Here is a 57671-nt window from a genome sequence, read left to right as displayed (position 1 = left end):
GCAATTCGACTTTGCTCAGGTAGGCCACCCAAGCTTGGGTGGAGGTCATCCGTGATGGTGTTGAATCGGTGTTGGCGGTCAAGAGGCTTAGGTTCCGGATTGATGATGGATTGGTGGCAGCTTTCCCCAGTCTAGTCGAGGTGGTGGTAATTCGTCAGTGTCCTATAGTGGCATTTAACAACATCAAACCTTTGGGATGAAACGTATAATCCTTCGCTTTTAAACGCTGCACTCACAAGGCTGCTCCGTGATTGAATTTGATCAGGTCCAGAAATCGTATCAGGTGGGCGGCCGGGCGATCCCCGCACTGCATGCCACGAGTATGACCATCCAGGCAGGCGAGGTATTCGGGATTGTCGGTCATTCCGGCGCCGGAAAGTCTACCCTGGTTCGTCTCATCAACCTGCTGGAACGCCCCAGTGACGGGCGCATCCGCGTCGACGGTGAAAACATCACCGACTACGGTGCCGATGAACTGCGGGCATTGCGCCGCAAGGTTGGAATGATTTTCCAGCATTTCAACTTGCTGTCGTCCAAGACCGTGGCCGACAACATAGCCTTCCCGATGAAGCTGGCGGGCAACTACAGCCGCGCGGAGATCACCAGTCGGGTGGCGGAGTTGCTGGCCCGGGTTGGCCTCGGTGACCACGCTGACAAGTATCCTTCGCAGCTGTCCGGTGGCCAGAAACAGCGGGTGGGGATTGCCCGTGCGCTGGCTTGCCGACCGGCGATCCTGTTGTGTGACGAAGCGACCAGTGCGCTGGATCCGCAGACCACCCAGTCAGTTCTGAAACTGCTCGCGGACATCAACCGGGAACTGGGTCTGACCATCGTGCTGATCACCCATGAAATGGATGTGGTGCGCCGGGTCTGCGACCGGGTGGCGGTGATGGACGCTGGTCGTGTGGTGGAGATGGGCTCGGTCAGCGATGTGTTCCTGCACCCGCAACACCCCACCACCCGGGATTTCGTGTTTGAGAGTGAAAACATCGATCGCAGCGAAATGCAGCAAGACCTGGCCCAGGCTGAGGGACGTATCCTGCGCCTGACGTTCCGTGGCGAGGCTACCTATAAACCGCTGCTGGGTCAGGTTGCGCGGGACTCCGGGGTGGATTTCTCAATTCTCTCCGGCCGTATCGACCATATCAAGGACACCCCTTATGGCCAGCTCACCCTGTCGCTGGTGGGTGGTGATCTCGGGGTTGCGATGTCGGCGCTGGAAGCCGCAGAAGTTCATGTGGAGGTGCTGCGCTGATGGAAGATTTACTGACCAACGTCGACTGGCTGGAAATTGGCTGGGCCAGCTGGGACACCCTGGTGATGGTGGGGTTGTCGCTGCTGTTCAGTGTGCTGATAGGCCTGCCGCTGGGGGTGTTGCTGTTCCTCACCGGAAAGCGCCAGTTGCTGGAGCAGCCGGCGGTGTACTCGGTGCTGTCGTTTCTGGTGAACGTACTGCGTTCGGTGCCTTTCATTATCCTGCTGATCGTGATGATCCCGGTGACGGTGATGATTATCGGCACCTCGCTCGGGGTGGCCGGCGCTATCCCGCCACTGGTCGCCGGTGGCGCGCCGTTCTTTGCCCGACTGGTGGAAACCTCGCTGCGTGAAGTTGACCGGGGCATCATCGAGGCCACCCAGGCGATGGGCGCAAATGTCCGCCAGATCATCTTCGGCGCACTGCTGCCGGAGGCCATGCCAGGCATCATTGCGGGTGTTACGGTGACGGCCATTACCCTGGTTTCCTACGCGGCCATGTCGGGCGTGGTCGGGGGTGGTGGTCTCGGCGATCTGGCGATCCGCTTCGGTTATCAACGATTCCAGACCGACGTCATGGTGATTACGGTGGCGTTACTGGTGATTTTTGTACAGTTGCTGCAGATGGCCGGAGACCGGCTGGTGCTGCATTTCAGCCGTCGCTGATGGCGACCGGAATTCAACAAGAGGTAACGACATGAAACTGAAGAACCTGCTGGTGGCAGTGACCGCCTTCGCCGCTTTCTCTACCGCCCAGGCGGCTGAAGAACTCAGCATTGCTGCGACGGCAGTACCCCACGCTGAAATCCTGGAGTTCATCAAGCCGCAACTGATGGACGAAGGTGTTGAGCTGAACATCAAGGTGTTCACCGATTACGTCCAGCCCAATATCCAGGTCTCCCAGGAGCGTATGGACGCCAACTTTTTCCAGCATCAGCCATACCTGGATGAATTCAATGCCGGCCGTGGCACCCGTCTGGTGAGTGTGACTGGTGTCCATATCGAGCCATTCGGAGCTTACTCCCGCAAGGTTGAATCTCTCGAGGCCCTGGAAGACGGCGCCAAGGTCGCCATTCCCAACGATCCGACCAATGGCGGTCGGGCTCTGTTGCTGTTGCAGCAGGCCGGCCTGATCACCCTGGAAGATGCCAGCAAGATCACCGCCACGCCGCGGGACATTGCCGAGAACCCGAAGAACCTGGATTTCTTCGAGCTGGAAGCGGCTACCCTGCCGCGGGTGCTGGATCAGGTCGATCTGGCGCTGATCAACACCAACTATGCCCTGGAAGCAGGCCTGAATCCGGCCGAAGATGCCCTGGTGATCGAGGGTGCGGAGTCGCCTTACGTCAACATCCTGGTGTCCCGCGACGATAACCGGGCTTCGGCGGCCATGCAGAAGCTGGCGGACGCGCTGACCTCCGAGGCGGTGCGTAGCTTCATCGCCGAGAAATACAGCGGCGCGGTGGTTCCGGCGTTCTGATTGCAGTACCCGAGGGTGCCGGCCGGACTGCTGGCACCCTCAGTTAATTTCCCGTATTTTTTCGTAATTTCTGCATGAAATTCGTCATTTTCCTGAAATTTCTGCAATTTCACCGATTTTTCCATGTCGCCTTTTGCCCGAATGATCTGTTTTTGACCAAACTGACCGGGGTCCCGGCAGTAGTGTCATAGAACATGACGGGTTGTCAGTTGTACAAAGAAGGTCCCAAACCAATAACAAGTCAGGGACACCTCATGAATACCCTCATTCGTCACCGTAAGCACGTGCGCAGGTTACCCGCGTTCGCCGCCTTGGGTCTGCTGCTGCTTTCCGCATCGGCCATGGCAGGCTGGTTTTCCAGTGCCGCGCCCCAGTCCGGGCAGCCGCAATCCGTGATCTTTGTTGGCAATAACTGGGAAGGGATGATTGATGTCATCGACGCGGGCAGTTACGAACGGATCGGGCGCATCAACGGGATTCCGGACAAACGCCAGCGGATGACCGAGATCGTCCTTGATCCGGTGCGGCTGATCTATTTTCAGGCCATTCGTAACCTGATTGGCGAAGGCAACGACCAGTACGTGGACGACATGTACAGCACCCCCGACGGTCGTTTGCTGATTGTCTCCCGGCCGAGTTTCGCCGATGTGGTGGCGATCGAGATTGCCAGCGGTGACATCGTCTGGCGTTTCCCGGTCGCGGGCTACCGCTCTGACCACATGGCGTTGTCACCAGACGGTACTCAGGTCGCGGTCTCTGCATCCACGGGCAAGGTGGTGCATATCCTTGATGTTCAGACCGGCACCGAGCTGGGTCAGTTTCCGACCGGAGATTCACCCCACGAAAACGTCTACTCCAGCGACGGTGAAAAAATCTACCACGCCAGCATTGGTCACGTGTTCACCCCGCTGGATGACAACCTGGCCGATGTCAGCAAAGGGGAGCGGATTTTCCAGATCGTCGACGCCAACAGCCTTGAGGTGCTTGAGCGCTTTGATTTCGCCGATAAACTCGCCGCGGCCGGCTACGACGATCTGAGCCCGGCCATCCGCCCGATGGCTCATACGCCGGATGAACGGTTCTTCTACTTCCAGCTGTCGTTCTTCCACGGGTTTGTGGAATACGACATGGAAGCGGGACAGGTCACCCGTCGGGCGAGTCTGCCCAATCTGGTCCCGGACCTGCCCCGGGAGCAGTACGTCAATGACTCCGCCCATCACGGTATTGCCATGAACCGTAAGGGCGACACCCTGTGCGTTGCCGGAACCATGAGTGACTATGTGGCGATCGTGTCCCGAGAGACCTTTGCCTACGAATTGCTGACCGGTCTTGGTGAGAAGCCTTACTGGGTTACCAGTGATCGCGCTGGCGAGCACTGCTACATTTCGTGGAGCGGTACCGACCAGATGTCGGTGATCAACTACCGCAGCGGTGAGGAAATCGCCAGGGTCGACGTGGGGGACCACCCCCAGCGGATTCGTGAAGGCCGTGTGCCGGCGGGCTGGTCGTCGAGCTATTGATCAAGAGCAGGAAAAAAAGGCGGGCCAGGGTTGGCCCGCCTGTCAGCATGAACAGGTGATGCCTTAACCGGCCTGACGCTGTCGCTCAAAGTGTTCCCGGGTGAGCTGGAATACCACCGGGCTCAACAGCAGCAGGGCGATCAGGTTGGGCAATGCCATCAGCGCATTGAGGGTATCGGCCAACAGCCAGATAAAGCCCAGGTCGGAGGTGGCGCCGAAGTAGATCGCCACGACCCAGAGCACCCGGTAGGGCACGATGGCTTTCACCCCGAACAGGAACTCCACGCAACGCTCGCCGTAGAACGACCAGCCCAGAATCGTGGTAAAGGCGAAGATGGCCAGGGCAATAGCCACGATGTAATTGCCGATACCGGGCAGCGCCTGGGAAAACGCCATCGAGGTGAGTGACGCGCCTTCCGCACCGGAGGTCCAGGTGCCGGAGCTGATGATCACTAACCCGGTGATGGTGCAGATGATGATGGTATCAATAAAGGTGCCGAGCATGGCCACCATGCCTTGTTTGACCGGGTTGTGGGTTTGCGCCGCCGCGTGGGCGATGGGGGCGGAGCCAAGACCGGCCTCGTTGGAGAAGATACCGCGGGCGACACCAAAGCGGATGGCTGCCCACAGTGCGGCGCCGGCAAAGCCCCCTTGTGCAGCGATGGGGCTGAAGGCATGTTCAAACACCAGTGCCAGGGCTTGGGGCAGTTCGGCGGCGTTGATCGCCAGCACCACCAGGCCGGCGATCAGGTAGGAGATCGCCATCAATGGCACCAGCGCGCTGGCGACGTGACCGATGCGGCGGATACCGCCAATCAGTACCAGCCCCACCAGCACCATCAGGATGACGCCACTGAGCCAGTGAGCAATATTGAAGTTGGTTGCCAGGACGTCGGCCACGGAATTGGCCTGTACCGTGTTACCAATACCGAAGCCGGCGATGGCGCCAAAAATAGCGAACAGCACCCCCAGCCAGGCCCATTTGGCTCCCAGACCATTCCGGATGTAATACATAGGCCCGCCGACATGGGCGCCGCGTTCGTCCACTTCACGAAAGCGCACGGCCAGTACCGCCTCGGCATACTTGGTGGCCATCCCCACCAGGGCTGTCAGCCACATCCAGAACAGGGCGCCGGGGCCGCCAAGGAAAACGGCGGTGGCGACGCCGGCGATGTTACCGGTCCCTACGGTGGCGGAAAGTGCGGTCATCAGAGCCTGGAATGGCGGAATCTCGCCTTCCTCGGCGGCCCCGGAGCGGCCCTGCCACATCAGCTTGAAGCCGCTGCCCAACCGCAGGATGGGCATGAACCTGAGACCGATACTGAGGAACAGGCCGACCCCCAGTATGAGCACCAGCATGGGCGGCCCCCAGGCCAGTGCGTTGATATCGCCGACAAAGTTTTTGATGGCTTCCATGGCATCCTCCCAAGGGAACGTGGATTCAGGGTTGAGACACTTTAGAGTCTAGGAGCAAAAAGTCGTTTGTACACCGCGGTTTGCCAATGTGACGCGAGACTGGGCAGAACAGTGATTGGATTATTCGGCGATCGGCGTAAGCTGAGTGGATGACCTGACAGCAACCTGAAAGAGAGGTGCCATGACTGCCCCGCAGATTTCCACCGTTACCGCCAATGGTCTGTCGTTCTGCGTTGAAACCCGTGGTGATCCCCAGGGTGAGCCGGTGATTTTTATCATGGGGCTTGGCGCGCAGATGACCCTGTGGCCGGAGGCATTGCTGGATGCCTACGCCCGCGAAGGTTACCGGGTGATCCGGTTTGATAACCGCGACATCGGTTTGTCCAGCCATCTTCAGGAGCGGTTACAGGGCCATCCGCTGACGGTCATGGCCCGTCATCGCCTTGGCCTGACTGTCGACGGTCCCTATTCCCTGTATGACATGGCCGCCGACGTTCGTGGGCTGATGAAGGCGATGGGGTTGGAGAGCGCCCATCTGGTGGGGGTTTCCATGGGCGGCATGATCGCCCAGCTGGTTGCGTCCACCTGGCCGCGGCAGGTGCGGTCGCTGCTGTTGATCATGACGTCGACCAACAGCCCGCGTCTGCCAATGCCGAAGCCTCAGTTGATCGTACGATTGGCGGGTATGGGGCCCAAAGGCCACGATGAGGCCTCGGTGGTGGAGCGCGGTGCCGATTTCTGGCGGGCCATCCAGAGCCCCGGCTACCCGGCCGATGAGGGGCGGATCCGCGAGCGCATCGCCAATGAGTTCCGGCGTAGCTATCACCCGGCCGGTATTCTGCGGCAAACCCGGGCGATCCTGGCCACCGGCAGTCTGTCGACGCTGACCCGCCGCATTACCTTGCCTACGACGATTGTGCATGGCACCGACGATCCCCTGGTGCGCCCGCAGGCCGCCCGCCAGCTTGCCTATTTGCTCCCTCACGCCCGTCTTGAGCTGATCAAGGGTATGGGGCACGACCTGCCAGAGCCCTTGTTGCCCCGGTTCGCCGAACTGGGTCTGGAAATGGCGGAGGCCAAGGCATCGCTGATTTAAATCCGGCTTTCTGTTTTGCCGGCTTTTGCCTATGTTTAAAGAAAGACACCGGCCATTTTGACTCCCGCACAGCGAAGAGCCGGAGTGGCGTTACAGGAGGTTCATGACCATGCGCTCACTGAAAGTATCGGACGTGATGTGGAACCATATCGAGCCTATCCGCTGCGGGGCGCCGCTGACGGCAGTGGTCAAGGTGCTGCTCAGCAATCATGTCAGTGGTCTGCCGGTGGTGGATGACCATCGCAAGGTGCTCGGGTTTGTTTCCGAGCAGGACTGTATTCATGCCCTGTTGGTCAGCACCTATCACTGTGAAGGGGATCCGATTGTGGATGACGTGATGTACCGCACGCCGGTGACCGTCAGCCCTGAAATGGCCGTGGTGGATCTGGCCCAGAACCTCGGGGCCGGCAAGCCCAAGGTGTATCCGGTGGTTGATCATGATCGTCTGGTTGGGATCGTGACCCGTACCGCTATCCTCAAGCAGTTGGCCAGCTCCGGCTGTGGTGTGGAGCTGCCGCGCTACGCTGAGGCAGAGTAGGCCCTATAGGCCGGGGGTTGCTCCGCCGCTGGCACGCCGTCTCACTAACCGGTTACCGGGTGCGCCGGCGCCTCCAGCGGGGCCGCCTGCTTCATTGAAATCCCCACAATAGTCCGAAATCCATCGACGGCATGATCTCCGGCATTTCGACCGCACGAATGTTGAACTCCAGTTCGCTGCAGTCGCGCTGGAAGCTGCCAGGGTAGCGGTCGCCCTTGGCGCCGATGATGGCCTGGACAAACGGACCAGTCAGGCGCACCGGCCGGCGGGTGACCACGGCCACCTCATTGTTGGCGAGCCGCACCAGACACCCGGGCGGGTACGGCGTGAGGGCGTCCAGCAGTGCCTTGCCGATGTGTGGCCGGGCATCTCTCCTGGACTGCTCCAGAATCGCCTTCTGGGCATCGCTGACACTGCGACGATCACGGTAGGCGCGGCGGGTGATCATCGCAATGTAGTGCTCCGCGTAGGACAGCACCTGCGCCTCCGGCAGTATGTCCACGCCGGCGAGACCGTTCGGGTAGCCGCTGCCATCACTGCGCTCATGATGCTGGAGGATGATGTCCAGCAGCAGCCCGTTGTTGATACCGGCCTTCTTCAGTGCTTCCACGCTCCGCTGGGGGTGGAGGTGGATCACGTTGCGCTGCTCCTCCGACAGGCTGCGGGGAGAGGCGTTGAGCTTGTCGAGGAATCTCAGCAGCGCAATATTGGCGGTCAGTGCGGCGGCAACCAGCACCGAGATTCGTCGTTCATCAAGCCCCATTTCGGTGGCCACAAAGTGGCAGATGATGGCGTAGAACAGGGTTTGCTCGTACGCGGTGGGCTCGACGGAGTACAAATGCACGAGGGCCAGACAGGGGTCGGGGGCCTCACGACAGATTCGCTCCACCAGCCGACTCAGGCCGAGCAGGCGCTTGAGGGCACTGTCTTCCTGGCTGGTAATGGCGGCCAGGGTGGTTTCGAGGGTTCGCAGCAGGGTCGGGTAATCGGTAAACGGGTTGCGTGCGCGGGAGTCGTCAAACGCTTCCGGCTCTTCTTTCCGGTCCCGTTTGCGGGGCTCAAACAGGCCGCGCTCGAACAGCTGTTCGAGCTGGGATTCTGTCTGGATTACATAGCCCTGCCGCAACAGGACCTTGCCTTCGGAATCGAAGACGGTCCAGGGGAGAGGTTTGCCGACAACAAGTGCTCCCGGTGCTACACGGACAAGGTTAGGCAAGGACATAGTCTGATTGTGTGAAATTCCCGCCAGTTGATGACACTTATTATAGTTTTCCCTAACGAACCGCGACAGCGGGCGGGGTGCCTTTGTCCCGGGTGGGTATGGCGGTTACTTTACCCGATCAGACCGGCTCCAGATAGGGGCAAGGCAACCCTTCAATGGTGAACTCTGAATAAAGTGTCATTTTGTGGTGCAGGCAGCTTTTTCGGCGGGTATTTGAGCTAAGCTACGACATTACGCCCGAAGCTGCCCTGCGATGACAGGTTGCATCCGGGGCCTGGCCTGCCGAGGAGTTGGTGGGCCTAAGTCATTGACCGCCAAACAAATAATAAGAATGGATGCTCCGGTATGTATTACCGACTACGTCATAACTTTCGTCTTTCCATCATTACCCTCCTCGGCGCCAGCGCCGTGCTGGGAATCACTCCGTTTGCCGTTTACCGCTTCTGGCAGGGCAATGTCTCTGCGGGCATCGCCGATTCGGGCATCCTGCTGAGTATTTGTGTGGCGGTGGTGTATGCCTGGCGTAGTGGCGACACCGACCGTGCAGGCTTCGTGCTGGCTCTGGTCGCTGGCGGAGGGGGCGTCACCGTCGCCACCCTGTTGGGTGAGGTTGGCCTGTTCTGGCTGTTTCCCTCACTGATCACCAACTTTTTCCTGACATCGGCATTGGTGGCGGTGCTGGTCAACCTCGGTGCGTTGGCGTTCCTGATGGTCCAGGGTGTGGCGTTTTCTTCCCAGGAGCAGATGTGGTCATTCGTGACGACGGCGGTGGTGGTCAGTTGTTGTGCCTATGTTTTCGCCCTGCGCAATGACAGCCAGCGGGAGCGGTTGGAGCATCTGGCGACAATGGATCCGCTGACCGGGGTGCATAACCGCCGCTCCATGGATCAGGAGCTGGCCGCGGCGGTCCTGGCGAAGCAGCGTAATGGCGCATCCTACGCCCTGGTGGTGCTGGACCTCGACCATTTCAAGCGCATCAACGATGACTTTGGCCACAGTGTCGGGGATCAGATCCTGATCGCCTTTGTGGATGTGCTGATTACCCATATCCGCAAGTCGGACCAGCTGTTTCGGTTTGGTGGCGAGGAGTTCGTGCTGCTGATGCCGGGTGTTGACCACAATGGCCTCGAGGTGGTCATGGCGAACCTTCAGCGGAGTTTGCGGCGGTCACTGAAAAGCCCCGCCGGCTGCCCGGTGACCGCGTCGCTGGGTATTGCCCTGCTGCAGGAGGGCGAGGATGCCGACCACTGGATGGCACGGGCCGATGAGGCCCTCTACCAAGCCAAGTCCAATGGCCGTGACTGCATTATCTACGCTGACGCACTGGCAGAAGCCGTGGGTTGAGGGGCAAAGAAAAACAGCCGGATGCCAAGCAGAATGCTGGCCGATGCCAGGCCACTGGTCAGCCCGACCCAGAAGCCGGCCGCGCCCATGGCGGGGGTGAGCCAGTGGGTGAAGGTCAGCACATAGCCTAAGGGTAATCCCAGTCCCCAGAATGAAAACAGCATAATCAGCATCGGTATGCGGGTGTCCTTGTAACCCCGCAAGGCACTGATGCAGGTGACCTGGATGACATCGGCAATCTGGAACAGGGCGGCGAAGGTGAGCAGGCTGACGCTGACCGCCTGGACCTTGCTGTCGCTGGTATACAGGCGGGCAATGGCTTCCGAATTGAGAACCAGCAGGGTTGCGTAGACCAACGCCACAGCGATGGCCAGGATCAGCGAGCTGCGGGAAATCAGCCGGGCGGTGTCCGGAGCACCGGCGCCGAGCAGGAAACTCACCCGCAGGGTCAACGCCAGCCCCAGGCTGAGGGGCAGCATAAACAGCAGCGAGACCACATTGAGAGCAATCTGGTGGCCAGCCACCACCACCGCTCCCTGCGGCGTCAGAAACAGGGCAATCACCGAGAACATGCTGGCTTCGACAAAGATGGTGAAGCCGATGGGCACTCCGATCCTGAGGATGTAGCCGATATCGGCCAAGTGCGGGCGGCACCAGTCGGCAATCAGATGAAAACGGCGATAGCTCGTGCTGCGGTTGAGGTAGATCAGCAGGGCGATGGCGGCGACGCCGTTGGACAGCGAGGTGGCCCAGCCGCAACCGACGCCGCCCATCGCAGGTAACCCCAGCTTGCCATAGATGAAGATGTAGTTGAGCGGCAGGTTGAGCAGGGTGCTGAGTACCGAAAACGCCATGATCACCTGGGTGTGGCCGAGGCCGTCGGTCAGACCCCGCAGGGCGGTCATCAGCAGCAGCGCCGGAACGCCCCAGGAAAAGGCATTGAGATAGCCCTGAGTGATGCCTGCGGTATGGCTGTCCATTTCCAGCAATGCCAGTACCGGGTGGACCTGGGTGAGTAGCGTGATCATGATCACGGCGGCGCCGGCGGCGATGTACAGCCCCTGCCAGGTAACCGGCATGATGCGATCCAGCTCACCACTGCCGCGGTAGCCGGAGATGATCGGCTGCATGGCCTGCAGTAGCCCCATGAACATCAGAAATAGCGGCATCCACAGGCTGCTGCCGATGCCGACCGCGGCCAGGTCCTCGGCGCTGGCGTGGCCGGCCATCACGGTGTCGATAACGCCGTTGGCCATCTGCGCCAGCTGTGCAATCAGGATCGGCGCACCCAGCAACGACAGGGTTTTCCACTCGCTGAGGGTCCGTTGCAGCAGGGGCTGACGGGCCTCGGGAATGGGCTGATGGTTCTCGTCCAGGGTGTGCACTGTGTCCGTTCCGTTTGACTCAAGGGGTTGAAAAACAGCAGGAATGGTAACCTGTGGTGGATACATACGTGCATAAGGGAAGATGCTTGTGGATAATACCCGGTCTGTCACCGTTCTGACATCAATCTGACATTGGCGCAGGTCGCCCCGATCAGACCGTGCCAGATCACGTAGTCATTACCGGAAGTCAACATGCTGAGCCCTGAAGCCCTGGCCGTACAGGCCGCCCTGATTGAGCGTGGACTGGAAACACCGCTGAAAGAGAATGTGCTCGACCGAGACCAGAAAGTGGAGCGCATCAGAGATCTTATGGCTCAGGTGGTGGCCACCCTGGGGCTCGACCTCAACGACGACAGCCTGGCGGATACACCGGCCCGCATCGCCCGCATGTACGTGGACGAAGTCTTCTCTGGTCTGGACTACCGGCACTTTCCCAAAATCTCCCAGATTGAAAACAAAATGGGTGTGGATGACATGATCCGCATCCGCGATATCGAGGTGCTGAGCACCTGTGAACACCACTTTGTCACCATTGATGGTAAGGCCCGGGTGGCCTACATTCCCGGCGACCGGGTGATCGGCCTGTCCAAGATCAATCGCATTGTGCGTTTCTTCGCGCAACGGCCCCAGGTCCAGGAACGCCTGACCCATCAGATTCTCGTTGCCCTGCAAACCCTGCTGGGGGTTGAGGATGTGGCCGTCCAGATCGACGCCACTCACTACTGCGTCAAGGCCCGTGGGGTGATGGATGGCGGTTCTGCCACCGAGACCGTCGCGCTAGGCGGAGCGTTCAGTTCCGACCAGAACCGGCGGCGGGAATTTCTCGCGGGCTGAGGCGGCCATTCTCCAGGGGTAAAACGGCATGATCCTGCTGGTGCTGGTCACGATACTGTGGGCGTTCTCGTTCAGCCTGATCGGCGAGTTCCTGGCCGGTCAGGTCGACAGCGATTTCGCCGTGCTCAGCCGGGTATTGCTGGGGGCACTGGTGTTTCTGCCACTGCTGCGCTGGCGGGGGATTCCCGGCGGATTGCGGATTGGCACCCTGGCAGTGGGCGCCCTGCAGTTCGGTGTGACCTACCTGTGCCTCTATCGTGCTTTCTCCTACCTCACGGTTCCGGAAGTCCTGCTGTTTACCATTTTCACGCCGCTGTATGTGACGCTGATCGACGATGCTTTCCGCCGCCAGTTTACGCCGGTTGCCCTGCTGGCCGCCGCGGTGGCGACGCTTGGTGCCGGTATTATCCGTTACGATGGCCTCAGCGAGGATTTCCTGGTGGGCTTCCTGTTGTTGCAGCTCGCCAACGTCACCTTTGCTGCTGGTCAGGTCGGCTACAAACACCTGATGCATCGCTACGCCGGCCATGCTGCGGCGTACCGGACCTTCGGTTATTTCTTTCTCGGCGCCTTGCTGGTGGCGTTACCGTCGTACCTGATCTTCGGGAATGGCGAGCGCCTGCCGGCAACCGCTTTGCAATGGGGCATTCTGGCCTGGCTGGGACTGGTGGCGTCCGGACTGGGTTTCTTCCTGTGGAACCGGGGCGCCTGCCAGGTCGATGCCGGTACGCTGGCGGTCATGAACAATGCCCTGGTACCGGCGGGTCTGTTGGTTAATCTCCTTATATGGAACAGGGATGCAGATTTGCTACGTTTGTCCGTCGGTGGCGGGGTGATTGGGCTATCCTTGTGGCTGAATGCCCGTTACCGGCATCGGGCCCTTCAGGTCTAGTGGCTCCTGCCGATAGTTAAAGTACGTGCGAAGGTAGCTGGCGCGCGCGGTTTACGCGGTTTACGCGGTTTGACAGTGGTTCTGGCTCCGCTTTGCTACACTTTCTGAAAACTGATCTCCCCTAACCGGAACCCAGCAATTCCGGCTTATCCATTGTCAGGGATAAAAACAGCATGCGTAAGAATTTACCCGTCACCCAGCAAGAAGTACGGATGAAAGAGGGCAGTCGTCTGATCACCACGACCAACCTCAAAGGCGTCATTACCTACTGCAACGATGATTTTGTCGATATCAGTGGGTTCACCCGGGATGAGCTGGTGGGGCAGGCCCACAACATCATTCGTCATCCGGATATGCCGCCGCCCGTGTTCAAGGCTATGTGGGAGACCATCTCTGCTGGCAAACCGTGGATGGGGGTGGTCAAGAACCGCGCCAAGAACGGTGATCATTACTGGGTCAGCGCCTATGTCACGCCGATCCTGGAAAACGGCCAGGCGGTGGGCTACGAATCGGTACGGGTATCTCCAGGCCGGGAGGAGGTTCAGCGGGCGGAACGACTGTATCGGGAGATCAACAGCGGTAAAGGTTTGATGTTCCTGACCGGACGTCTGGGGTCGGTACTGAAATCCGGCTGGCCGTTCCTGGTTTCGCTGATTCTCTCCCTGCTGGCCCTGGAACTTGAACAGCCGGCCCTGGCTATCGGGTTGGTGGTGGGGGCACACGTCATTGGAGTCAGCCTGTTGTTGCGGTCAATGACCGCACGGCTGAAGCGACTGCTGGACATCCGCCCGGATGCGTTCAAAGATCCGTTGGTGGCGCGGACCTATTCCGACGAAAGCGGTTTGTTTGCCCAGTTATCGATGATGCTGATCAGTGAAGGCGCGCGTATCAGTACGGCGCTGACCCGTATTGAGGATCAGTCAGAGCAACTGGTGGAAAATGCCGAGTACAGCAACCGCCTGATCTCCGAAGGTGCCGAGGCGATTGCCCGGCAAAGGGCGGAGACCGACATGACCGCCTCGGCGATCAATGAAATGACGGTGTCGATCCAGGAAGTGGCGGAAACCGTCACCGACAATGCCCGCGTGGCCGAGGAAGCCAACGAGCACGCCGCCTCTGGCGGCCATCTCAGCGCCGAGGCATTGCAGGCGATCGAGCAGCTGGTTGACCGTGTGGGGGCGATTGGCAGTGCCATCAGCCGTCTGGGGGAGTCCACGGAAAGTATCGGTGAAGCCACCCGGCTGATCTCGGATATTGCCGATCAGACCAACCTGCTGGCGCTCAACGCTGCCATTGAGGCTGCCCGGGCCGGAGAACAGGGCCGTGGCTTTGCGGTGGTGGCGGATGAAGTGCGCTCTTTGGCGGCCCGTACCCGGGAGTCCACCATCAGCATCCAGGAAGTCATCGGCGATTTCCAGGCCCAGGTGGCCCAGGCGGTGCAGGCGACGAAAGAAGGTGAAGCCATGGCCGGCCAGGGGCTGGACAAGGTACGTGCGGCCGAACAGTCGCTACAGGATATCGTGACCTCCATCGCTCGAATCTCTGACAGCTTTATCAGCATGTCTGCGGCGTTTGAGGAACAAAGCCAGGTATCCGAGGAGATCAACCAGCAGGTGGTCAACATCGCTGAGCTGGCGGATCACAGCAACGAAAAAGCGGAATCCGCCAAATCGTTCAGTGACCAGTTGCGGGATATGTCCGCTGGCCTGAAGGATCTGGTTGCCCGCTTCAATACCAATCTGAACAAATAGATCTACAGGAACCGCAATGACCGATACCCCATCCGCGGCGGGCTCAGCAAACACCATGGCCCGGGGCCTGTGGTCGTCCCGTCTGGCCTTTATCCTGGCAGCAACCGGTTCCGCGGTTGGCTTGGGTAATATCTGGAAATTCCCCTACATCACGGGCGAAAACGGCGGTGGCGCCTTTGTGCTGGTGTACCTGGCCTGCATCGCGATCATCGGGATTCCGATCATGATGGCCGAGGTCTATATTGGCCGCAGTGGACGCCATAACCCCATCGCCAGCATGGCGATGGTGGCGGAGCGCAATAATTGCAGCTCCGGCTGGCGGGTGTCGGCGATCATCGGCGTGATCGCGGCGTTTGTCATCCTGTCGTTCTATTCGGTCATCGGAGGCTGGGCGGCCTCCTATGTCGGTCATTCCGCGATGGGTGATTTTACCGGCCAGAATGCGGAGACCATTGGCGCGATCTTCTCAGACCTGCTGGCCAGTCCCGGTAAGTTGTTGTTGTGGCATTCGGTGTTCATGTTGCTGGTGATCGTGGTGGTTGCTCAGGGGCTGAAGGCGGGCCTGGAGCGGGCGGTCAATATCCTGATGCCGGCGTTGTTTGTTTTGCTGCTGATGGCCGTGGGCTATGCCACCACCACAGGGCACTTCGCTGAAGCGGTGAGCTTCCTGTTCTCGCCCAACTTTTCGGCCCTGACCATGGACGGAGTACTGACCGCCCTCGGCCATGCCTTCTTCACTCTGAGCCTGGGTATGGCGATCATGGTGGCCTATGGCTCCTACCTGGGACGGGATGTGTCGATTGGTCGAACGGCGGTGATGGTATCGGTGATGGATACCGGTGTTGCATTGCTGGCGGGTCTGGCCATCTTTCCGGTGGTGTTCGCCAATGAGCTGGAAGCCGGTGCCGGTCCGGGGCTGATCTTCCAGACCCTGCCACTGGCGTTTGGCCAGATGCCGCTCGGAGGGCTGTTTGGTACGCTGTTCTTTGTGTTGCTGGTGTTTGCGGCCTGGACCTCGGCCATTTCGCTGCTGGAACCGGTGGTGGAGTGGGTTGAGGAGAAGCTGATCATTGGACGGGGGGGCAGCACCCTGCTGGTGGGGGGCGCCTGCTGGCTGTTGGGTATTGCCTCGATTCTGTCCCTGAACCTGTGGTCTGATGTGACACCGCTGGCGATGTTTGAACGCTTCGAAGGCAAGACCATCTTTGATCTGCTGGACTACTTCACCGCCAATGTGATGTTGCCACTGTCGGGGCTGCTGACGGCGGTCTTTGTTGGCTGGTTTGTGGCAAAGGAATCCCTGAGCAATGACGTTACGCTGTCGCCGGTGATGTTTTCCCTGTGGACTCACCTGCTTCGTTACGTCACCCCCATCGCCGTGCTGGTGGTGTTCGTCTATAACCTGATGAGCTGAATCCTGTTGCCCGGCCACCGGCCTGTGGCTGGAGCCGGGCTACTCTCCTTCAGTTGTCCTCGCTGGTGACCCGGCGAAGTTCTTCCATATGGGGGCGCAGGGCCCTGATGTCGGCTTCAGGGGCGTCACTGGCCTGCTCCATCATCGACATGGCACCTTGCATCATGGCCTTCATCTGGGCTTTCTGCTCGGCGGTCAGGCTGGGGTTGCGGTCAATTTCCGCGATGGCGTTCGCCACGTCCTGATGGGCCGCCCTGCTCTGGCCTTGCATCTCGATGGCCATCCAGGCACGAAACACCCGGTCTCCGGTCTCGCCCCAGTCACTCGCATTGCCGAAGCCATTGTCTTTGACAATAGCACTGAACTGTTCGAACTGGGGGTGCCCCTCCATTCGTCCCACGGCGTCGGAGAACAGATGGCCCAGATCGGGAATCGCCGGATCCCCGTTGTCCGGTTCCTGATTCATGTCATCAGCGAGTTCGGCAAACTCCCCTTCCAGCTCCTGAAGTGCCTCCAGGCTGTTGATAAAGTTTTTGACGTCCTGCTCTGTCAACGTTTCTGCAACCGCGTGGCCGGCCGCCAGCAACAACATGGTCAGCAGCGCCATTCCGGCGATTCGTAAACGGTTCATGGTTTCTCTCCCTGATGAGTCTTGTGTCCGGCTGGAATACCGGAACGCCTACAACATAGAGCCACTTGGGAGTGGGGGCAAGTGTCGTAAAAACGTGATCAAGAGGGGGTGAGCGTGGTCCGGGAATGGACACCGACCACCGAATCGGGTGGCCTGTCAGAGAACCGGGGAGAGAAGAAGAAAAGCACCGTGCGCCCTTTTATTATTGCCCGGTCTGGGTAGCCGGTCTGGCGATCATGCCAGTCTTGTTGGGCGCACGGTCGATGTTGATTAGTGTTGTTGTTCTGTCACGTACCGTTGTTTTTTTAATTGGTGCAGACGTCAGACGCTGGTCGTCTCGATAGGGTTCCAAAAATATTCGACTTTAGTCTAATAAATTTTTGGCAGGGTCTCCGGGTGGGTAGTTCGGGCCCATTCCCGGGCGCTGAGACGATACAGGCAGTGGCGGCGTAGCGGGCTGTCCTCCGCCAGAGCCGGGTGATTAAAGGTCTGGGGGTCCGGCACCATGCCGAGCCGTTCCATCACTGCGCGGGAGCGTCGGTTACTGACCGCGGTAAAGGAAACAATCTCCGCCAACCCCAGGGTAGTGAAGCCAACGCTCAGTGCGGCCATGGCCGCTTCGGTGGCGTAGCCCTGGCCCCAATACCGGGCGGCCAGCCGCCAGCCGATTTCGACACAGGGGGAAAAAGGCAGGGCGGCATCAGGCATGTGCAGGCCGACAAACCCCAGAAAGTCACCGCTTTGCTGACGCTCAAGCGCCCAGAACCCCCAGCCGTGCTCGTTGATCAGGGCCTCGCACTGGTCAGCCAGACGATCGCTCTGGCTCTGACTGAGGCGGTGAGGGAAATAGGCCATGACCTCCGGGTCCGCATTGAGGGCGGCAAACGGAGCCCGGTCCTCGGGGCGCCACTGCCGCAATTTCAGCCGGGCAGTTTCCAGCATCAGGGGGCGTCGGTTGTGGGGGGTGTCGGGCACGGCGTTTTCCTGGGTCGGGGCAGAGTCAGCCTCGATAGATACCGCAGTGCACGTTCACTGGCAAGCGTCCAGGCGCCGCTGACGGCACCAGTCGATGCCAAAGCTGAGCAGGCTGAACAGAAGAATGCCGGCGGCATCGGCAGCCAGGTCCATCGCATCCAGGGTGCGGTTGGGAAACAAGGCCTGGCTGAGCTCTTCGATGACGGCAAACAGGGCCACGGCCAGCGTGCCGGCGTAGACCCGGATGCGCGCAACGGTCAGCACCTTCAGCTCCAGCGTCAGATTCAGCAGCAGCGCCAGCAGGCCGTAGAGCAGAAAATGGCAGGCCTTGTCGCCGTAGGGCCACTGCTGGACCAGATAAAAGAACAGCGGGCTGTCGCCCCGGTCGGCCAGATAGATGATCCACAGGATAAAGATGAACAGCGCCGCCGTCAGGGCGCAAACCACTCGATACATCGCTTTCGTTCCGTCATGGGAGGTCGTTGAGTGCGGTCAGCCGGGCGCTGACCGGTGCAGGAACCAGTATGGCGACGGGACGTGTCCTTCCCTGTGAGCAACTGTGACGAATTGTGGGTGATCACGGGGTGTGGATAACGTTTGCACCTAAAGGATAACCAAAAATGCTTGCGCCGGGTCTCGCAGTTCTCCATAGCTAGATTGGTGAACGTCATAAGACGTTCTTATCCAAGCAAAAAGCTAAGGAGTTTATGAGATGTACTACAAACGACTGACGGATGAAGCCCAACTGACCGCGTTCAAGGAGGGCTTTGAGAAGGCCTCTGGCAACTCGGTGTCGATGGACTATCTCTACGGCGCCGGGGTGTTTGGTCTGTATCGCAAGGGCACGATGATCGGCGGTTTTGTGCTCAACAACGGTCCGCAGTTGCGTTACGCTGCCATGTTAGGGCCCCACTGTGCGCAACTGCCGTTCAGCCTGTCGGATGTGGTGGAGATCACCTGCTATTTCCTGACCGAGCGGACACCCTTCCATTGTTCCCTGGCGGGGCTGATCATTGCCCTTGAATGCTGGCGGTCCGGGCAGAGCTATATTCTGGCCGGAACCCGTATCGAAAAGGTCTTCCAGACCCACAGCCGGGTCATTCCCAACGTTTTCCATCAGGGCCTGGTGGATACCCCCAATGGCCGTCAACACTGGTGGTTCTACTGGGCGGAGCGCAAGCAGATGCCGATGACGGTGTTGCAGGAAATCGGTTTCCGTTACCTGCCACGTCGCAAGCGTGCACTGACGGCCTGATACGCCTGGCCCGACGTTAGCCGGGCACCGCTGATCGGTCCGCTGCGATTGTGGTGGCTGCGGTCAGCGGCTTGAGATCGTCGGGTGACCGGACAGGTGCGACCTCGAGGGTCACCCGAATCTGCGGCTGTAACAGGTGCTGGAATGGATCGGTATGGGTCAGCTGTGGATCCAGCCAGGTATCAAAATCCTCGGGCCGCAACATCAGCGGCACACTCTGCGGGTGAATATGAGCGAACCGGGGGTGAGCGGGTAAGGTGATGATGGTGAAGGACGCTACCCGCTGGCCATCAAACTCCCAGATTTCATAGAGGCCCGCAAACGCAATGGCTCCCTCACTGGCGCGGATGTTATAGCACTGCTTGTGGCCCACAGGCCCGGTCCATTCGTGAAAGCCGCTGGCCGGTACAATCGCGCGCTGGTTGGCGAAGCGTTCCTTCCAGAGTGGGCTGCTGCCCAGCCTGTCGGCACGGGCATTGAACGTACTGTACCTGGGGGATGGCCGGAAACCGGTGGTGCCAGGGTGGGGTTCGATCAGCAGCGACCACAGGGCGCTATCAAGGGTGCGTCCCATACCTGCGTCATAGACAATCGAACCCAGGCTCCCCGGCGCGACGTTAAGTCGGGTTTGCGGGTACAGATCGACACCAAGCACATCCATCAGGTGGCGTACATCGGCGTCGTCGATGATGTTATAGCGTCCACACACGTGCGGCCTCCGCCAGGTGGCTCTCCGGAATCCTGAACACTTGAACCATAATCCCGAAGACCGGAGTTCGCCAGTGGCTACTGACGACGCTGGTAAACCACGCCGGCCTGAATCACATACGCGAGCTCGGCCAGGGCTGAGACGTCGCTGGTCGGATCGCCTTCCACCAGCACTAGATCGGCGGCGCTGCCAGGCTGAATGCGGCCGGAATTGCTGTCGCCGAGCAGGGTGCCAGGCGCGGAGGTTGCCATGCGCAGGAGGTCCGGGGCAGCCAGACCGTAGGACTGCAGTAACTGCAATTCGCGAATAAGGGAGGCGCCGGGTGTGAGCCCGGGAATGCCGGTATCGGTGCCGGCAATCTGTGGAATACCTGCCTGATACAGCCGTTTCAGGTTCTCGGTCAGGTTGGCGTTGAAGCCGGACAGCCGGGCGAGATAGTCCTGGGAAAAGGTGGTGGACTGATAGTCCGCGCTGGCGCGGTGCCAGTCGTCGGCCCAAGCGGCCAGTAACCCGGGTGAGGCCAGCTGTCGCTCCAGGCCGGTGAGGGCGGGCTGTTTGTTCAGGCCCCGCTGGAACCACTCCCAGATCTGGGCGGTGGTGACCACGGCCACCCCTGAGGCTTTCAGCTCGGCCAGGTCACTGTCACTCAGCAGATCGACATACGGCGTGTGCATCAGCACATCGGCCCCGGCCCGTGCCGCCATCACCGCATCCTGCGCGCTGCCAATGTGAACGTACACCGGTTTGCCTGCGGCATGGGCGTGTTTGACAACAGCGGCCACATCCGCCTCTGTCAGTCTGGGCGAGTCCCAGGGTATGGCGCCGTCCAGCACCAGTTTGACGTGATGACCGGGGCCGTTCACCAGGGCCTCGATAGCCCCTGCACTGGTATCTGCGGACGCAATAGCCAGCACCTGTTCGTCGATCACCAGCCCGGTCATGGGCCAGGGTACAAATTCCTGGTACATGGGGATCGGATGGCCATCGAGAGCGGTGATCATGCGGGTGGACGGGTAGACCCTCGGGGAGGGTGCCAGTGCCTGATCCAGCGCCGCCAGCGCATTGGGTGAGCCTTCGACGACGGCGGTGATGCCGCTGTAGAGGAAGGCTTCGCGCTGGCTCGCTACCGAGACCATGGCAAGACCGTCCATCGCCCAGGGGGGACGGCCATCCGACGCCCCCAGATGAACGTGAAAGTCGGTGAGACCCGGAAGCAGGACCCGCTGTCTGCCTTCCAGGGTCGCCCCGTAATGGTCAGGTATGGAATCGCCAGTACCGTAGATAGCGGTAATGCGACCGTGGCGGATGTCGACCGCATCGACCGACTTGAGATCGCCACTGTCGGGGTCGTACAGACGAACGGAGGTGATTCGCAAGTTGGTGCCGTTGTGAGGCCAGGGCGTCAGCAGGCCCGCGGGCTCATTGATGGTCGCGCGGACCTGGAACAAACCAAAGGTGCCCGCGACGGCCAGAACGAACAGAATAACAACAATATAGCGTGCCGGTTTGATCATGAAATTTCCTTCCCTGGATCAGTTTTCGGTGCCGGAGTGAAAGGTGGTCAATTTGTCGGGATTGACCACGGAGTAAATGCTTAGCACGCGCTGGCCGTCGCTCTCAAGGGCGATCACCGCGCTGACTTTGTCCGAGATGGCGATGATGATCCCCTGCTGGCCGTTGACCATGCCCATGGATACCCGGGCCTGTCCCTGCCACTGACGGACCAGCCCCATCGCCAGGCGGGAAGCTGCACGGACACCGCAGACTACGCGGGTGGCGGCCACAGCCTTACCCCCGCCATCGGATATCCAGCGAATATCCTCTGCCAGCAGGGCGCTGAAGGCTTCGGAGTCCTGTTGCATCAAGGCCTCGGTGAAACGCGCGACCACTCGGTTATGATCCTGGGGGGCGACGGCAAAACGGGGTCGCCCGTCCCGCACCCGCTGGCGGGCACGACTGACGACCTGACGGTTGGCCGCCTCGCTCCTGCCCAGTATCCGGGTCATCTCGGCGTAGGAATAATCAAAGACTTCGCGCAGCAGGAACGCTGCCCGTTCTTCCGGTGACAGCCGCTCCAGTGTCAGCAGGAAGCCCATGGAAAGGTCTGCCGCCAGTGCCATCGTCTCCTCCGCTGTCCGGGACTCGGTGGCGGCTACGGGTTCCGGCAGCCAGGGGCCGTAGTACTCTTCCCGCCGGCTGCGGAGGTAGCGCAGCCGGTCGATGCCGAGGCGGGTGACTACCGTGACCAGCCAGGCCTCGGGATCGTCAAGGTTGTCGCTACGATCGCGGCTGTATTTCAGCCAGGCATCCTGCACCACATCTTCGGCATCCATTCGACAGCCAAGCATTCGATAGGCCAATCCAAACAGCCGCGGCCTGGCTTTGGTAAACAATTCCGCCTTGGTATTCACAACCACTCCCCGGGTCTTTTCTTGCTGGTGTTATCTGAAGGACGACCGGCACCGGATAACTGTGACAGATTTTCCTTGTTGGTCACCTTTTCGCTGTGTCCCAGATCCCACGGATAGGCTTCGATAACGGCCTGGAGCGGCAAGGGACCGTCAGGCTGGAAAGCCGTGCCCTGCGCAGAAGACGCTGGGCACGATAGGGCGCGGGTGCATGCCAGAATGTAGATGCCGAGGGCATGGGTGAGCCGTTATAGGGATGGGGTCACTTTGACGAGGCCACAAAGTGCGGGTTGAGCACGTCCTCTTTGCCGTAGCGCAAGGGCTTGCCGTCGAGGGTGTCGACCTTGCCGCCGGCGGCCAGCAGGATGGCATGGGCGGCGCCGGTGTCCCACTCGCAGGTCGGGCCCAGACGCGGGTAGATGTCGGCATGGCCCTCGGCGATGCGGCAGAACTTCAGCGAACTGCCGGCCTGAACCAGCTGGTGTTCCCCCAGGGTATCGATGAACTGGCGGGTTTCCGGGTTGAGATGGCTCTTGCTCGCCACCACCCGTTTTGAGTCTCTGGGCACTGCCACCCGGATGCGGTGAATATGGCCGGTGCGATCCCGTTTCCAGGCGCCTTCACCTTTGGCGCCCCAGAAGGCCTCTTTCAGCGCCGGTGCTGTGACAACGCCCAACACCGGTTCACCGTCCTCGATCAGTGCAATGTTGACGGTGAACTCTCCGCTGCGGCTGGTGAACTCCTTGGTGCCGTCAACGGGATCGACCAGCCAGAACCGGTGCCAGTGCTGACGCGTCGACCAGGGTTCGCTGGCTGCCTCCTCAGACAGGATGGGTATGTCACGGCTGATCCGGCGCAGACCATCGACGATGATCTGGTGGGAGGCGAGATCCGCAACCGTAACCGGCGAGTTGTCGGCCTTGTAGTCCACCTTGAAGTCGGTCAGGTAGATGTTGAATACCTTCTCGCTGGCGGCATCGGCGATGGCCAGGACTTCGGGAAGGAGATCGCGGTAATGCATGGGGCACATCCTATTCCGGAGGTTATGACACGTGATTCAGTGCTTTGAGTTTAGCGGATTTTCCGGGATTGTGAGCTCACCAGAACCTCTGGCTGGCAGAGCAGCCGCCCGGAAGGGCGGCCACCCGTTCCGGTGCCAGACGGCTCATGGTGTCGCGCCAGTACCTGGGTTACGGGGCGCTGCTATGGCGTCTGAGCGGATGTTCAGCCCGTGTACCAGAAAGCTGTCATCCGTTTGCGCCAGCGTGACCAGTACCAGGGCATCCCCTTCGCGAAAGTGCCCCAGCAGCGTGAATTGCAGCAGATCGTAGGCGCCGCCATCGACAGCCACCTGGGCGTCGGCGCCGATGTACTGCAGCTGCTCAAACGACTGCAGTTCGCCAAGCTGGCTGAGACGGCGGAAGACCCGCTGGCCTTCGTCGGAGCTGAAACTGGCCTTCAGCGACGGCGTCAGCAAGGGCTCCAGGGCATCGAAGTCCCACCCCACAATGACCGGCAAGTGGGCGTCAAAATAGGGTTGCGCGATGTCGGTATTGCGGGAGGCGTTGATGCCGTACCAGACGACCGTGCCAATAGCAGCAACGGTCAGGGCGAGGATCAGGTAACCGGCAGTCTTGAGCAGTTTGTTTGTCATGAGAATTCCGCGTGGTGGCCTCAGCAGAAGGCCTGGATGCCGGTCTGCCCGCGGCCAAGGATCAGGGCGTGGACATCATGGGTGCCTTCATAGGTATTGACGGCTTCGAGGTTCATGGCATGGCGGATGACATGATATTCGTCGCAAATGCCGTTGCCGCCGTGCATATCCCGGGCAACCCGTGCAATATCGAGGGCCTTGCCGCAGTTGTTGCGTTTGAGCAGCGAGACTGCATCCGGGGAGGCGTTACCCGCATCCATCAGCCGACCCAGTTGCAGTGTGGCCTGCAGCCCCAGGGTCACTTCTGTCTGCATGTCCACCAGCTTCTTCTGGATCAGCTGGTTGGCGGCCAGAGGGCGGTTGAATTGTTGCCGCTCCAGAGTGTAGCGCCGCGCCGCATGCCAGCAGAATTCGGCCGCGCCCAGAGCTCCCCAACAGATGCCGTAGCGGGCTTTGGTCAGGCAGTTGAGCGGACCCTTCAGACCCTCAACCTCAAGCCGGTTGGCGTCGGGTACGAACACCTCGTCCATGAAAATGGAGCCGGTCACCGACGCCCGCAGGGAAAACTTGCCGTCGATCTTCGGGGTGTCCAGGCCTTCGGCTTCGTCGCGTTCAATCACAAAGCCGCTGACAACGCCGTCCAGTTTGGCCCACACCACCAGTACGTCGGCGATGGGGGAATTGGTAATCCAGGTCTTGGCGCCACTGAGCCGGTAGCCGCCGTCCACCTTGCGGGCACGGGTTTCCATGCCGCCAGGGTCGGAGCCGTGGTTGGGTTCGGTGAGCCCGAAACAGCCGACCAGCTCGCCGGAGGCCAGCCCGGGCAGCAGTCGCTGTTTCAGTGCTTCCTTGCCATAGGCGTGGATCGGATGGATCACCAGTGAGGACTGAACGCTCAACGCCGAGCGATAGGCGGAATCCACCCGTTCCACTTCACGGGCAATCAGCCCGTAGCAGACGTGGCTCAGACCGGGGCCGCCGTATTGTTCGGGCAGGGTGGCCCCGAGCATACCCTGGCTGCCCATGGCGGTGAGAAGTTCCCGGTCAAACTGTTCATGCCGATTGGCTTCGACTATGCCGGGCATGAGGCGGTCGTCACAGAAGGCGCGAACGTTATCACGGACCTGACGCTCGGTCTGGTCCAGCTGGTTGTTCAGTTGTAGCAGATCATCCCAGAGGGCAGACGTCATCGTTGTTCTCCTGATTCAGATTGTTGGTTGCCTCGCTGCCGAGCAATATACGCACGGCAGTACAGGCGTCATCCAGCTCTTTTTCCAACGGTTCCCGGCCACAGATGATGTCGCTGTAGAGGCAGGATTCCGCCAGCCGCACCATGAAATAGGACAGGCTGCTGATCGCCATAGGCGGGTTGATGGTGCCACGCTTCCGCTGGTCTTCAAGCACCCGGGTGTTGGCTTCAACGGTACGGGTGTGAACGATGGAGTGGGCCGACGTCAGCATGCGCAGGGCATATTCTGAGTCCTGGTGGATAAAGCGCCGCAGGGGTTCCGAGTGCAACAGCACCGAGTTGATGTGGCGGTACACCCCGACCACAAAGTCGACCCCTTCGCCCGGGGTATTGGCCAGGGCCTCTTCGCGCAGGGTGTCGTACAGTGACCAGAGTACATCGCCCAGTAACTGGTCGCGGTTGCCGACCCAACGGAAAAGGGTCGCACGGCCAATCCTGAGTTCGCTGGCCAGCGACGCCAGATGGATGCGCTCGCCTTTGAGCCAGTGCCGGCGTGCCTGGCGCAGGACGTCGGCAGGTGTTGCCTTGGGGGAAAGGTTGTTGTCGGTCACTGCCACCTCGAAATGCCCGGGACGACCATTCTAAACCCAATGCCCGGGGTGTTCCACGCGGGGAACTGACTGTTCCTGAAAGGGAAGCACTGCTCAGGGGCGTTATCGATTTGTGAACTTTGCGTTATAGAGTGTTTTACCCGCCGTTAGCACCCCGTGAATGCCCCGGCGCATGCTGGTTGACGAAGCCTGCAAGGGGTTTGCGGGTCGTGTTTACGGAGAATTGACCATGAAAAAATATACTCAATACTGGATGGGTGCACTGGTGATGCCGCTGGCCATGAGCGTGGGCCTGGCTCAGGCTGGCGACATGGCCGACGATGGCAAGATGATGGATGAATCCGCCACGATGGCGGAATCGCAGGGCATGGCTGCTGAAGGCATGGGCGGGGATATGACGGGTGACATGGCCGACGACATGGGCCATGGTATGGAAGAGCCAATGAACGACACCATGGCTGAGCCGATGATGGCCGACGACAAGATGATGGACGCCAAGACCATGGATGAGTCCGGCGGCATGTAGTCACGCCGGTTGGGCGCTGGCGGAGAATGCCGTCTCCGGCCGCCCCGGCTACCGCCGGAGTGCCGGAGACGCTTTGGGATGTGGGAGCTGATGACAAGAACGGTACTGATCATTGAGGACAACCCCGGCATCGCCCAGTTGGTGCGGATGCACGTGGAGGATCTGGGGATGACCGCGATCCACTGCGACCGGGGCGACAGCGGCCTGGAACGTTATCGTCAGGGCGGCATCGACCTGGTGGTGCTTGATCTAATGCTGCCGGGACTGGACGGCCTGGCGGTCTGCCGGGAAATCCGCAGTGGCCCGGGCTATGTGCCGGTGCTGATGCTGACCGCCAAAACCACCGAGCTGGACCGGGTGCTGGGTCTGGAAATGGGCGCAGACGATTATCTCACCAAGCCGTTCAGCGTGGCTGAACTGACGGCGCGCATCAAGGCGCTGTTCCGGCGAGTTGATGCCATGGGCAGCGCCGGGCAGGACCCGGGAGACGACGCGGTGATTCACTGCAATGGCCTCACCATCGATCCTGGCCGGCGCAAGGTCAGTACTGGCGGCCAGGACGTGGACCTGACGGCACGGGAGTTCGACCTGCTGATGCATTTCGCCAGCCATCCCGGGCGGGTATTCAGCCGTACCCAGCTACTGGATGCCGTCTGGGGTTATAACCACGAAGGCTACGAACACACCGTCAATACCCACATTAACCGCCTGCGCAACAAGATCGAAAGCGATCCCGCCACACCACAGTACATCCAGACGGTCTGGGGTGTTGGATACCGGTTCGGGGACTGACCCATGGTGAAAACCCTCTACACCCGCCTCGCCCTTGGCCTGTTTTTGCTGTTGGTTGCCATTGGCTTGCTTTATTCCTTCATCAGCCTGTATTCGTTGCGGGAGTTCAACGCCTCGGTGAATCAGGAGCTGTATCGGGATCTGGCGGAGAAACTGGTGCAGGATCGCAACCTGGTGGATGAAGGCCGGTTGGATGAGGCTGCCCTGAAGCAGCTGTTCAATCTCTACATGACCATCAATCCGAGCATTGAAATCTACCTGCTGGATACCTCCGGCCGGATTCTGGCGTACTCCGCCGATCCGGATAAGATCAAGCGCAACTCGGTATCGCTGGAACCGATCCGCCGCCTGCTAGGAGATATGACGGCCTACCCGGTGCTGGGTGATGATCCCCGTAGCCATGAACGGCAGAAAATCTTCTCGGTGACCCCGGTTCCCTCGGCGCAGAGCCCGGAAGGGTACCTCTACGTGGTGCTGCGGGGGGAGGAATTCGACAATGCCGAGATGCTGGCGCGGGACGGCCGTTTTATTGAAATGAGTGCCTGGGCGGTGGCCTTCAGCCTGGTTGGCGGCATGCTGGCCGGGTTGTGGCTGTTCCGGCAGCTGACCCGGCGGCTGAGCCAGCTGACCGAGTTGGTGGAACAGTTTGAAACCACCGATATGGCGCACCATCCCCGCCAGACCTGGCAACAACAACGCCCGGTGGTACGGGACGAAATCGATTTCCTTGGCATGGCCTTCGACCGCATGGCTGAGCGCATCGCCAGTCAGATCGACCAGCTGCAGGAGAAAGACGCCCTGCGCCGGCGTCTGGTGGCCCAGGTTTCCCATGATCTGCGTACGCCGCTGGCATCGATGCAGGGCTATGTAGAAAGCCTGAAAATGAAGCGGGCCAGCCTCAGTGACGAGGAACAGCAACAGTTCCTCGATATTGCCCTGGCGGAATGCCGTCGGCTCAGCCAACTGGTGGATGAGTTGTTTGAGCTGGCAGCGCTGGAGGCTCAGGAGAAGAAACCCCGACCGGAGCCCTTCCCGCTGGCGGAACTGATCCATGACGTGGCGCAGAAACACACGCCCAAAGCGGCAGGCCGCGACATCACCCTGCGGGTGGAGGGCTCGCCGGCACTGCCGCCGGCTTATGGTGACCTGGGCATGACCGAGCGGGTGCTGGACAACCTGATCGGCAACGCCATTGCTTACAGCCCGGCGGGCGCTGACGTGGTGTTATCGATGACGCCGCAGGACGATGGCCTGCAGATCCGGGTTCAGGACACCGGGCCGGGCATTCCCGAGGCCGACCTGCCTCATATCTTCGATGCCTTTTACCGCGGTGCCTCGGGCAATGCCGGTGGTCATGCTGGTCTGGGCCTGGCCATTGCCAAACGCATCATGACCCTGCAAAACGGGCACATCCGTGTGGCCAACCGGGATCCGGCCGGCACCGAGTTTACCGTCTGGTTGCCAATTGCCAGTTGAGCGCATCCAGCGCCCGGCCATCGGCGTATTGTTATGGAATTGTGAGAAATTGCTCATCACCCTGTGAAATGACCGCGCCATGCTGGAGTCTGAAGACAACAGACCTGGCCCTGTCGGGGCCCAGAGGTAACAGCGGGGCTTTTGAGGCTTCAGCGAGTTAAGAGAGGTAAATGAAATGAGACGCTATGCAGTCAGTTCCGTATTCATGCTGAGTCTGGTCATCCTTGGTTGGGGGCTGGGCGGCGGCGAGTCCATGGCTGAACCTTCGCGCTATGCGCCGGATCAACCGAACCTGGAAGTGGCGACCTTTGCCGGCGGCTGTTTCTGGTGCGTGGAAGCCGGGTACGAGAAAATTCCGGGGGTGGTGGAAGCCGTCTCGGGCTACACTGGCGGCCACCTTGCCAACCCCACCTATCCGCAGGTGGGTACCGGCAATACCGGCCACACCGAGGCCGTTCAGGTCTACTACGACCCGACCATCATCACCTATGAGGGCCTGTTGCAGGGGCTCTGGCGGATGATGAATCCCACCGATGCCAACGGACAGTTCGTCGACCGCGGGCTGCAGTACCGCCCGGGAATTTTCTATCACAACGCGGAACAGCAGCGTCTGGCGGAGGCCGCCAAACAGGCGCTGCAGGCGTCCGGTCGCTACGACAAACCGGTGGTGATCGAGATTACCCCGTTTGAGGTCTTCTACGACGCCGAGGACTATCATCAGGATTACTACAAGAAGAACCCGATCCGCTACAACTTCTATACCTTCAACTCCGGCCGCTACCAGTTTGTTGACGAGGTGTGGGGAGAGGATCGCTACATCGATTTCAGTCAGTTCCAGCCGGCACCGGCGGCGGGCGCGATGGGCTTCGACCCGGCCGCTTTCGTCAAACCTGACGATGACGTACTGAAACAGCGCCTGACGCCGCTGCAGTATGACGTGACTCAGGACGATGGCACCGAACGTGCGTTCAGCAACACTTACTGGGATGAAAAGCGCGCCGGTCTGTATGTGGACGTGGTTTCTGGCGAACCGCTGTTCTCCTCCGACGACAAGTACAAGTCCGGTACCGGCTGGCCCAGCTTCACTCGCCCGATCAACCCGGATGCGGTGTTGGAGCGGGAGGATCGCAGCCTGTTCATGACCCGGGTCGAAATCCGCAGCAAGTATGCCGACTCTCACCTTGGCCATGTGTTCGAGGATGGTCCGGCGCCCACTGGCCTGCGTTACTGCATGAACTCTGCGGCCCTGCGCTTTATCCCCCGTGAGCGTATGGAAGCGGAAGGTTATGGTGCCTATCTGGATCGGGTGACCGCGAAGGCCACGGAAATGTAAGCCGAGACAAGGCGAAGACAGGGGCCCGCACCGTTGGCCGACGGTGCGGGCTTTTTTGTGTCCGGCGAGAGGGGCGGGGTAATCACCGCGTCGTTGCTGATGCTTCCGGGCAAGCCCGTTGGATTATAAAGTGCTGACATTTCGTAAGAAATGTGCGAAAAACCGTAAGAATTACCCGGTACCTTGGTGCCTGACGTCGGTTGGCAGAGGACCCCATTGCCAACCGATCAATTCTCTCTGGGGTTAAGGAAAAGCAAATACTATGAATTGGTATCTGGAAGTCATGAAGAAGTATGCGGTGTTTACGGGACGCGCGCAGCGTGCGGAATACTGGATGTTCTTCCTGTTCAACTTCATCATCGCCTTCGCCCTTGGCTTTATCGAGGGCCTAGTCGGCAGCCCGGGTATACTTGGCTTGCTTTATAGCCTGGCCGTGTTGATCCCCGGCATTGCGGTCTCTGTGCGACGGCTGCACGATACGGATCGTAGTGGCTGGTGGCTGCTGATCGGCTTTATCCCGCTGATTGGCGCGATTGTATTGCTGGTGTTTCTGGTCCAGGACAGCAAGCCAGGTGAGAACCAGTTCGGCGCTAACCCTAAAGGCGTCTGATCTGGCCATTCAGCAGCGGACTTGTATCCGCTGCTGAATGTTGCCATTGTTCAAATCAACCCCGTTCCGAGCGGTGTGGCAGGCCCATGAAATCCATACTGATGGTTGCGTTTATTGCCGGCCTGACGGTGACCTGCGGTGCACTGTACCTGGCCTGGCAGCACAATCCGCAATGCGAATACCACTGTGAGGGCGTGATTCACTGGAGCAATCTGCTGCCCCTCGGGCTGAGCTGGTTTGCGGTTACATTTGCCGGGCTGCTGGTGGTCGCGCTGCCTCTGTGGCTGGCGGGAAAGCGACGGCAATGACGGTCTAACCACCGGGGGAGCCTGCATATGCATAAGAGCCACGGCGATCTCACCATTTCGCTGCCACCCTGGCTGGCGGATTACCAGAAGGGCTACGCCAACTCGGTGTCGGTCCACGACCAGATGACATTTGTGATTGGAGCCTCCCGGCGTAATGTGATCGAACAGACCGGTGGGCCGTTTGCTGCAGGGGTATTCGAGGTCGCAACCGGCCGGTTGGTCGCGCTGGGCGTGAACCTGGTGGAGCAGCAGAGCCTGTCGGTGTTGCACGGAGAAATCCTCGCCCTCATGTTAGCCCAGCGGGCGTTGTCCAGTTACGACCTGAATGCGGCCCAAGGTGCGCCCTATGGGCTGGTGACATCGGCAGAACCCTGCGCCATGTGCCTGGCGGCCATTCCCTGGTCGGGGGTGTCACGGGTGGTGGCCGGCGCCACCGACGCAGATGTGCGGGCGATTGGGTTTGATGAGGGTCAGAAGCCTGCCGACTGGCGTGCGGTGCTGGAACGGGCGGGTATCCAGGCAGTGGCTGAAGTCTGCCGGCAGGAGGCGGCGTCTGTTCTGCAGGCGTATCAGGCCAGTGGTGGCGTGATCTATAACGGTGGTCACAGCCACAAATCCGCCAACGGCGTCTGCGGATCGAAGTGATGCTGCAGCTGCGCCTGCAACAGTTCTGCCGTGGCCAAGGCATCGGTCAGAGCATGATGAGGCGGGTAGTGAGGCAGGTGATAGCGGCTGCGGCTGTCATTGAGGCGGATCGATAGCGGCTTGTCACCGCGTAACTTACGCCACCAGTTTGGGTGTCGGTTAGGGTGAAGATGGGCCTCGATCGCCATGGTGTCGATCACCGGAAAGCGGATGCCTTCGTCCAGTCGGTACTTCAGCGCCACATCCAGAAATGGCCGTTCGATGGCCCGGTAGTGAACCACCACAACCTTTCCCGCCAGTGCGGTCAGCAATTCCTCAACAATCTCGCCAAGATCCGGCGCATCGCCGATGTCCGTGTGGGTAATGCCGTGAACGGCCACTGACTGTCCGTGTAAGGGCAAGACCGGCCGCACGACCCAGTGACGGGCGCTGGCCCCCTGAATGCGGTGATAGTCAAAGTGCACCAGACCAATGCTGACGATGGAGTGCCTGTTTGGGTCCAGCCCGGTGGTTTCAAAGTCCATCGCCACCATCGGGACTTCGGCAATCGGGGTGTTGCCGTTCGGACAGCCGGCCTCGAAGAACGCCTTCAGGCGCGGATCCCGGGCATTCGCTGCACATAGGGCCAGCTGTTCCGGCCAGTCGGCCGTGGCCTGGGTCATATCAGCTCCGCCGCTCATTAGACCGTGGGCGTCCCGATCCGGCCTGGTAGCGGAAGCGGAGGAATTTCTGGGCGCTGCTGACCACCTGGAAGGCGTCTTTGAGGTGGTTACGCTCGAAGGTCGACAGGTCTTCCGGCCTGACGTTATTGTCGGGCTCGCGGCCATCCTCGATGGCCAGGGCCTGGTGGCGGATGCGGACAATGGCAATGAATTCGAGGGCATCCCGGAGGTTCTCGACACCGCCCTCGGGCAACAACCGTGTTGCACCGATATCCCGCAGTCGCTCGAAGGAGTTCTGCGCGGTGGAGCCTACCGCCAGGGCATGAATACGGATCAGGTCCGACAGCGGTGCGGTGCCCCGTCGCTTGAGGTTGAAGGTGTTGTTCTGCTTGCCGTCCTGTTCCATGACGAAGGTGCGGAAGAAGCCCAGCGGCGGTGTCCGGTTGAGGGCATTGCGGGCAAGGAAGGCCAGGAAACGGGGGCTGTCGCCGGCCTTGCTGGCGATCAGGGATTTCAGCGCCTCGGCCATCCCGGTGTCACCATAAATACCATCCAGATCAAAGAAAATGTTGCTGTTGAGCAGGGCCTCGGCCTTGGGGTTTTCGATCCAGTCGCTGAAGTACGCCTTCCAAACCCGCAGCGGCTGCCGCCACTTTGGATTGGTGGCCATGATGTCACCGGTGCAGTAACTGTAGCCGCAGTCGGCAAGGCCATCACTGACAAACTTGGCGAGGGCGAGGAAATAGTCGTCGTGCTGCGCAGGGTCAAAACTGTCGTCGAGGATCATGGCGTTGTCCTGGTCGGTCACCACCAGTTGTTCATCCCGGGCCATGGAGCCCAGTGCCATGAAACAGTAAGGCACCGGGGGTGGCCCCAGCGTCTCTTCGCCAAGCTCGAGCAGGCGCTGGGTGAAGGAGCGACCGATGCCTGCCATGGCACTGCCGATAATGTGCGAGTTGGCGTCCTCGTTGACCATGCGGACAAAGCTGGCGTGGACGTCCTTGCTGACTTTTTTCAGACCCTTGACGGAGTTCTGGTGGTAGATGTTGCTGACCAGGTAGAGGCTGTTCTGGGATTCGTACTTGATCACATCGCTCAGGGATATCACTCCCCGGGGCTCCCCTTTGTCCACCACCGGTAAGTGATGGACGTTGTTGTGGAGCATGCTGAGCATGGCCTCAAAGATAAACTCGTCGGCTCGAATCGTGATCAGCTCGTTCGACATGATGTCCTGGATCGGGGTTTCCGAGGGCAGTGCGTCCACCAGCGCACGGGTGCGCAGGTCACGGTCCGTGACTATGCCCGCCATTACCGCTGGTGACTGGCTCTCGTCCATCAGCAGCAGGGATGACACCCCCTGTTCGGTCATGATCCGGGCGGCCTCCTGCAGGCGCACGGTGGTGGGTGCGGTCACCGCCGGCCGACCGATCAACCGGCTGACCTTGGCGGTCATCAGATCGTTGCCCTGTTCGCGGTTCGAAATGGCGGAACGCAGTCGGGTGCGGTCCTCGATCTCCACGTAATCGGCGAAGTTGTCGTCGCTTTCCCACAGGGTCTGGAATACCGCCGCGGGAATCAGATAGAGCAGACTGTCTTCCAGGGCATTGGCGGGAAAGCGTACGGTCTTGTTCATCATCAGCCCGAACTGGCCGAAGAACTCGCCTTCCTCGAGGCGATTGTAGAGTTCCCCGGAGCGGCGGTAGATCTCCACTGCGCCGCTGCGCAGGTAATACAGATACGTGCTGGGGTCGCCAAAGCGGCAGATGGCTGTGCCGGCGCGGACATAGGATACTTCGACGTTGCTGGCGATCAGCTCCAGCAGCGATTCCGGCAGTTCATCGAACGGTGGGTGCTGGCTCAGATGGTTGCGGATCTCGATCAGCTCGGCCTGCATGCCTTGCTCCGGTTAAATCGTGCATGGAAATGATTGAACGTACCGGCAATATAGCAGTTCAGGCGCAGGTCGAGGACTGCTCGGAGCTGATCCGGACCTGATTGCGCCCATTCTGCTTGGCCTGGTAGAGCGCCTGGTCGGCCTGTTTCAGCAGGTCGTCGAGATTTTCATGGGCGCCGGCGAGGTGCCCGCCAATACTGACCGAGACCGGCAGGCCCAGAGCCTTGCCCTGGCTCTCAATATTGACCCGGATACGCTGGGCGGTGTGCTCAAGGGTTTGCAGATCACAGGGTGAGAGAAGCACCACAAATTCATCGCCGCCCCAGCGTCCGGCTATGTCGTAGGGACGCAGGCAGGCCTTCAGCCAGTGTGCCACGTCGCAGAGGATGGCATCCCCGGTCTGGTGGCCGCGCTCGTCGTTAATGGCTTTGAACTGGTCAACATCAAGCCAGAGGATGCCAAAGCCACTGTTTTGCCGGCGGGCACGTTCCAGTTCGGTAGCCAGGGCCTCATCCAGCGCACGGCGGTTGCCCAGGCCTGTGAGGGCATCGACCCGGGCCAGGCGGTGCAACTCATCGGTACGTTGGGACACCTGCTCCTGAAGGTTCTCGGTAGACGACCTGAGGGTGCTGGCCATGTCTTCAAAATGGGCACTGAGCTGGCCGATTTCATTATCCGGTTTGGGCAGTTCGTGCAGGGCGAAATTGCCTTCCCGGATCTGATTGACCGCTTGCTCCAGCGCCACGACCGGTTTCAGGACCCAGCGCCTGACCAGACCGTGAAACAGCACCAGAGTCAGCAGCAGGGTGATCAGAAATACCGCCACCAGGGGCCAGAAGAAACTGGGCGGTATCAGGGTGTCCAGGTCGAGCAGGGTGATTTCAAACCAGCCGATGGCTGGCAGGTAGGCAACACCCGCAAGGTGACGGCGACCATCAATGGTCACGAAACTGCTGGCGATGGCGCCTTCTTCGCCGCCGCGGTTTTTCAGCATCTGCAGCATGCCGAGCATCTTCTGCTTGTCGTCTTCGGCCTCGAACAGCAGGTCGATCGTGTTCTTCTGACCTTCCGGCTTGATGATGCTGGCAAAATCGATGTAATTGCGGTCCCGATAGAGCTGGATGGCGCCATTGAAATCAACAAACAGGGTGGTGATGCCGTCCTTGCCGACATCGACGATATCACGAAGAAAAGCGTCCAGATCCAGGCCGGTGCCCACCATGCCAAGCACATCGCGGCCGTTGCCGCGAATCAGCACATCAATCCACAGTTTGGTAACCCCCAGCTCGGTATCCGGATTGACGTTGAGGTGGAAATCGCGGCCCTCTTCAATGAGCCGGAAAAACCAGGCGTCTTCGGCTTTGGCCGGGTCGAGCTGATAACGGAACTGGTCGCCGTCGAACTCGTTGTCGGCGTTGTTGAAGTAGTAATGGAGGTTCTTTCTCAGGGCGACAAAATAGTTGTTGTCGCGGAAATTGTTGCGGAAGCTTTCCATCTGGCGGATGGCGGTTGCCTGCAGGACCGGGTCATCCGGGTTGTCTGCCCATTGCTGGATCGCCAGCGAATCGGCCATCTGGCGGGCCAGCCCGATTTCCCGTTCCAGGGATTGCAGCAGGCGGGCACTGTCGTAACGGACCTGGATCTCGGCCACTTCCTGGCCCCAGCGCTCCATGATGTCCCGGGACAGTTCCCGGTACGCCAGCCAGGATGCCAGCGCCGCAATAAGGGTCAGCATGGATGCCAGCGTGAGAATCCGGGTGTTGAGGCTCAAAGTGAGAATCCGTTCACATTAGTTAGGTTTTGCATGATAGCCCAGCGTCACTGAAATTTACCAGATGTGGGCATACCTTGAGAAATTGTCGTCGGCAGGGCGTGATAGATCGAGGTAGGGAAGGAGCGGGTCATGGGGATAGTTCCCCATGACCCGGCTTGGTATGGATAAGGGAGTGAAAGTTACTGGGCCAGGGACTGGAAAATGGTGCCGCCACCGCAGGCATCACCGTTTTCATAGTCTTCAGTCACCACGTTGGCGATCCAGTTATCCAGCAACTCCAGTGCCTCAGCGTGCGCCAGGCTGCGCCCAATCGGCGGCATCATCCGTTGCGGGTCATTGTCGCTGCCCACCCGGCAGGACACGATCGAGGCATCGGGATCACCCGGCACGATCACGTGCTGGCGCCCGCAGGAGCCGCCGCCGGTCGCCGTTGGTTTCTTGCAGATGCCGTAGCTGGCGTTGACCGGACGGAAGTGATCCAGATAGAAGCCGGTGTTGGAGGCGGCACCACGGTCGTTATGACAGTGCTGACAGTTGACTTCGAGGTAGGCGCGTGTGCGTTGCTCGATATCCGCTGCTGAGCCGGCCTCCTCACCACCATCCCCGGGAACGTTCCAGTGGGGCAGACGCTCAACGTTGGTGGCAATACCCCGGCCGTCGATCGTGAGAGTCGGCATGCCGGTGATCAGCCCCTGGTCCTGCCAGTACTGCAGCTGGTTGAGCTGGGGGAAACCGCCTTGCCCCTGAGTACCCATGAAGCTGGACTCCGGCGAATAGGGCCGGTTGAGGTTGCGGGGTTTGGGGCCAATCGGAGCACTGCCGGAAGCAACATCGTCGTTGCTGTGGCAGGTGATGCACTGGTTGGCGTTAGGGATGGCGTAATGGTCTGTGGAGCCACTGAGCAGGCGGCCGGAGTTGCTGTCCTGGTAGTGCCAGCTTACGGCCCGGGTGCCACCGCCCATGGCCAGGTTGGCCACCAGATTGCCACTGGCATCGGTCTCCCAGATGTAGGTCAGTCCGTCCCAGAACGGCTTGCCGCTTTCGCCGACCCGGCGGATCAGCAGACGGGTTTCTACCAGTTCTTCGGTGCCCTGGCTTTCATCGGTAAAGGTGAAGGTTTTGGCAATCACGGTGCCGTTGGGGAAATGCAGCGCACCGTTGAGGTTGCCGCCATTCTGACCGTCGTAATAGATCGCGCGGGTGCCAGGGGGAATGAAGGCCACCCGATACTTGGTGGAGTAGTCCGAGAACAGCTTGCTGTTCAGCACAAACGGTACCCCGCCTTCGTTGGGGGTGCTGCGCGGATCCTGGGCATCGGCGAACAGGTTGTACTGGTCCAGACGCGGGCAGTTGACCTCAAGGGCACGACGGTTGACGCTGCCCGGGCTGACGTTGCGCTCGCACAGGCGGTTGATGTACTCCTCGGAGGGGGCCGGGTCGATGTCGCCACTAGGCTCATAGGGCGGAATCACCACCCGCGGCAGGGCGGCCAGGGTTTGACCAAAGCGCGCCTGGCAGTCATGAACCGACGCATCAGTGTCGGCCATGGCACCACTGGCACCTTCAAGAATTGACTGGATGCCCTCCGGGCTGAGGATGCTGGGATCCTGTTCGGCGGCGGCCAGCACCAGTTCCAGACCCTGGGTGCCGTGGAAGTTCATGTAAGGCTGGCTCTCTGCGCCCAGATCGTTGCTGTGGAAACAGGAGCCCCACTGGGGCAGCTTGCGCTCGGCCATGGCATTGAACTTGTAGGCGTTGTAATGACAGGCCGGGTTGGGGTGAGCATTGGTGTGGATCGGTTTGCCGTTCTCGTCCATCGGCACCGGCTCGCCATTGGCATCCAGTGGGTAACCGCAGTCGGCGTCGAGGTCATCCAGCAGACCGTCCCAGACAATGTGCGCACCTTTGCCGGGATTGCTGGCATTCTTGATGCCGATCAGCGTTGGCAGCACGGTTTCCACCTGGCCATCGAGGACCGCTTCAAGGTCTGGTGGCGGCAGGTCGTAGCCGGAATTGCGCATAATGTTGTTATGGATGTGAAGACCCTCGGTGTAAGGGTCGAGCTTCTTGTCAGAGGTCTTGTCCTTGCCGTCGATCAGCTCATAGCTGGTATAGATCACCGCTGCGGTACTGTGATCCTCGAAGACGTTGTTGAAGATCTCGATGTTGTCATAACCCAGGGTGATGAAACCGGTGCCGCGGGGCACCGCTGACACCAGCCCGCTGTGGGCAAAGTTGTAGGTGTTGTTGTTGCTGGCGATGTTATTGAGCATCACCGAGGTGTCACCGTACTGGGTAATGTTCTCCAGATCGTAGATCAGGAAGCCGCCGGTGTTGCACTCGGCCACGTTGTTGTCGTACTCACCACCCTGGACATTCTCGATCTCAAAGCCCATGACGTTGTAGACCGCGCGGCTGTTGCGGATGATGGCGGTGTTGGTCTGGCCAACGTAGATGCCGGCATCGGAGGCGCCTACGGATTCGGAGTTTTCCACCAGAATGTTTTCTGACTCGACCGGGTAGATGCCGTATCGGCCACTGGCGGAACTGGGCACGTAGTCCACGGCCGGGTCGCCCTCGTTAAAGGGGGGCGCGGTACAGGCGACATGCAGACGTTCACCGTAGTTGTCGGCGGTGATTGGGGTGCCGCCGCCGGACCAGATGGCGCGCACATCCCGCAAGGTCCCCCACTTCACACCCTTGAGCTTGAAGGCGTCGCCCGGGGAGTCGAGTATGGTCAGGCCCTCGACGGTAATGCCGCGGACATTAAGTGCTTCCAGGCCTGTGACGTTGACGCTATTGCGGAACGAGAGAACGGTCTCGTCCTTGCCGCATCCCTCGATGCGGATGTTCTCGGTGGCCTGGAGCAGCAGGCCCTGGTCAAGCTCGAAAAAGCCACAGCCAAAGGACATGACGTCGCCGGGGCGCATCTGGATCATTGCGGCGACCATGTCGTTGGTTGCGCCGGTACCCGGATTGATGGTGAAAATCCGGCCATCGGAAAAGCGGTCGACAGGGCCCTTGGCGGTCTGGTCACCCGCGACCGCCTGGTTGTTGTCACGGTCGCTTGCGGCCGGGGCATCACTGCCACCGCCAGAACAGCCCGACAGCAGGGCGGTGGTCAGAGCCACCGCCAGACCCGTCGAAGTGAGATTCTGTTTCATAGAGTGTCTCTCTTATTATTGTGTGGTGTTTGTTGAGTGAGTGGGCGCCAGCCCGGGTTGCCGGAGCCTGGCTGCAGGCTCCGGCGGGTTGGATGGTCAGCTGGCATCAGCGTGCGGCCCGTTCGGCCCGTTCCCACATACGCAAGTACGCTTCGGCAGAGGTGAACAGCTGATTCACCGCCTCGTTCACCTGTTCGCGGGAGCTCTCGCTGAAGCGCATCATGTCTTCGATCTGGTCCGGATACAGCCCGTAATGGGCGACGCCGCGGCCATCGTAGAGTGTGAATTCACGGTCGCCGGTACGTTGGGCCTCAAACACCACACGGCCATCCACTGAGGTGAACGGATACAGTTCATCCGCCTGCTCCGGGCTACCCGGGTTGCCGGCCAGGGCGGCAATGCCGTTGACATCCGAGGCCATGGCGGCGCCACCGAAGGGGCCTACCTTGAAGAGATCGTCGCGGGGCCGTCCGCCGTCTCTCAGCAGTTGCTGAACCCAGTGATCGCGGGTGCTGGCGAAGGAGCTGTTGATTCCGCCCTGGGCGGCGATCTGGTCACGCAAACGCTCGGTGCCACCCCAGCCACCATGGCTATTGATGACCGGGTAACCCTGGTCGGCGGTCAGCTGGAGGATGCGGGCGGCGGCCTTGCGGCTGATATGATCGGTTTCGATCATCATGCCCCGGCGCATCAGTTCCTGGATCAGGAATTCGCCGATATCACTCAGACCCCGCCGGTTGCACAGGTCGTCAGTGCCGGCCCTCGGGTCATAGTCGGCGAACTCTTCCGGGCTTTCCGGGAAACGGTCGCCCAGATAGTCGAGCTGGAACAGCAACTGTTCCATCAGCCCCAGAGGGCCCAGTGGCGCCGGATTCTGGTCGGGCTCCAGACCGGTGTATTCCTCGGCGCCTTCGGGGCACGTCTCGAACTCGACAGGGTGACCGGTTTCCGCCAGATTACCGGCATACAGTACCGGACCAATCCCCACGCCTTCGCTCAGGTCCGGGAGGTGGCCGCCGAAGGCGTTATCGAATTTGTGCACCGGGAACAGGTTGCGTACCCCCATGCCATAGAGGCGGTCCAGGCGCTCGGTGATCTGCTCCCGGGTACACTCGGCCACACCCTGGAATTCGCCGCAGTTGAATACCTTGGACGTTTCCACGCCAAGCACAACCGCCAGCTTGCCATCGGCAATGACCTCGCGGGCCTGAGCCGGGCTGGTCACCAGACGGAACCAACCCCGTCCCGGTCCGCCATGCTGGGCGTCGATGTAATCCTGCATCTCGTGCATACGCTGGGCTTGCAGTTCCAGTGCGGGCATGGTGTCGCAGTCGTTCTGTTTCTGCGGATTGAGCTGGCACAGCACTTCGTTGTGAACGAGGTGGTTAACCAGGATCTTCATGCCCGCGAGGTGGGCGCGTTCAATCCAGCGGTAGTAGCTCTGGTGGTGTTGCAGGGAATTATTGCGGGGCCAGTAATTGAAGGTCGGCCAGCCTTCAGTCTCATGGGGGCCGAGGGTGCTGGTGACATGTTCGACAATGCCGGTCATGCCCTCGGGTCCGTGGTTGACGGCACAATCATCGAGGGCGTGATCAACACCGAACTTATGGAACGGGTCGCCGTAATTGACGCGGCCGCCGATGAACTCATAGGCGGTAATGTGACTGTGGGCATCCACAAAACCATAGACATCGTTATTGTCGATGCCGGGAATGCCGCGGAAGCGGTCGACTTCTTTCAGATAGATCGCCGGGGCCTTGCCGGGCACAGAGGCGCTGAGTTCCGCTTCCGGATAGCTGGGGCAGTCACTGGCCGGAATCAGCTGGAATTCGCTGATGTTTCCAGCGAGGGAAGGCGATGCCAGGCCAAGCCCCTGGTCAGACGCGGTCAGCAGCAGGCCGGTCACCAGCGAAGACAGCCGGAAACGATCACCCTCGGCTGGCAGCAATTCCCAGACCGCCAGATCGCTGGCTTCTGTGACCAGTCCCAAGGCCGGGTTGACGTTGACATCGCCGAGGCGATCACCGGTCAATTCAAGGCTTTCACCAAGATCCCGCACCACATCGCCGAGCGGGGAGATCGGGTCGAGGGCAAAGTTGGCCATATCGCCGAGTCCCGCCACCAGGTAGCTGAGCTCACCGATGAAGTTACCGGTATCGTCGAGAAATTCCCCGGCGGGGTCACTGATGCCCAGTAAGGCTTTGTTGCCTTGCTCACCGGGGGCTCGCTGGTAATCTGAGAGCAGCAGGTAACGCCCAAGCGCGGTGGCCTGGAAGTAAAAACCGGCGGCCTGAGCCGGGTCGGTGGTGACGGTGTACTGATCGCTTGCCGGCGAGTTTCCGAGGAAGTAGTCACCCTGCTGGAGCTGATAGCAGCCGTTGGCAAACTGGTAACGATTAGGGGCTGCGGTGGCCTGGACGACGTCACCGGAGACAACACCTGTGGTGGTTTCCTGGGGGGTGCGCGCTGAAGGTGAATCGCCGGGACTGTCCGCGGTATTCGAATCGCCGCCGCCACAGCCACTGAGAACCACGGCACTGCTTAGCAGCCATGCCTTGAAACAGGGATGGAATGAGTGTGTCATTGCTGCCTCTTTTTGTTTTTGTCGGGCTTGGTAAGCCGAAGGCTTACCTTGTTAAAACGTGAGAACGTGTCACGAGGTTCCATTTTTTAATACGTGACATGTTGTAGCATATTGCTTTGATGTGAACTGCGTCACAAAAGGCCAATTTCTGAACCTTGGCCATGACTCATTGTTCGCGGTCTGATGTAGGGAGAACCGCTTTGAAAACAAGAACCTTGGTATTAGGGGGCATACGATCCGGCAAGACAGCGCTGGCGGAACGTCTGGCCGGTGCGGAGGGCAGCGGGGTGGTTTACGTGGCCACGGCCACCGCCGGAGATGCGGAAATGGCAGCCCGTATCCGCCGCCACCAGGGCTTGCGCCCCGCCGGTTGGGGGTTGCAGGAAGAGCCCCTGCAGCTGGCCGGGGTGTTAGCGGTGGAGGGGGGCAAGGAGGGACCGCCCTGCCTGCTGATCGATTGCATGAGCCTGTGGCTGAGCAATCTGCTGCATGCCGGTGATGATGTACTGACAGCACAGAAGTCGGCGTTTCTGGATGCTGTTGCCGGTTATACCGGGGCGTTGGTCATCGTCAGCAACGAAGTGGGCCTGGGGACGATTGGTATGGACCCACTCACCCGTCGCTTCTGCGATGAGCTGGGCTGGCTCAACCAGGCTCTGGCCCAGCGCTGTGACCGGGTGTTGATGAGTGTGGCGGGCCTGCCTCTGACCCTGAAGGACTGAGGCAGGCGCCAGAATCAGAGCTGTGCCCTGATCTTCTGGGCAATGGCTTCCAGTAACGCTGGATCTGCCATGTTGGTGGCATGGGGTGTCGCCCGCAGCTGGCCGATGGACGTTGGCACAACGTGAAAGTGCACGTGGGGAACGGTTTGCCCGGCTCCGGCGCCATTAAGTTGCATCACCAGGCTGCCGGGTGCGTCAAGAGCAGCTTCAACCGCCCTGGCAATCTTTTGGGTGGTCTGGATACAGGCCGCCGCGCCTTCTGGTGAGAGGTCGTGCAAGGTAGTGGCCGGTTCCTTGGAAATGATCAGGGCGTGGCCATCCGCTTGGGGCATGATGTCCATAAAGGACAGGGTATGTTCATCTTCATACAGCTTGATGCAGGGCAGTTCACCCCGCAGGATTCGGGCGAAGATGTTGTTGGTGTCGTAGGACATGGCTAGGCTTCCTTGGCTACGGTGACAGGCGTGCCCGGGAAGTCTATGGCCAATTCCGTGCTCAGGTCCAGCTCCGCTTCATGAGCACCGTGCACGCCCGCACGGTCAGAATTGCACGGCAGCGAGGCCCGCGTGATTCAGCGGGTGTTATCGACTGACACCGGTTTGGCATGGTGAAAGATAAGCTGGTTAGCGTTTTCACGGGTGCCTAAGGCCTCCAGAGCACCTACTTCGGCCCCCTCAGGATTCAGGTGGTTAGCCGTGACTGTGCAAGCTGGTCAGGATGCCAAAATCCGACTGATCGACCCGAATGCGGCTGCGACAGGCGAACGGCACCGCTACCCCGGCGAAGGATTTTTGCAGGGGAATGCCCATAACATCCGCCAGGATCATGCGGATCACCCCACCGTGACAGACCACCAGGGCCCGTTGCCCGGCCAGGGTATCACGCCAGTGCTGCCAGCCTTCGACCACCCGTTGGTTGAACTCGGTGATGGTTTCCGCTCCGGGTGGGGTATTGGCGACCGGATCTTCCCAGAATCGGGACAGCTTCTCGCCTTCTTCAGCGATCACTTCCGCGGTGGTCTTGCCTTCCCAGGCACCGAAGTTCACTTCCCGCAGGCGGTCTTCCACATGCAGCGGGAGGTGACGCTGGGTGGCGACCTCGGTGGCGAACTCGACACAGCGGAGTAACGGCGAGGTCACAATGACATCCCAGTGGTCTTCCCCCCTGATCGCCGCACGCATCTGCTGCCAGCCCAGGGTGCTCAAGGGATCGTCCTGGCTACCGCGGAACCTGGGCCCGCCTTCCGGTTCGCCATGACGGATCAGGTCGATGATGGTGGTCTGGTGGCTCATCTCACGCCTCCTTATTACTAACGCCAGCGTCGGCAAAACTGGCCATGCCGTTGTGCAAGGCGCAGGCGGAACGCAACAGCGGCAGCGCTATGGCGGCCCCGCTGCCTTCCCCCAGACGCATGCCCAGGTCCAGTAACGGATGTGCCTCCAGAGCATCGAGTACCCGACGGTGTCCGGGTTCGCCGGAACGGTGGGAGAAATGCAGCCATTCGCGTACGACTGGCTGCTGGCGGACCGCGACCAGTGCCGCCACGGACACGATGAAACCATCCACCAGAACCGGAATGCCGCGGGCCGCACAGCCGAGGATAGCGCCGGTGAGGGCTGCGATCTCCAGTCCGCCAAGTGATGCCAGTACGGTCAGCGGTTCACGATTATCGCCATGCCGGACCAGGGCACGACCAATGACGTCGGCCTTGTGGCTGACCCCGTGGGCATCAAGACCGGTGCCCGGGCCGGCCAGCTCAGCAGGTGACGCTGCCAGCAGAGCGCAGGCCAGGGCGGCGGCACTGGTGGTGTTGCCGATGCCCATATCGCCACCGATAAACAGCTGGGCGCCGGCGTTGGCTGCCTGGTCGGCGACATTGTCGCCCGCACGCAGAGCCTCACAGACCTGGTGTTTGGTCATGGCGGGCTCAACGGCCAGGTTGGCCGTGCCAGGAGCAATCTGCAGGTTGTTGACGCCGTGCAGGTCGGGCACTGGGGTCACAGTACCCAGATTGACCACTTCAAGGGTGGCATCGAGATGGCTGGCCATCACACTGATGGCAGCGCCACCGTGGGTGAAGTTGGTAATCATCTGCGCGGTGACCTGCTGGGGAAAGGCCGAGATGCCTTCGGCGCAGACACCGTGGTCGCCGGCAAAGACGCCAATGTGGACCTGATCGACCGCAGGCTGATCGGTTCCCTGCTGGGCCGCCAGGCTAACCGCAACCTCCTCCAGCCGGCCCAGTGAGCCGGGGGGCTTGGTCAGCACCGCCTGACGCTCAAGGGCGCGTTGGCGATAATGCTCACTTGGGCAGGGAGGGGTATGGGTCCAGCTGGCAGGCAATGTCATGGTCGTATTCCGGGCAGGCAAAAGTGCTCACGATGGTGGTGCCTGGTCAAAACCCTGTCAAGGTCGAGTAGACTGGGCGCCAAATTGACAAGGGTGGATCCCGGCTTGGAAGGATTAGGGTATGCAGTTTTGGCGGCAACGGTGGCCTGCGGGCTGGCTGTCGCGTTTGACCGCTGGTTTGGCGAACCCCGGCGCTGGCATCCGCTGGTGGGCTTCGGCACGCTGGCCGGCGTGGTGGAGCGCCGTCTGAATCAGCCGACAGGGTCGGGCATTGCCCGCGGCGGGCTGGCCTTGCTGTTGGTGACGGCGCTCCCGATGACCGTCGCGCTGATGCTGCAGTGGCTGTTGCCCGAGCCCTGGCTCACCCTGGCGGGTGCGCTGGTGCTATGGCTGGCGATGTCGTTGCGGGGGCTGGCGGAGCACGGTGAAGCGGTCGCCGAGCCGCTGGCGGTGGGAGCGCTGGAGCGGGCGCGGGAGCAGGTGGGGCGGATTGTCAGTCGCCAGGCCTCGGCGCTCGATGACGCGGGCGTGGCAGCCGCGGCCAGCGAGTCGATGTTGGAGAACGGCGCGGATGCGGTCTTTGCCAGCCTATTCTGGTTTCTGCTGGCCGGGATCCCCGGCGTGGTACTGCATCGGCTGGTCAATACGCTTGATGCCATGTGGGGCTATCGCAACGACCGTTTTCTGAGCTTTGGCCGGACTGCGGCACGGCTTGATGACCTGATGAACTGGGTGCCTGCACGACTGACCGCGCTGACTTACGCTCTGCTGGGAAACACCACCACCGCCTGGCGCTGCTGGCGGAGCCAGGCTCCGGGGTGGGACAGCCCAAACGCCGGTCCGGTGATGGCGGCCGGAGCCGGAGCCCTGGGTGTGACCCTGGGTGGCCCTGCGCCCTATGCCGGGACAGTGAAGGTGCGGCCGATTCTGGGGCAGGGGCCCAAGCCGGACGCGACCACGGTACGCCGGGCCATTGATCTGGTCACACAGGGCGTGTGGCTGTGGTTGCTGGTGCTGGTGCTTACATCGTTGCTGGCACTACTGGCGGAGTGGGCTGTGACCGGAGGGGTGGCATGAGCGGGCAGTTACCACCGTTTCATGGCGGCCGCCTGAACGAAGCGGTGCGTCGCTGGGGTATTCCCCGCGACCAGTGGCTCGATCTTTCCACTGGCATCAACCCTGATGGCTGGCCGGTGCCGCCGGTTCCCCCCGCTGTGTGGCAGCGGCTACCTGAAGATGACGATGGCCTGGAAGAGCGGATACGGCACTGGGCGGGGGCGCCGGACAAGGCCTGCTGTGTTGCTGTGCCCGGCAGTCAGTGTGCGATCCAGACCCTGCCCCGGCTGCGGGGGCGTTGCCGGGTGGGGGTGCCTCAGCCGGGCTATCAGGAACACGGCCATGGCTGGCGTTCAGAGGGGCACGACCTGGTGGCCGTCAGCGCTGGGATGATCGCTGCCGGCGATGACTGGCTCGATGACCTGGATGTGCTGGTGTGGATCCAGCCCAATAACCCCAGTGGTCAGATTGTCACGCCCGAGCGTCTGCTGGACTGGCACCAACGGCTGGCCAAGCGCGGTGGCTGGTTGGTGGTGGACGAGGCTTTTGCCGAAGGCGTCGCGAATGTCAGCGTCGTCGCCCACACCGGAACACCGGGGTTGGTGGTGCTGAAATCCTTGGGCAAGTTCTACGGCCTGGCCGGCCTGCGGGCGGGAGCGGTGCTGACCGATTCCGCCATCGCTGCGGCCCTGCGCAACGCCATCGGACCCTGGGCCATGAATGGCCCTGCACGTTACCTGATGGCCCGGGTGTTGGCGGATGATGCCTGGCGGGCATCTACGGTGACAAGGCTTGCCAGCCAAAGCGAACGCTTACATACCCTGTTGATCCAGGCAGGGCTCCCCCCCGCTGGTGGAACCCTGCTGTTCCGTTATGTGGTGACTGACAGAGCGCCGGCCATTGCCGACGCACTGGCTGCTGGCGGCATCCTGGTGCGCCGGTTCGAACAGCCTGCGGCGCTGCGGTTTGGTCTGCCGGGCACAGAGGATGACTGGCAACGGCTAGGCGAGGCCCTAAGATCGTTGACCAATTAATCATCAGTTGGTAGCCTTGCCGCGCGTTTTCAGGTGTTCCCGGGTAAAGCCGCCCGGGAATGAAACGAGAAGCCGGTGACAATCCGGCACTGCCCCCGCAACGGTGATTGAGTCAAGGCTGATCGAATGCGCCACTGTACCGACGGTATGGGAAGGCGATCAGTCCAGAGCCCCGACAGGGCCCAGCTCATAAGTCCGGAGACCGGCCTGTTAACACACCATACGTTGCGGTGGGCAATGGCGGTGGGTGAACCCTGTCGGCCGTTTCCTGCGCCACGTATCTTCAGCCCACCTTTCTTTGTTTTTCCATCGCAGCACCACCAGATTCACCGTGCGGGTGCGCACGGGGTACCAGCGAGCTGTAGATTATGGGTATTTCCAAGACATTTCCGGCCGTCGTTCTGACGGGCTGTTCCTCTTCCCTGCTGTTGTTGTCAGTGCCGGCTATGGCCGAGCCTTCCGTGGCCACCTCTGAACTGGAAACCATTGTGGTGACGGGTACGGCTGGACCGTTGACCATTGGCGAGAGCCTGTCCTCGGTCACCGTGATCCGCGCCGAGGATATCCAGCAGCGGAATCCGGCCGAAATGCAGGATCTCCTCGTTGGCCAGCCGGGTATTGATGTGATCTCCAATGGCTCCTTCGGCAAGAACACCAGTGTGTATACCCGCGGTACCGGCAGTGATTCCACCATTTTCATGATCGACGGCGTACGCCTGCGTTCTGCCACCAGCGGCGGTGCGCCCTGGCAGTTTGTGCCGGTAGAGCTGATGGAACGGATTGAAATCGTTCGTGGCCCGCGTAGCTCCCTGTACGGCGCAGATGCGGTCGGCGGCGTGGTGCAGGCGTTTACCGTAGACCCGCAGCCAGGCCAGCGCGGCTGGATCGAGGCCGCCGGTGGCAACTTCAACACCCAGCGTTACAACGCTGGTGTGGCCCTCAGCAGTGGTAACACCCGGATGAGCCTGAACGGACTGTTCAAGGACTCGGACGGCGCGCCGATTGTTGAGGATGGTGATGACCGTGGCTACCGCAACGGTGCCGGGGTTGCCCGTCTGACCCACGAATTCGACAGCGGCGGCGAGGCGGCACTGGTGTTCCTGGAATCCACCGGCAACACTGAATTTGAAGGCGGCGAGACCGACTTTACCGTCCGCACCGCCGGTTTCCGTCTCGACACTCCGGTGAGTGATTACTGGCGCTCATCGGTGCAGTTCTCCGAGGCCCGTGATGAGCAGGATACGATCGCCAGTTTTGGCGCCTCCACCTTCAACACCCTCGCCCGTACCGGTCGCTGGGAGAACACCCTGACCATGGACGTTCATGAGTGGGTCATTGGGGCCGAGCTGCAGGATGAGTCAGTGGAGAGTACCACCACCTTTGACGAGCAGAGTCGTTCCAACAGCGCGCTGTTCAGCCAGCTGCGTTTGCATTTCGGACCGACGGACCTCCAACTGAGCCTGCGTGGCGATGACAACGAGGCCTACGGCAAGAACGAAACCGGCGGCATTGCCATCGGTCATTCCTTCGATTACGCCCACCGGGTACGGGCCAGTTATGGTACCGCTTTCCGAGCGCCGACCTTCAACGACCTTTATTACCCCACCGAGACCTACGCCAGTGGCAACTCCTACACCGGCAACCCGAACCTGAAGCCGGAAAAGTCCGATGCCTATGAAATTGGCGTCAGCGGCAGCTACAACCACTGGTTCTGGGATCTGGCTCTGTACCAGATGGACATCGAGAACCTGATCGAGCTCCATTTCGACGTGCCGACCCTGACCCTCTCACCGGCTAACGTTAGCGAGGCGCGTATTCGCGGTGCTGAACTGGCAGCGGGCCTGAATCTGGACCAGTGGCGTCTGGCAACGGCGCTGACCTATACCGATCCCCGCGACACCGAAACCGATAACCGTCTGCGCCGCCGCAGTGACCGAGCCTTGCGGGTGGATGTGGATCGGACCATCAACCAGTGGATTCTGGGAGCCACCTACCGCGCCCAGGGTGAGCGTTACGACGATGCTGCCAATACCAAGAAACTGGCCGGTTACGCCACCCTCGACCTGCGTGCCAGCTGGGCTTTTGCCCGCAACTGGTCGACCCGCCTGACCCTCGCCAATGTGTTTGACCGCGAGTACGCGACCGCACAGCGGTTCAGCGGCGCCAAGTACATTGCCGCCGGCCGTACCGGCATGCTCTCCGTCCGTTACGACTTCCAGTAAGTCATGGTGGGCCGAATCCGTGCCGGCGGGATAGCCGGCATCCTGCTCGGCTGGCTGGCGCTGGTGCCCCTGTGGGCCAGTGCGGCTACCGTGGTGGGTGTGGTATCTGAGCGCTCGGCTGCCGAACTGGCCGCCGGGGCCCACGCCTTTGTCGATCAGCACCCGGACCACAAGGTGATGTTGCGTACGCCGGTGCAGCTGGCATCGCTGACAGATCCCCAGCTGGAACAGTTGCTGGCCGGGGCGGATGCCTTGCTGCTGGCGGCGGTGTTCGGTGACCAGGTCGAGCGTCTGGAGCGCGGGGTGCGTGCTCGCATCGGCCAGCGACCGTTGCCGGTACTGGCGATCAACAGTGACCGGCGACTGGTGCGGTTGTCCTATCTGGATGAGCAGTGGCCGTTGGCGAACCTCGGCAAGGCGGAGCTGGATGCGGTGGTGGCCGCGCCGGAGGCCAACGTCGCAGCGCTGGACCATCTTCGCCAGCAACAGACCGGCTTTCCTGATCAGGCGCGGTGGTTGCAGGGGCGGGCCTATTATCAGGGGCGTACGCCAGAACATCTGGCCAACCTGATGGCCTGGATGCTGGTCCAGGCGGGCCAGCCGCTGGCCGTACCTGCACCCAGCCCCCGGGCTGCCATTCGTTACTACCGGAATGGCCAGACCACGGAGCTGGCGGATGCCCTCGGGCTGACCGACGGGCCGGTGGTGGCGTTGCTGGATCTCGACAGTGGCGACCGGCCCGGTGACCGGGCGTTGCTGGATCAGCTGTGCTGGCAGCTCGAACAACGGCATATCCAGTGTTTCGCCATCCTTGCCCGCTGGGGTGGTGCCAGCGCCCAGGCATTGGCTTCGTTGCCGAGTAGTGTGGGCAGCGCGTCCCTGGCCGGTCTGGTCAGTCTGCAGGATTTCGTGATTGGCGGTGGTGAGGGTCGGGAAACGGTGACCGAGGCCCTGGCCGGGTTGAACGTGCCGGTCATCAAGGGCCTGCGCCTGAGTGACCTTACTGAGAGCCAGTGGCGGTTGTCGGTGGATGGCCTGCCGGCAGACTCGGTGCATTACCAGTTGGCGATGCCGGAACTGCAGGGCGTCAGCCAGCCCATGGCGCTGGCGGTGGCGAGACCGCCGCTGATTGATGAACGCACCGGGGTTCGTCTGACCCTGACCACGCCCGTGCCGGAGCGGGTGTCCGCACTGGTGGAACGCCTGCACCGGTGGCAACGGCTTCAGGCGCAGGACAACGCTGATAAGCGGGTTGCCCTGATCTACTACAACCATCCCCCCGGCCGTCAGAACATCGGTGCCGACAGCCTTGATGTGCCGGCATCGTTGTGGGAAATGCTGCACTGGCTGCAGGCCGAAGGCTACCAGACCGGACCGCTGCCGGCATCCCCGCAGGCGCTGCTGGAGCTGATCCAGCAGCGGGGGATCAGTCTTCCGGACGATCCCCGTGCGCTGCGGGAGATGGCGCCGCAGGTGGCCTCCATGGATGCCAATAGCTACCAGGCCTATTTCCAGACACTGCCTGCCGTGGTTCAGGCGGAGATGGTCAGTGGTCCGGTGGGGTATCTGCACGAACGCCTGCATCAGGCGTTCGTCGCGGGTGAGCACGACATCGCGCTGGCGCTGCTGGATCGTGGTATCCGTGACCTGCGCCACCTGCTGGAAAACCTCAACCATCCGGCGCGGCCGCTGGCGGTGGAACGGCTGGATGACTACCACAGTCAGTGGCTTGAAAGGCTCAATGAAGGCGGAGGTCGTGCCGAGGTGGATGGCGCCCGCGATGACCTGCTGGCCAGCGGGTTTCCCGGCTTGTCCGGCTGGGGACCGGCTCCGGGCCGGTCGATGGTGGTGGACAACGACCTGATCTTCCCGGGACTGCGCTTTGGCAATGTCTTCCTTGGCCCCCAGCCCCCGCGCGGCTGGGAAGTGGACGAGGAACTGCTTCACGCCAATACCACGTTCCCGCCGACCCATCAGTATGTGGCGTTCTATTACTGGCTCCGGAGTCAGTTCGATGCCGATGCCCTGGTCTATGTGGGCCGCCATTCCACACGGGAGTTTCTGCCCCGGCGGCGGGCGGCGCTAACCGAGGATGATTATCCGGAACTGTTGAGTGGCAACCTGCCGCTGCTTTACCCCTATATCGTCGATGGTGTCGGTGAAGGTATTCAGGCCAAGCGCCGGGCGCTGGCGGTGATGATTAGCCATCTGACGCCACCACTGGCGGCGACCGAGCTTTACGATGAACTGCTGGAGATTCGTCAGCTGGTGGAGACTTACGAAGCCTCGGTGGCGCCCAACAGCCCCACCCGCCGTCGCGCGGTTGAATTGCTGCGCCAGAAGATCCGTCAGCTCAACCTGACCGAAACCATAGAGCAAACCATTGCCAGCGAGGCTGGACTGGCCGCAGACGCCGTATCGCTGGATACCATCTCCGAAGATCTGCTGGTCCATGAGGCCGGGCATTATGTCACCGATGTCCAGGAGCAGTTCATGCCCCTGGGCCTGCATGTGCTGGGCCGTGACTGGGATACTGACGCCATTGATACCATGCTGGCCTCAATGGCGGGTGAAACCGGTGTGGTGCCGGAGCATTGGCGAGCGCAGCTGACGGCGTCACCGGCGGCTGAGAAGGCGGCTTTGCTGGCAGGCCTGTCGGGTCGCTTCGTTGAGCCCGGTGAGGGCAATGACCCGTTGCGGACCCCGGCGGTGCTGCCTACCGGCCGAAACTTCCATGCCCTCTCCGGCGACCTGATCCCAACCCGGGTGGCCTGGAGCCTGGCTGAAGAACTGGCCACTGAGGCCCGTCGTCAGGATCGTGCCGAAGACGATGGCAGTGACGCGCTGGTGCTGTGGGCTTCCGACACCGTTCGCGATGAAGGGGTCATGGTGGCGTTTGGGTTGCAGCTGCTGGGGATCCGGCCGGTGTGGAATTCCCGCGGTATCGTTAAGGGGCTGGAACGCTTGCCCGTAGGGCCGGAACAGGCGTACAGCGAGCGCCGGGATGTGCTGTTTACAACCTCTGGCCTGTTCCGGGATCTTTACGGCAATCAACTGGAATGGCTGGATCAGGCGGTGCTGCTGGCGCTGGCCGGTTCCGCCGATACCATTGTGGCCCTGCACCCTGAGCTGGACGCGGCGCTGACAGCTGTGCTGTCCACCTTGCCGGAGGGGATGGCCGAGCGTGGTTCCGAGCCGCTGGCGGTGAACCGGGTTGCCGCCCGCTGGCTGGCCGATACCCGCCAGCTGCTGGCCTCCGGCGTCAGTGCCGCTGAAGCCGGTGGGCTGGCCTCGTTGCGAGTCTTTGGTACCGCCCCCGGAGCCTATGGCGCTGGCGTCAACCGACTGGCCACCCGGACCGGGGCCTGGAACAGTCGCGATGAGCTGGCGGATGCCTACCGCCGGCGTATGGGGCACGCCTATGGCAGCCGTCGCCAGGGGGAAGCAGAACACCGGATGTTCGACCTGCTGCTGGCGCGTGTGGACCGCACCTACCTGGGCCGGGCCAGTCATCTCTATGGCCTGATCGACAATGACGATGGTTTTGATTACCAGGGCGGACTGTCCAACGCCGTCGAACGGGTGCGTGGTCAGCCGCCGGAGAACCGGGTCTTGCAGTATGCCAATCCGGACAACCCCAGGGTTCAGAGCCTGCAGCGGGCGTTGCTGCAGGAATTGCAGTCCCGCAACCTCAATCCCCAGTGGATCCGGCCGCTGATGGATCATGATTACGCGGGTGCCCGTACCATGGGTAGCGACTTCCTCGACAACCTGTGGGGCTGGCAGATCACCAGTCCTCAGGTGGTGAAGTCGTGGGTGTGGGATGAGGTCAACCAAGTGTATTTTCAGGATCGTCACAACATTGGGCTGGATGATTTCCTGTCGGAGGGCAACAATGTCCACGTCAAGACACACATGCAGGCAACGGCGCTGCTGGCCGCGAAGCGAGGCTACTGGGAAACCAGCTGGCTGACCCTGGAGCCGCTGGTGGAGGATTTTGCCCAGAACGTGATCGATCACGGCCTGCCCGGCGACGGCCATACCCGGCCCGATCACCCGCTGATGGACTGGGTGTCCGGGCAACTGGACCCGGCCCAGCGGGAAGCGTTTGATAATGCCCGCAAGGGCGGTGCGCCACTGGACAGTCTGCCTCTGCAGTCTCGTCTCTGCCGCCAGACAGGAATCCAATTGGAACTATGCCAAAACTGATCAAACAGGGGCTGACCGCGTTGCTGCTGGCGGTGCTGCCGGTCCTGCCTGCTCATGCCGGGGTCTGTGCAACGGATGATACCGGCCAGCAGGTGTGCCTGCCGGCGCCAGCCCAGCGTATTGCCGGGTTGTCGCCGGGCGCCTCGGAACTGTTGTGGTCCGCCGGTGCCGGTGACCAGGTGGTGGCGGTGGTGGCCTGGAGCGACTATCCCCCGGAAGCGAAAACGGTGGCCTCGGTGGGCAGCCATACCCGCCTTGATCTGGAAAAGCTGATCTCGCTGCAGCCGGATCTGGTGATTGCCTGGGTGACCGGCAACCCTCAGGAACAGATACAGACCATCCGTAATCTGGGGTTGCCGGTGTTTTCCATCGAACCCCGGGACTTTGAGGATGTGTCGTCGGTGATCGAGCGCCTTGCGACCCTCGCCGGGACCGAAGCCGAGGGCTGGGCCGAGGCTGAGCGCTTCCGGACCGGCATGGCGGAGCTGGCGGCACGTTACAGTGATCGAGCCCCGGTGCCGGTGTTCTATCAGGTCTGGGACGAGCCGTTGATGACAGTGAACAACCAGCACCTGATCGGCAAGGTGATCGCCCTGTGTGGCGGTTATAACGTGTTTGGTGAGTTGCCACGGCTGGTGCCGCGAATCAGTGATGAAGCGGTGCTGGAAGCCAATCCGGAGGCGATTCTGGCCGGTGGCATGGGGGAGGAAAACCGGGCTTGGCTGGATCGCTGGCAGAACTACAGCAGCCTTGATGCCACCCGTGTTGGGAATCTGTTTTTTGTACCGCCGTCGCTGATCCAGCGACCTACCCCGAGGATGTTGCAGGGCAGTGAACTGTTCTGCCAGAAACTGGAGATTGCCCGTGGCCGGCGCTGAGGGTGGGTTGTCCCGGTTGCGGAGGGGCGGTTGATGGGCCGTTACTGGCTACCATTGATGCTGCTGGCACTGGCGGCTTTGGCCGCCTTTCTGTTGTCGGTGACCGTGGGCAGTGCCTCGGTCGGGGTGGCGGACGTGTGGGCGGTGTTGACCGGCGAAGGCACCCAATTGCAACGGACCCTGATTCTGGAACTGCGGGTACCGCGGACGCTGGCGGCGCTGGCCACGGGTGGCCTGCTGGCGGTGGCCGGTGCGTTGATGCAGGTGCTGCTGCGCAATCCGCTGGCGGATCCCTACGTGCTGGGATTGTCTGGCGGGGCCGCTGTTGGCGCTCTGCTGGCCATGCTGGCCGGGGTCGGTGGTCTGATGGTTTCCGGTTCAGCCTTTGCCGGCGCGATGGTCGCGACCCTTCTGGTGTTTGGGCTGGCCCATGGTACTGGCAGCTGGACGCCATCGCGGTTGTTGCTGACCGGCGTGGTGGTGGCGGCTGGCTGGGGTGCGGTGATTACCCTGATGCTGGCGATCAGTCCCGCGGAGCGGCTTCCGGGCATGCTGTATTGGTTGATGGGCGACTTGTCCTACGCCGGTACCCCATCGCTGGCGCTGGTGCTGCTGGCGCTGGCGTGTCTGCTGGTGGTGCCGCTGGGCCGAAGCCTCAATGTACTGGCCCGGGGGCCGCTGCAGGCAGCGGCCCTTGGCGTGGCCGTGCGTCCGCTGGAATGGACGGTGTACGTGGTGGCCAGCCTGCTGACGGCGGTGGCAGTGACCACGGCGGGCAGTATCGGTTTTGTCGGGCTGGTGGTGCCGCACATGCTGCGGCTGGTGCTGGGCAACGACCAGCGCCTGATCCTGCCCGCCTGTGCCCTGGCCGGTGGCATCCTGCTGATGCTTGCAGATACCCTGGCGCGAACCATCATTGCCCCTGAACAGTTGCCGGTCGGGGTGATTACCGCCCTGCTCGGTGTACCCACCTTCCTGTTGCTGCTGTACCGGAGCCGCTGATGAGCCAGCTGCGAACCGCGGACCTGATCATTGATGTCCCCGACCGCGCCGATGGCCGGGCGCTGAGCCTGCAGGTCGAGCCCGGCCAGATCTGGGGCGTACTGGGCCCGAACGGCGCAGGCAAGACCACCCTGATGCATACCCTGGCGGGCCTGCGTGCGCCCCGCAGCGGCGCCGTGTTGCTGGATGACCAGCCGCTGGCGGAGCAGAAACGTCGGACCATTGCCCGCCATCTGGGGCTGGTGTTCCAGGAGCGTCAGGACGGCTTTCCGGCCACCGTACTGGAAACGGCGCTGATCGGACGCCACCCGTTCCTGTCGAGCTGGCAGATGGAGTCCGCCGACGACCTCAAACTGGCACAGCAGGCGCTCAGCCGGCTTGATGTGGCGCACCTGGCCAGTCGTCTGGTCAGTACCCTGTCTGGCGGTGAGCGTCAGCGGGTGGCCATCGCCACCGTGCTGACCCAGTCTCCGGCCATCTGGCTGGCGGATGAGCCCACCAACCATCTCGACCTGCATCACCAGATTGCCGTCATGGAGCTGCTGACCGAAGAGGCCGGTCATGGCAAGGCTGTGTTCATGTGCCTGCACGATCTGAATCTCGCGGCCCGCTGGTGCAGTCATGTACTGTTGCTTTACCCCGACGGCGAAGCCTGCTGGGGACCCGTTGAGCGAATGCTGGTCCCGGATGCGCTGGAGCGTCTCTATGGCCAGCGTCTGGCTACCACTGAACTGGATGGCGCGCCGGTGTTTGTGCCGGTGCGCTGAGGAGATCCTGTGACTGACATCATTACCGGCCAGGCGCCGGCGGCCCTGATCACGGCCCCTGGCTCCGGCCAGGGAAAATCCATCGTCACCGCGGCGCTGGCTCGTCTGCACCGTAATGCCGGGCGCAAGGTGCGGGTATTCAAGCATGGCCCGGATTACCTGGACCCGATGGTGCTTGAGGTGGCCTCGGGGCAACCTGTGTATCAGCTGCATCCGTGGATGACCGGTGAGGCCGAATGCCACTGGCGTCTGGCTGAGGCTGCCCGGGACGCGGACCTGGTGCTGGTGGAAGGTGCTATGGGACTGTTTGATGGCGATCCGTCCAGCGCCGACCTGGCCGCGCTGGCCGGGTTGCCGGTGTTGCCGGTGATTGATGCCCGCGGCATGGCGCAGACTTTTGGCGCGGTCGCCCTCGGGCTGGCCAGCTTTCGCCCGGATGTGAAGATCGGGCAGGTGATTGCCAATCGCATCGGCAGTCCCCGCCACGGTGAGATGCTGGCGGCGAGCCTGCCTGACGGTATTGAGCTGCTGGGGGCAATTCCCCGTGACGAGGCCATGGCGATCCCTGATCGGCACCTCGGGCTGGTGCAGGCGTCTGAACTGGCGCATCTCGACCAGCAGCTGGACGCCGCCGCGGCGGTGCTGGCCAAGGCCGGGCTGGATCGTTTGCCCGCCACCGTAACCCTGACCGCAGAACACCCTGCGCCGCCGACCCGGCTGCTGGACGGTGTTCGCATTGGCATTGCCCGGGATGCGGCCTTTGCTTTCATCTACCGCGCTAATGTCGACCTGCTGGAAGCCCAGGGCGCAACCCTGACCTATTTCTCCCCGCTGAGCGACGCTCAGCTGCCGGAGGTCGACGCGCTCTGGCTCCCCGGCGGTTACCCGGAGCTGCATGCCGCTACCCTGGCGGCCAATACGTCCATGATGGCCTCGATCCGCGCGTTCCATCACGCCGGTAAGCCGATCCTGGCGGAATGTGGCGGGCTGATGGCTTGCGCCAGCGAACTGGTCGACAGGGACGGTCAGCCTCACCCGATGCTGGGCCTGCTGGCAGGGCGGGCGATCATGGAAGGCCGTCTGCAGGGCCTAGGGCTACAAAGTCTGAGGGCGGATGAGGGCGAGCTGCGAGGCCACACCTACCACCACTCCCGTCTGGAAACTGAGCTGCCGCCGCTGGCCTGTACCCGCAAGCTGGCGGGCACCGAGGCGGAGCCGGTGTTCCATGCCGGTAGCCTCACCGCCACCTATTTCCACGGCTATTTCCCCTCGGCACCGGCACTGGTAGCAGCGCTGTTCCGCGGGCAGCCGTTAACAGCCTACTAACGTTCCCCACTTTCCTATATTTCAAACGAGGACACTGTCATGCGCGAGAACGCCAAAGACCCTGAACGCCACGCCCGCCGTATGGCGGCCAAGCAGAAAGTCATGCAGGAGCGCATTGCACGTGCCCAGAGTGAAAAGGGCGTGCTGCTGGTGCTGACCGGCCCCGGCAAGGGCAAGAGCAGTTCCGGCTTCGGTATGGTGGCGAGGGCCCTGGGGCATGGCATGAAAGTCGGCGTGGTGCAGTTCATCAAGGGCAAGTTCACCACCGGCGAAGATACCTTCTTCCGCAACCTGCCCAATGTGGATTACCACGTTATGGGCGATGGCTACACCTGGGACACTCAGGATCGCCAGAAGGATGTAGCGGCGGCGGAAGCGGCCTGGGAGATTGCCAGCAAAATGCTGAAAGACCCCAGTTACGACATGGTACTGCTGGACGAACTCAATATCGCCCTGCGTTACGAGTACCTGGAGCTCGACCGGGTACTGGACGACCTGTTCAACCGTCCGGAGATGCAGCACGTGACCGTGACCGGTCGCTACGCACCGAAGGAACTGATCGAACTGGCCGATACCGTGACTGAAATGAAAGTGGTCAAGCACGCCTTCAAGGACCAGGGCATCAAGGCCCAGAAGGGCGTGGAACTCTAATCCCATGACCACCTTAATGATCCAGGGCACCACCTCGGATGCCGGCAAGAGCACGGTAGTGGCAGCGTTGTGCCGCTGGCTGCATCGTCAGGGGGTGTCGGTGGCGCCG

Annotated in this window: 52 protein-coding genes and 1 riboswitch (1 of these 53 running past the window's edge); of the genes, 30 read left to right on the top strand and 22 right to left on the bottom strand. The window is 61.4% G+C overall.

Annotation, left to right across the window (positions count from 1 at the left end):
• A protein-coding gene (locus BLV11_RS15190) for an HDOD domain-containing protein (protein ID WP_245726051.1) crosses the window boundary here: on the bottom strand, positions 1 to 82 show its start. The gene continues 1346 nt to the left of window position 1, outside the view; 82 of the gene's 1428 nt are visible here — the first part of the coding sequence; its start codon is at positions 80 to 82; the stop codon falls past the left edge of the window.
• A gap of 165 nt (positions 83 to 247) precedes the next feature.
• Here BLV11_RS15190 and BLV11_RS15185 point away from each other — a divergent pair, with 165 nt between their 5' ends.
• The 4 genes from BLV11_RS15185 (at position 248) to BLV11_RS15170 (ending at position 4254) form a co-directional block, all read left to right on the top strand.
• The gene (locus BLV11_RS15185) at positions 248 to 1255 is read left to right on the top strand and encodes a methionine ABC transporter ATP-binding protein (RefSeq protein WP_091816395.1); all 1008 of its coding nucleotides are present in this window, start codon (positions 248 to 250) and stop codon (positions 1253 to 1255) included.
• Positions 1255 to 1920, top strand: a complete 666-nt coding sequence (locus BLV11_RS15180; protein ID WP_091816393.1) for a methionine ABC transporter permease — start codon at positions 1255 to 1257, stop codon at positions 1918 to 1920. The genes BLV11_RS15185 and BLV11_RS15180 overlap by 1 nt, the downstream gene beginning before the upstream one ends.
• Positions 1921 to 1951: 31 nt before the next feature.
• On the top strand, positions 1952 to 2734 hold the full coding sequence (locus tag BLV11_RS15175; protein WP_091816390.1) for a MetQ/NlpA family ABC transporter substrate-binding protein: 783 nt from the start codon (positions 1952 to 1954) through the stop codon (positions 2732 to 2734).
• Positions 2735 to 2988: 254 nt separating this feature from the next.
• Positions 2989 to 4254, top strand: a complete 1266-nt coding sequence (locus tag BLV11_RS15170) for a YncE family protein (RefSeq protein ID WP_217634582.1) — start codon at positions 2989 to 2991, stop codon at positions 4252 to 4254.
• A 63-nt stretch (positions 4255 to 4317) separates the two neighbouring features.
• On the opposite strand, the gene BLV11_RS15165 is transcribed toward BLV11_RS15170, so the two are convergent.
• The gene (locus BLV11_RS15165) at positions 4318 to 5670 is read right to left on the bottom strand and encodes an alanine/glycine:cation symporter family protein (RefSeq protein ID WP_091816387.1); all 1353 of its coding nucleotides are present in this window, start codon (positions 5668 to 5670) and stop codon (positions 4318 to 4320) included.
• 181 nt (positions 5671 to 5851) lie between these two features.
• On the opposite strand from BLV11_RS15165, the gene BLV11_RS15160 reads away from it, so the two are divergent.
• Together BLV11_RS15160 and BLV11_RS15155 are read left to right on the top strand one after the other, a co-directional pair.
• A complete protein-coding gene (locus tag BLV11_RS15160) occupies positions 5852 to 6766 on the top strand; it encodes an alpha/beta fold hydrolase (protein ID WP_091816383.1) in 915 nt (304 codons plus the stop codon).
• A 109-nt stretch (positions 6767 to 6875) separates the two neighbouring features.
• Entirely contained in the window at positions 6876 to 7304 is a 429-nt protein-coding gene (locus BLV11_RS15155) for a CBS domain-containing protein (protein WP_091816573.1), read from the top strand.
• A 91-nt stretch (positions 7305 to 7395) separates the two neighbouring features.
• On the opposite strand, the gene BLV11_RS15150 is transcribed toward BLV11_RS15155, so the two are convergent.
• Entirely contained in the window at positions 7396 to 8520 is a 1125-nt protein-coding gene (locus BLV11_RS15150) for an HD-GYP domain-containing protein (RefSeq protein ID WP_091816568.1), read from the bottom strand.
• A 351-nt stretch (positions 8521 to 8871) separates the two neighbouring features.
• On the opposite strand from BLV11_RS15150, the gene BLV11_RS15145 reads away from it, so the two are divergent.
• Positions 8872 to 9870 carry a GGDEF domain-containing protein gene (locus tag BLV11_RS15145; RefSeq protein ID WP_091816380.1) on the top strand — a complete coding sequence of 333 codons (999 nt, stop codon included), beginning with the start codon at positions 8872 to 8874 and terminating at the stop codon, positions 9868 to 9870.
• Here the strand turns inward: BLV11_RS15145 and BLV11_RS15140 are convergent.
• The gene (locus BLV11_RS15140) at positions 9837 to 11246 is read right to left on the bottom strand and encodes an MATE family efflux transporter (RefSeq protein WP_091816565.1); all 1410 of its coding nucleotides are present in this window, start codon (positions 11244 to 11246) and stop codon (positions 9837 to 9839) included. The two genes, BLV11_RS15145 and BLV11_RS15140, sit on opposite strands and share 34 nt — an antisense overlap.
• Positions 11247 to 11447: 201 nt before the next feature.
• On the opposite strand from BLV11_RS15140, the gene folE reads away from it, so the two are divergent.
• From folE to BLV11_RS15120, 4 genes are all read left to right on the top strand, one after another.
• The gene (gene folE, locus BLV11_RS15135) at positions 11448 to 12089 is read left to right on the top strand and encodes a GTP cyclohydrolase I FolE (RefSeq protein WP_091813201.1); all 642 of its coding nucleotides are present in this window, start codon (positions 11448 to 11450) and stop codon (positions 12087 to 12089) included.
• Positions 12090 to 12117: 28 nt separating this feature from the next.
• Positions 12118 to 12981 carry a carboxylate/amino acid/amine transporter gene (locus BLV11_RS15130; protein WP_091813198.1) on the top strand — a complete coding sequence of 288 codons (864 nt, stop codon included), beginning with the start codon at positions 12118 to 12120 and terminating at the stop codon, positions 12979 to 12981.
• Positions 12982 to 13154: 173 nt separating this feature from the next.
• Positions 13155 to 14732, top strand: a complete 1578-nt coding sequence (locus tag BLV11_RS15125) for a methyl-accepting chemotaxis protein (RefSeq protein ID WP_091813197.1) — start codon at positions 13155 to 13157, stop codon at positions 14730 to 14732.
• A gap of 16 nt (positions 14733 to 14748) precedes the next feature.
• Positions 14749 to 16146 (top strand): sodium-dependent transporter, encoded by a 1398-nt coding sequence (locus BLV11_RS15120; protein WP_091813195.1) that lies wholly within the window; start codon positions 14749 to 14751, stop codon positions 16144 to 16146.
• A 49-nt stretch (positions 16147 to 16195) separates the two neighbouring features.
• On the opposite strand, the gene BLV11_RS15115 is transcribed toward BLV11_RS15120, so the two are convergent.
• The 3 genes from BLV11_RS15115 to BLV11_RS15105 form a co-directional block, all read right to left on the bottom strand.
• Positions 16196 to 16777: a hypothetical protein gene (locus BLV11_RS15115; RefSeq protein ID WP_091813193.1), complete on the bottom strand. Its 582-nt coding sequence runs from the start codon at positions 16775 to 16777 to the stop codon at positions 16196 to 16198.
• Positions 16778 to 17146: 369 nt separating this feature from the next.
• Positions 17147 to 17719, bottom strand: a complete 573-nt coding sequence (locus BLV11_RS15110) for a GNAT family N-acetyltransferase (RefSeq protein ID WP_091813264.1) — start codon at positions 17717 to 17719, stop codon at positions 17147 to 17149.
• An 87-nt stretch (positions 17720 to 17806) separates the two neighbouring features.
• Positions 17807 to 18208: a VanZ family protein gene (locus tag BLV11_RS15105; RefSeq protein ID WP_091813191.1), complete on the bottom strand. Its 402-nt coding sequence runs from the start codon at positions 18206 to 18208 to the stop codon at positions 17807 to 17809.
• 256 nt (positions 18209 to 18464) lie between these two features.
• Here BLV11_RS15105 and BLV11_RS15100 point away from each other — a divergent pair, with 256 nt between their 5' ends.
• Positions 18465 to 19007, top strand: coding sequence for a hypothetical protein (locus BLV11_RS15100; RefSeq protein ID WP_091813189.1), 543 nt, complete (start codon positions 18465 to 18467; stop codon positions 19005 to 19007).
• A gap of 16 nt (positions 19008 to 19023) precedes the next feature.
• Here BLV11_RS15100 and BLV11_RS15095 read toward each other — a convergent pair whose 3' ends face one another.
• From BLV11_RS15095 to BLV11_RS15065, 7 genes are all read right to left on the bottom strand, one after another.
• Complete coding sequence (locus tag BLV11_RS15095; protein WP_091813187.1) at positions 19024 to 19716, bottom strand: SOS response-associated peptidase; 693 nt, start codon at positions 19714 to 19716, stop codon at positions 19024 to 19026.
• 77 nt (positions 19717 to 19793) lie between these two features.
• Complete coding sequence (locus BLV11_RS15090; protein WP_091813185.1) at positions 19794 to 21230, bottom strand: amidohydrolase family protein; 1437 nt, start codon at positions 21228 to 21230, stop codon at positions 19794 to 19796.
• Between the two features lie 18 nt (positions 21231 to 21248).
• Positions 21249 to 22127: an RNA polymerase sigma factor SigJ gene (sigJ, locus tag BLV11_RS15085; protein WP_091813183.1), complete on the bottom strand. Its 879-nt coding sequence runs from the start codon at positions 22125 to 22127 to the stop codon at positions 21249 to 21251.
• A 259-nt stretch (positions 22128 to 22386) separates the two neighbouring features.
• Positions 22387 to 23145, bottom strand: coding sequence for a 3'(2'),5'-bisphosphate nucleotidase CysQ (gene cysQ, locus BLV11_RS15080; protein ID WP_091813181.1), 759 nt, complete (start codon positions 23143 to 23145; stop codon positions 22387 to 22389).
• Between the two features lie 144 nt (positions 23146 to 23289).
• Entirely contained in the window at positions 23290 to 23778 is a 489-nt protein-coding gene (locus BLV11_RS15075) for a hypothetical protein (RefSeq protein ID WP_091813179.1), read from the bottom strand.
• A 20-nt stretch (positions 23779 to 23798) separates the two neighbouring features.
• A complete protein-coding gene (locus tag BLV11_RS15070) occupies positions 23799 to 24968 on the bottom strand; it encodes an acyl-CoA dehydrogenase (RefSeq protein ID WP_091813177.1) in 1170 nt (389 codons plus the stop codon).
• Entirely contained in the window at positions 24946 to 25578 is a 633-nt protein-coding gene (locus tag BLV11_RS15065) for a QsdR family transcriptional regulator (protein ID WP_091813261.1), read from the bottom strand. Before BLV11_RS15065 ends, BLV11_RS15070 begins: the two co-directional genes overlap by 23 nt.
• Before the next feature lie 229 nt (positions 25579 to 25807).
• Between BLV11_RS15065 and BLV11_RS15060 the strand changes: the two genes are divergently transcribed.
• The 7 genes from BLV11_RS15060 (at position 25808) to BLV11_RS15030 (ending at position 31268) form a co-directional block, all read left to right on the top strand.
• Positions 25808 to 26104 carry a hypothetical protein gene (locus tag BLV11_RS15060; protein ID WP_139173225.1) on the top strand — a complete coding sequence of 99 codons (297 nt, stop codon included), beginning with the start codon at positions 25808 to 25810 and terminating at the stop codon, positions 26102 to 26104.
• 90 nt (positions 26105 to 26194) lie between these two features.
• Complete coding sequence (locus BLV11_RS15055; protein ID WP_091813258.1) at positions 26195 to 26896, top strand: response regulator transcription factor; 702 nt, start codon at positions 26195 to 26197, stop codon at positions 26894 to 26896.
• A gap of 3 nt (positions 26897 to 26899) precedes the next feature.
• Complete coding sequence (locus BLV11_RS15050; RefSeq protein WP_091813174.1) at positions 26900 to 28372, top strand: sensor histidine kinase; 1473 nt, start codon at positions 26900 to 26902, stop codon at positions 28370 to 28372.
• 175 nt (positions 28373 to 28547) lie between these two features.
• Positions 28548 to 29705, top strand: coding sequence for a peptide-methionine (R)-S-oxide reductase MsrB (gene msrB / locus BLV11_RS15045; protein ID WP_091813172.1), 1158 nt, complete (start codon positions 28548 to 28550; stop codon positions 29703 to 29705).
• A gap of 262 nt (positions 29706 to 29967) precedes the next feature.
• A complete protein-coding gene (locus tag BLV11_RS15040; protein WP_091813170.1) occupies positions 29968 to 30315 on the top strand; it encodes a DUF805 domain-containing protein in 348 nt (115 codons plus the stop codon).
• Positions 30316 to 30401: 86 nt separating this feature from the next.
• Positions 30402 to 30623 carry a hypothetical protein gene (locus tag BLV11_RS15035; protein ID WP_139173224.1) on the top strand — a complete coding sequence of 74 codons (222 nt, stop codon included), beginning with the start codon at positions 30402 to 30404 and terminating at the stop codon, positions 30621 to 30623.
• A 27-nt stretch (positions 30624 to 30650) separates the two neighbouring features.
• Positions 30651 to 31268: a nucleoside deaminase gene (locus BLV11_RS15030; RefSeq protein WP_091813165.1), complete on the top strand. Its 618-nt coding sequence runs from the start codon at positions 30651 to 30653 to the stop codon at positions 31266 to 31268.
• Here BLV11_RS15030 and BLV11_RS15025 read toward each other — a convergent pair.
• From BLV11_RS15025 to BLV11_RS15005, 5 genes are all read right to left on the bottom strand, one after another.
• Positions 31226 to 31930 (bottom strand): 3'-5' exonuclease, encoded by a 705-nt coding sequence (locus tag BLV11_RS15025; protein WP_245725984.1) that lies wholly within the window; start codon positions 31928 to 31930, stop codon positions 31226 to 31228. The genes BLV11_RS15030 and BLV11_RS15025 overlap by 43 nt on opposite strands.
• A gap of 1 nt (position 31931) precedes the next feature.
• A complete protein-coding gene (locus BLV11_RS15020) occupies positions 31932 to 33824 on the bottom strand; it encodes a putative nucleotidyltransferase substrate binding domain-containing protein (protein ID WP_091813161.1) in 1893 nt (630 codons plus the stop codon).
• Between the two features lie 58 nt (positions 33825 to 33882).
• Positions 33883 to 35595 (bottom strand): diguanylate cyclase domain-containing protein, encoded by a 1713-nt coding sequence (locus BLV11_RS15015; RefSeq protein WP_091813159.1) that lies wholly within the window; start codon positions 35593 to 35595, stop codon positions 33883 to 33885.
• A 182-nt stretch (positions 35596 to 35777) separates the two neighbouring features.
• A complete protein-coding gene (locus tag BLV11_RS15010) occupies positions 35778 to 38762 on the bottom strand; it encodes a parallel beta-helix domain-containing protein (RefSeq protein ID WP_091813156.1) in 2985 nt (994 codons plus the stop codon).
• A 106-nt stretch (positions 38763 to 38868) separates the two neighbouring features.
• The gene (locus BLV11_RS15005) at positions 38869 to 41346 is read right to left on the bottom strand and encodes an amidohydrolase family protein (RefSeq protein WP_091813154.1); all 2478 of its coding nucleotides are present in this window, start codon (positions 41344 to 41346) and stop codon (positions 38869 to 38871) included.
• A gap of 161 nt (positions 41347 to 41507) precedes the next feature.
• Here BLV11_RS15005 and cobU point away from each other — a divergent pair, with 161 nt between their 5' ends.
• On the top strand, positions 41508 to 42068 hold the full coding sequence (cobU, locus tag BLV11_RS15000; protein WP_091813151.1) for a bifunctional adenosylcobinamide kinase/adenosylcobinamide-phosphate guanylyltransferase: 561 nt from the start codon (positions 41508 to 41510) through the stop codon (positions 42066 to 42068).
• 14 nt (positions 42069 to 42082) lie between these two features.
• On the opposite strand, the gene BLV11_RS14995 is transcribed toward cobU, so the two are convergent.
• The 3 genes from BLV11_RS14995 to cobT form a co-directional block, all read right to left on the bottom strand.
• Positions 42083 to 42502 carry an HIT family protein gene (locus BLV11_RS14995; RefSeq protein ID WP_091813148.1) on the bottom strand — a complete coding sequence of 140 codons (420 nt, stop codon included), beginning with the start codon at positions 42500 to 42502 and terminating at the stop codon, positions 42083 to 42085.
• Positions 42503 to 42757: 255 nt separating this feature from the next.
• Positions 42758 to 43360, bottom strand: a complete 603-nt coding sequence (locus BLV11_RS14990) for a histidine phosphatase family protein (RefSeq protein ID WP_091813146.1) — start codon at positions 43358 to 43360, stop codon at positions 42758 to 42760.
• Between the two features lies 1 nt (position 43361).
• The gene (gene cobT / locus BLV11_RS14985; protein ID WP_091813144.1) at positions 43362 to 44417 is read right to left on the bottom strand and encodes a nicotinate-nucleotide--dimethylbenzimidazole phosphoribosyltransferase; all 1056 of its coding nucleotides are present in this window, start codon (positions 44415 to 44417) and stop codon (positions 43362 to 43364) included.
• 129 nt (positions 44418 to 44546) lie between these two features.
• On the opposite strand from cobT, the gene cbiB reads away from it, so the two are divergent.
• The 10 genes from cbiB to BLV11_RS14935 form a co-directional block, all read left to right on the top strand.
• Positions 44547 to 45494: an adenosylcobinamide-phosphate synthase CbiB gene (gene cbiB / locus BLV11_RS14980; protein WP_245725983.1), complete on the top strand. Its 948-nt coding sequence runs from the start codon at positions 44547 to 44549 to the stop codon at positions 45492 to 45494.
• Entirely contained in the window at positions 45491 to 46507 is a 1017-nt protein-coding gene (gene cobD, locus BLV11_RS14975; protein WP_091813139.1) for a threonine-phosphate decarboxylase CobD, read from the top strand. Before cbiB ends, cobD begins: the two co-directional genes overlap by 4 nt.
• Positions 46508 to 46521: 14 nt before the next feature.
• Positions 46522 to 46732: riboswitch (cobalamin riboswitch) on the top strand.
• Positions 46733 to 46875: 143 nt separating this feature from the next.
• On the top strand, positions 46876 to 48729 hold the full coding sequence (locus tag BLV11_RS14970; protein WP_091813137.1) for a TonB-dependent receptor domain-containing protein: 1854 nt from the start codon (positions 46876 to 46878) through the stop codon (positions 48727 to 48729).
• A gap of 3 nt (positions 48730 to 48732) precedes the next feature.
• Positions 48733 to 52938: a cobaltochelatase subunit CobN gene (locus BLV11_RS14965; RefSeq protein ID WP_091813135.1), complete on the top strand. Its 4206-nt coding sequence runs from the start codon at positions 48733 to 48735 to the stop codon at positions 52936 to 52938.
• Entirely contained in the window at positions 52926 to 53816 is an 891-nt protein-coding gene (locus BLV11_RS14960) for a cobalamin-binding protein (RefSeq protein WP_091813132.1), read from the top strand. Before BLV11_RS14965 ends, BLV11_RS14960 begins: the two co-directional genes overlap by 13 nt.
• 33 nt (positions 53817 to 53849) lie before the next feature.
• Entirely contained in the window at positions 53850 to 54818 is a 969-nt protein-coding gene (locus BLV11_RS14955) for a FecCD family ABC transporter permease (protein ID WP_091813130.1), read from the top strand.
• Positions 54818 to 55585 (top strand): ABC transporter ATP-binding protein, encoded by a 768-nt coding sequence (locus tag BLV11_RS14950; protein WP_091813127.1) that lies wholly within the window; start codon positions 54818 to 54820, stop codon positions 55583 to 55585. Before BLV11_RS14955 ends, BLV11_RS14950 begins: the two co-directional genes overlap by 1 nt.
• 18 nt (positions 55586 to 55603) lie before the next feature.
• On the top strand, positions 55604 to 56911 hold the full coding sequence (locus BLV11_RS14945; RefSeq protein ID WP_091813255.1) for a cobyrinic acid a,c-diamide synthase CobB: 1308 nt from the start codon (positions 55604 to 55606) through the stop codon (positions 56909 to 56911).
• Positions 56912 to 56950: 39 nt separating this feature from the next.
• On the top strand, positions 56951 to 57562 hold the full coding sequence (gene cobO, locus BLV11_RS14940; RefSeq protein ID WP_091813125.1) for a cob(I)yrinic acid a,c-diamide adenosyltransferase: 612 nt from the start codon (positions 56951 to 56953) through the stop codon (positions 57560 to 57562).
• Positions 57563 to 57566: 4 nt separating this feature from the next.
• A partial coding sequence (locus tag BLV11_RS14935; protein WP_139173245.1) for a nucleotide-binding protein occupies positions 57567 to 57671 on the top strand: 105 nt, incomplete at its 3' end.

This window comes from Marinobacter mobilis (genome assembly GCF_900106945.1).
Lineage (GTDB): Bacteria > Pseudomonadota > Gammaproteobacteria > Pseudomonadales > Oleiphilaceae > Marinobacter > Marinobacter mobilis.
Note: the sequence above shows the minus strand (reverse complement) of the source record. Positions and strands in the feature narration are given on the sequence as shown.

Coding starts and splice junctions, on each gene's coding strand:
- BLV11_RS15180 (WP_091816393.1), top strand. CDS start 1,255: ATGGAAGATTTACTGACCAACGTCGACTGGCTGGAAATTGGCTGGGCC.
- BLV11_RS15175 (WP_091816390.1), top strand. CDS start 1,952: ATGAAACTGAAGAACCTGCTGGTGGCAGTGACCGCCTTCGCCGCTTTC.
- BLV11_RS15170 (WP_217634582.1), top strand. CDS start 2,989: ATGAATACCCTCATTCGTCACCGTAAGCACGTGCGCAGGTTACCCGCG.
- BLV11_RS15165 (WP_091816387.1), bottom strand. CDS start 5,670: ATGGAAGCCATCAAAAACTTTGTCGGCGATATCAACGCACTGGCCTGG.
- BLV11_RS15160 (WP_091816383.1), top strand. CDS start 5,852: ATGACTGCCCCGCAGATTTCCACCGTTACCGCCAATGGTCTGTCGTTC.
- BLV11_RS15155 (WP_091816573.1), top strand. CDS start 6,876: ATGCGCTCACTGAAAGTATCGGACGTGATGTGGAACCATATCGAGCCT.
- BLV11_RS15145 (WP_091816380.1), top strand. CDS start 8,872: ATGTATTACCGACTACGTCATAACTTTCGTCTTTCCATCATTACCCTC.
- folE (WP_091813201.1), top strand. CDS start 11,448: ATGCTGAGCCCTGAAGCCCTGGCCGTACAGGCCGCCCTGATTGAGCGT.
- BLV11_RS15130 (WP_091813198.1), top strand. CDS start 12,118: ATGATCCTGCTGGTGCTGGTCACGATACTGTGGGCGTTCTCGTTCAGC.
- BLV11_RS15125 (WP_091813197.1), top strand. CDS start 13,155: ATGCGTAAGAATTTACCCGTCACCCAGCAAGAAGTACGGATGAAAGAG.
- BLV11_RS15120 (WP_091813195.1), top strand. CDS start 14,749: ATGACCGATACCCCATCCGCGGCGGGCTCAGCAAACACCATGGCCCGG.
- BLV11_RS15115 (WP_091813193.1), bottom strand. CDS start 16,777: ATGAACCGTTTACGAATCGCCGGAATGGCGCTGCTGACCATGTTGTTG.
- BLV11_RS15110 (WP_091813264.1), bottom strand. CDS start 17,719: ATGCTGGAAACTGCCCGGCTGAAATTGCGGCAGTGGCGCCCCGAGGAC.
- BLV11_RS15105 (WP_091813191.1), bottom strand. CDS start 18,208: ATGTATCGAGTGGTTTGCGCCCTGACGGCGGCGCTGTTCATCTTTATC.
- BLV11_RS15100 (WP_091813189.1), top strand. CDS start 18,465: ATGTACTACAAACGACTGACGGATGAAGCCCAACTGACCGCGTTCAAG.
- BLV11_RS15090 (WP_091813185.1), bottom strand. CDS start 21,230: ATGATCAAACCGGCACGCTATATTGTTGTTATTCTGTTCGTTCTGGCC.
- cysQ (WP_091813181.1), bottom strand. CDS start 23,145: ATGCATTACCGCGATCTCCTTCCCGAAGTCCTGGCCATCGCCGATGCC.
- BLV11_RS15075 (WP_091813179.1), bottom strand. CDS start 23,778: ATGACAAACAAACTGCTCAAGACTGCCGGTTACCTGATCCTCGCCCTG.
- BLV11_RS15070 (WP_091813177.1), bottom strand. CDS start 24,968: ATGACGTCTGCCCTCTGGGATGATCTGCTACAACTGAACAACCAGCTG.
- BLV11_RS15060 (WP_139173225.1), top strand. CDS start 25,808: ATGAAAAAATATACTCAATACTGGATGGGTGCACTGGTGATGCCGCTG.
- BLV11_RS15055 (WP_091813258.1), top strand. CDS start 26,195: ATGACAAGAACGGTACTGATCATTGAGGACAACCCCGGCATCGCCCAG.
- BLV11_RS15050 (WP_091813174.1), top strand. CDS start 26,900: ATGGTGAAAACCCTCTACACCCGCCTCGCCCTTGGCCTGTTTTTGCTG.
- msrB (WP_091813172.1), top strand. CDS start 28,548: ATGAGACGCTATGCAGTCAGTTCCGTATTCATGCTGAGTCTGGTCATC.
- BLV11_RS15040 (WP_091813170.1), top strand. CDS start 29,968: ATGAATTGGTATCTGGAAGTCATGAAGAAGTATGCGGTGTTTACGGGA.
- BLV11_RS15035 (WP_139173224.1), top strand. CDS start 30,402: ATGAAATCCATACTGATGGTTGCGTTTATTGCCGGCCTGACGGTGACC.
- BLV11_RS15030 (WP_091813165.1), top strand. CDS start 30,651: ATGCATAAGAGCCACGGCGATCTCACCATTTCGCTGCCACCCTGGCTG.
- BLV11_RS15025 (WP_245725984.1), bottom strand. CDS start 31,930: ATGACCCAGGCCACGGCCGACTGGCCGGAACAGCTGGCCCTATGTGCA.
- BLV11_RS15020 (WP_091813161.1), bottom strand. CDS start 33,824: ATGCAGGCCGAGCTGATCGAGATCCGCAACCATCTGAGCCAGCACCCA.
- BLV11_RS15010 (WP_091813156.1), bottom strand. CDS start 38,762: ATGAAACAGAATCTCACTTCGACGGGTCTGGCGGTGGCTCTGACCACC.
- BLV11_RS15005 (WP_091813154.1), bottom strand. CDS start 41,346: ATGACACACTCATTCCATCCCTGTTTCAAGGCATGGCTGCTAAGCAGT.
- cobU (WP_091813151.1), top strand. CDS start 41,508: ATGACTCATTGTTCGCGGTCTGATGTAGGGAGAACCGCTTTGAAAACA.
- BLV11_RS14995 (WP_091813148.1), bottom strand. CDS start 42,502: ATGTCCTACGACACCAACAACATCTTCGCCCGAATCCTGCGGGGTGAA.
- BLV11_RS14990 (WP_091813146.1), bottom strand. CDS start 43,360: ATGAGCCACCAGACCACCATCATCGACCTGATCCGTCATGGCGAACCG.
- cobT (WP_091813144.1), bottom strand. CDS start 44,417: ATGACATTGCCTGCCAGCTGGACCCATACCCCTCCCTGCCCAAGTGAG.
- cobD (WP_091813139.1), top strand. CDS start 45,491: ATGAGCGGGCAGTTACCACCGTTTCATGGCGGCCGCCTGAACGAAGCG.
- BLV11_RS14970 (WP_091813137.1), top strand. CDS start 46,876: ATGGGTATTTCCAAGACATTTCCGGCCGTCGTTCTGACGGGCTGTTCC.
- BLV11_RS14965 (WP_091813135.1), top strand. CDS start 48,733: ATGGTGGGCCGAATCCGTGCCGGCGGGATAGCCGGCATCCTGCTCGGC.
- BLV11_RS14960 (WP_091813132.1), top strand. CDS start 52,926: ATGCCAAAACTGATCAAACAGGGGCTGACCGCGTTGCTGCTGGCGGTG.
- BLV11_RS14955 (WP_091813130.1), top strand. CDS start 53,850: ATGGGCCGTTACTGGCTACCATTGATGCTGCTGGCACTGGCGGCTTTG.
- BLV11_RS14950 (WP_091813127.1), top strand. CDS start 54,818: ATGAGCCAGCTGCGAACCGCGGACCTGATCATTGATGTCCCCGACCGC.
- cobO (WP_091813125.1), top strand. CDS start 56,951: ATGCGCGAGAACGCCAAAGACCCTGAACGCCACGCCCGCCGTATGGCG.